Annotated in this window: 45 protein-coding genes and 1 tRNA gene (1 of these 46 running past the window's edge); 30 read left to right on the top strand and 16 right to left on the bottom strand. The window is 71.9% G+C overall.

The genetic code is table 11. The features are described 5' to 3' along the window. Window positions 1–231 precede the first annotated feature (231 nt). Both IE99_RS0115460 and IE99_RS0115455 read left to right on the top strand, forming a co-directional pair. Window positions 232–1,905 carry an Eco57I restriction-modification methylase domain-containing protein gene (locus IE99_RS0115460; protein ID WP_051712543.1) on the top strand — a complete coding sequence of 558 codons (1,674 nt, stop codon included), beginning with the start codon at window positions 232–234 and terminating at the stop codon, window positions 1,903–1,905. Between the two features lie 29 nt (window positions 1,906–1,934). Further along, the gene (locus IE99_RS0115455) at window positions 1,935–2,654 is read left to right on the top strand and encodes a PaeR7I family type II restriction endonuclease (RefSeq protein WP_030170283.1); all 720 of its coding nucleotides are present in this window, start codon (window positions 1,935–1,937) and stop codon (window positions 2,652–2,654) included. A gap of 154 nt (window positions 2,655–2,808) precedes the next feature. Here the strand turns inward: IE99_RS0115455 and IE99_RS0115450 are convergent, their stop codons facing one another. Then, window positions 2,809–3,186 carry a winged helix-turn-helix transcriptional regulator gene (locus IE99_RS0115450; protein WP_030170280.1) on the bottom strand — a complete coding sequence of 126 codons (378 nt, stop codon included), beginning with the start codon at window positions 3,184–3,186 and terminating at the stop codon, window positions 2,809–2,811. Window positions 3,187–3,289: 103 nt separating this feature from the next. Here IE99_RS0115450 and IE99_RS0115445 point away from each other — a divergent pair, with 103 nt between their 5' ends. Further along, a complete protein-coding gene (locus IE99_RS0115445) occupies window positions 3,290–4,135 on the top strand; it encodes an SDR family oxidoreductase (RefSeq protein ID WP_030170278.1) in 846 nt (281 codons plus the stop codon). On the opposite strand, the gene IE99_RS0115440 is transcribed toward IE99_RS0115445, so the two are convergent. Further along, the gene (locus IE99_RS0115440) at window positions 4,128–4,874 is read right to left on the bottom strand and encodes a PaaX family transcriptional regulator C-terminal domain-containing protein (protein WP_030170276.1); all 747 of its coding nucleotides are present in this window, start codon (window positions 4,872–4,874) and stop codon (window positions 4,128–4,130) included. The genes IE99_RS0115445 and IE99_RS0115440 overlap by 8 nt on opposite strands. 67 nt (window positions 4,875–4,941) lie before the next feature. Between IE99_RS0115440 and IE99_RS0115435 the strand changes: the two genes are divergently transcribed. The 6 genes from IE99_RS0115435 to IE99_RS0115410 all read left to right on the top strand — a co-directional run bounded on the left by IE99_RS0115435 (window position 4,942) and on the right by IE99_RS0115410 (window position 11,424). After that, on the top strand, window positions 4,942–6,684 hold the full coding sequence (locus IE99_RS0115435; RefSeq protein ID WP_030170275.1) for an acyl-CoA dehydrogenase family protein: 1,743 nt from the start codon (window positions 4,942–4,944) through the stop codon (window positions 6,682–6,684). 1 nt (window position 6,685) lies between these two features. Further along, a complete protein-coding gene (locus tag IE99_RS0115430) occupies window positions 6,686–7,453 on the top strand; it encodes a crotonase/enoyl-CoA hydratase family protein (protein WP_030170273.1) in 768 nt (255 codons plus the stop codon). 97 nt (window positions 7,454–7,550) lie between these two features. Continuing rightward, the gene (locus tag IE99_RS0115425) at window positions 7,551–8,798 is read left to right on the top strand and encodes a cytochrome P450 (RefSeq protein ID WP_084219517.1); all 1,248 of its coding nucleotides are present in this window, start codon (window positions 7,551–7,553) and stop codon (window positions 8,796–8,798) included. A 4-nt stretch (window positions 8,799–8,802) separates the two neighbouring features. Further along, complete coding sequence (locus tag IE99_RS0115420) at window positions 8,803–9,897, top strand: NAD(P)-dependent alcohol dehydrogenase (RefSeq protein ID WP_030170268.1); 1,095 nt, start codon at window positions 8,803–8,805, stop codon at window positions 9,895–9,897. A 141-nt stretch (window positions 9,898–10,038) separates the two neighbouring features. Then, the gene (locus tag IE99_RS0115415; protein WP_030170266.1) at window positions 10,039–11,037 is read left to right on the top strand and encodes a nitronate monooxygenase; all 999 of its coding nucleotides are present in this window, start codon (window positions 10,039–10,041) and stop codon (window positions 11,035–11,037) included. 201 nt (window positions 11,038–11,238) lie between these two features. Beyond that, window positions 11,239–11,424 carry a hypothetical protein gene (locus IE99_RS0115410; RefSeq protein ID WP_030170265.1) on the top strand — a complete coding sequence of 62 codons (186 nt, stop codon included), beginning with the start codon at window positions 11,239–11,241 and terminating at the stop codon, window positions 11,422–11,424. A gap of 16 nt (window positions 11,425–11,440) precedes the next feature. Here the strand turns inward: IE99_RS0115410 and IE99_RS0115405 are convergent, their stop codons facing one another. The 3 genes from IE99_RS0115405 to IE99_RS0115395 form a co-directional block, all read right to left on the bottom strand. Beyond that, the gene (locus IE99_RS0115405) at window positions 11,441–11,641 is read right to left on the bottom strand and encodes a hypothetical protein (protein WP_030170263.1); all 201 of its coding nucleotides are present in this window, start codon (window positions 11,639–11,641) and stop codon (window positions 11,441–11,443) included. A gap of 13 nt (window positions 11,642–11,654) precedes the next feature. Next, window positions 11,655–12,206 (bottom strand): hemerythrin domain-containing protein, encoded by a 552-nt coding sequence (locus IE99_RS0115400; RefSeq protein ID WP_030170261.1) that lies wholly within the window; start codon window positions 12,204–12,206, stop codon window positions 11,655–11,657. Between the two features lie 67 nt (window positions 12,207–12,273). Further along, window positions 12,274–13,140: an arylamine N-acetyltransferase family protein gene (locus IE99_RS0115395; RefSeq protein WP_030170259.1), complete on the bottom strand. Its 867-nt coding sequence runs from the start codon at window positions 13,138–13,140 to the stop codon at window positions 12,274–12,276. Between the two features lie 194 nt (window positions 13,141–13,334). Between IE99_RS0115395 and IE99_RS0115390 the strand changes: the two genes are divergently transcribed. From IE99_RS0115390 to IE99_RS0115370, 5 genes are all read left to right on the top strand, one after another. Next, window positions 13,335–13,826: an ATP-binding protein gene (locus IE99_RS0115390; protein WP_084219516.1), complete on the top strand. Its 492-nt coding sequence runs from the start codon at window positions 13,335–13,337 to the stop codon at window positions 13,824–13,826. Window positions 13,827–13,944: 118 nt separating this feature from the next. Beyond that, window positions 13,945–15,336, top strand: a complete 1,392-nt coding sequence (locus IE99_RS0115385; RefSeq protein WP_030170254.1) for an LCP family protein — start codon at window positions 13,945–13,947, stop codon at window positions 15,334–15,336. Window positions 15,337–15,386: 50 nt separating this feature from the next. Beyond that, window positions 15,387–16,487 carry a hypothetical protein gene (locus tag IE99_RS0115380; protein ID WP_030170251.1) on the top strand — a complete coding sequence of 367 codons (1,101 nt, stop codon included), beginning with the start codon at window positions 15,387–15,389 and terminating at the stop codon, window positions 16,485–16,487. A gap of 520 nt (window positions 16,488–17,007) precedes the next feature. After that, the gene (locus tag IE99_RS0115375) at window positions 17,008–17,268 is read left to right on the top strand and encodes a hypothetical protein (protein WP_030170249.1); all 261 of its coding nucleotides are present in this window, start codon (window positions 17,008–17,010) and stop codon (window positions 17,266–17,268) included. Window positions 17,269–17,277: 9 nt separating this feature from the next. After that, on the top strand, window positions 17,278–18,099 hold the full coding sequence (locus tag IE99_RS0115370) for a hypothetical protein (protein ID WP_030170247.1): 822 nt from the start codon (window positions 17,278–17,280) through the stop codon (window positions 18,097–18,099). 106 nt (window positions 18,100–18,205) lie between these two features. Here IE99_RS0115370 and IE99_RS0115365 read toward each other — a convergent pair whose 3' ends face one another. Then, complete coding sequence (locus IE99_RS0115365) at window positions 18,206–18,400, bottom strand: hypothetical protein (RefSeq protein WP_030170244.1); 195 nt, start codon at window positions 18,398–18,400, stop codon at window positions 18,206–18,208. A 76-nt stretch (window positions 18,401–18,476) separates the two neighbouring features. Between IE99_RS0115365 and IE99_RS0115360 the strand changes: the two genes are divergently transcribed. The 3 genes from IE99_RS0115360 (at window position 18,477) to IE99_RS0115345 (ending at window position 21,370) form a co-directional block, all read left to right on the top strand. Beyond that, complete coding sequence (locus IE99_RS0115360) at window positions 18,477–18,728, top strand: hypothetical protein (protein WP_030170242.1); 252 nt, start codon at window positions 18,477–18,479, stop codon at window positions 18,726–18,728. Between the two features lie 81 nt (window positions 18,729–18,809). Beyond that, entirely contained in the window at window positions 18,810–20,186 is a 1,377-nt protein-coding gene (gene gdhA, locus IE99_RS0115350; RefSeq protein WP_084219514.1) for an NADP-specific glutamate dehydrogenase, read from the top strand. A gap of 104 nt (window positions 20,187–20,290) precedes the next feature. Continuing rightward, complete coding sequence (locus IE99_RS0115345) at window positions 20,291–21,370, top strand: WD40/YVTN/BNR-like repeat-containing protein (protein WP_030170235.1); 1,080 nt, start codon at window positions 20,291–20,293, stop codon at window positions 21,368–21,370. Window positions 21,371–21,417: 47 nt separating this feature from the next. On the opposite strand, the gene IE99_RS0115340 is transcribed toward IE99_RS0115345, so the two are convergent. The 3 genes from IE99_RS0115340 to IE99_RS0115325 all read right to left on the bottom strand — a co-directional run bounded on the left by IE99_RS0115340 (window position 21,418) and on the right by IE99_RS0115325 (window position 24,703). After that, window positions 21,418–21,915 carry a hypothetical protein gene (locus tag IE99_RS0115340; RefSeq protein ID WP_030170232.1) on the bottom strand — a complete coding sequence of 166 codons (498 nt, stop codon included), beginning with the start codon at window positions 21,913–21,915 and terminating at the stop codon, window positions 21,418–21,420. Window positions 21,916–22,099: 184 nt separating this feature from the next. Continuing rightward, the gene (locus IE99_RS0115330; RefSeq protein ID WP_030170228.1) at window positions 22,100–22,972 is read right to left on the bottom strand and encodes a TIGR03619 family F420-dependent LLM class oxidoreductase; all 873 of its coding nucleotides are present in this window, start codon (window positions 22,970–22,972) and stop codon (window positions 22,100–22,102) included. Window positions 22,973–23,065: 93 nt separating this feature from the next. Continuing rightward, window positions 23,066–24,703, bottom strand: coding sequence for a serine/threonine-protein kinase (locus IE99_RS0115325; protein ID WP_245623215.1), 1,638 nt, complete (start codon window positions 24,701–24,703; stop codon window positions 23,066–23,068). Between the two features lie 260 nt (window positions 24,704–24,963). On the opposite strand from IE99_RS0115325, the gene IE99_RS0115320 reads away from it, so the two are divergent. The 3 genes from IE99_RS0115320 to IE99_RS0115310 all read left to right on the top strand — a co-directional run bounded on the left by IE99_RS0115320 (window position 24,964) and on the right by IE99_RS0115310 (window position 27,396). Next, entirely contained in the window at window positions 24,964–26,034 is a 1,071-nt protein-coding gene (locus IE99_RS0115320; RefSeq protein ID WP_157610324.1) for a coiled-coil domain-containing protein, read from the top strand. A gap of 305 nt (window positions 26,035–26,339) precedes the next feature. After that, the gene (locus tag IE99_RS0115315) at window positions 26,340–26,909 is read left to right on the top strand and encodes a CHAP domain-containing protein (RefSeq protein WP_051712539.1); all 570 of its coding nucleotides are present in this window, start codon (window positions 26,340–26,342) and stop codon (window positions 26,907–26,909) included. A 202-nt stretch (window positions 26,910–27,111) separates the two neighbouring features. Then, window positions 27,112–27,396 (top strand): hypothetical protein, encoded by a 285-nt coding sequence (locus IE99_RS0115310; RefSeq protein ID WP_051712538.1) that lies wholly within the window; start codon window positions 27,112–27,114, stop codon window positions 27,394–27,396. A 47-nt stretch (window positions 27,397–27,443) separates the two neighbouring features. On the opposite strand, the gene IE99_RS0115305 is transcribed toward IE99_RS0115310, so the two are convergent. The 3 genes from IE99_RS0115305 to IE99_RS0115295 are packed head-to-tail and all read right to left on the bottom strand — an operon-like array spanning window position 27,444 to window position 30,713. Then, window positions 27,444–28,067: a TetR/AcrR family transcriptional regulator gene (locus IE99_RS0115305; protein ID WP_030170215.1), complete on the bottom strand. Its 624-nt coding sequence runs from the start codon at window positions 28,065–28,067 to the stop codon at window positions 27,444–27,446. A gap of 4 nt (window positions 28,068–28,071) precedes the next feature. Further along, window positions 28,072–29,190, bottom strand: a complete 1,119-nt coding sequence (locus IE99_RS0115300; RefSeq protein WP_030170213.1) for a hypothetical protein — start codon at window positions 29,188–29,190, stop codon at window positions 28,072–28,074. A gap of 14 nt (window positions 29,191–29,204) precedes the next feature. Then, on the bottom strand, window positions 29,205–30,713 hold the full coding sequence (locus tag IE99_RS0115295; RefSeq protein ID WP_211258819.1) for an FAD-dependent oxidoreductase: 1,509 nt from the start codon (window positions 30,711–30,713) through the stop codon (window positions 29,205–29,207). Window positions 30,714–30,809: 96 nt separating this feature from the next. Here IE99_RS0115295 and IE99_RS0115290 point away from each other — a divergent pair, with 96 nt between their 5' ends. Beyond that, the gene (locus IE99_RS0115290; protein WP_030170209.1) at window positions 30,810–31,793 is read left to right on the top strand and encodes a YihY/virulence factor BrkB family protein; all 984 of its coding nucleotides are present in this window, start codon (window positions 30,810–30,812) and stop codon (window positions 31,791–31,793) included. 49 nt (window positions 31,794–31,842) lie between these two features. Here the strand turns inward: IE99_RS0115290 and IE99_RS0115285 are convergent, their stop codons facing one another. Both IE99_RS0115285 and IE99_RS33655 read right to left on the bottom strand, forming a co-directional pair. Further along, window positions 31,843–32,463, bottom strand: coding sequence for a hypothetical protein (locus IE99_RS0115285; RefSeq protein ID WP_157610322.1), 621 nt, complete (start codon window positions 32,461–32,463; stop codon window positions 31,843–31,845). A 248-nt stretch (window positions 32,464–32,711) separates the two neighbouring features. Beyond that, a complete protein-coding gene (locus IE99_RS33655; protein WP_425423830.1) occupies window positions 32,712–32,906 on the bottom strand; it encodes a UBP-type zinc finger domain-containing protein in 195 nt (64 codons plus the stop codon). A 343-nt stretch (window positions 32,907–33,249) separates the two neighbouring features. On the opposite strand from IE99_RS33655, the gene IE99_RS0115280 reads away from it, so the two are divergent. Both IE99_RS0115280 and IE99_RS30350 read left to right on the top strand, forming a co-directional pair. After that, the gene (locus tag IE99_RS0115280; protein ID WP_030170205.1) at window positions 33,250–33,546 is read left to right on the top strand and encodes a hypothetical protein; all 297 of its coding nucleotides are present in this window, start codon (window positions 33,250–33,252) and stop codon (window positions 33,544–33,546) included. Window positions 33,547–33,610: 64 nt separating this feature from the next. Next, window positions 33,611–34,525 (top strand): LysR family transcriptional regulator, encoded by a 915-nt coding sequence (locus IE99_RS30350; RefSeq protein WP_051712537.1) that lies wholly within the window; start codon window positions 33,611–33,613, stop codon window positions 34,523–34,525. Window positions 34,526–34,669: 144 nt separating this feature from the next. Here IE99_RS30350 and IE99_RS0115270 read toward each other — a convergent pair. Further along, window positions 34,670–34,755, bottom strand: a tRNA-Leu gene (locus tag IE99_RS0115270). A gap of 131 nt (window positions 34,756–34,886) precedes the next feature. On the opposite strand from IE99_RS0115270, the gene IE99_RS0115265 reads away from it, so the two are divergent. The 3 genes from IE99_RS0115265 to IE99_RS30345 all read left to right on the top strand — a co-directional run bounded on the left by IE99_RS0115265 (window position 34,887) and on the right by IE99_RS30345 (window position 39,131). Then, a complete protein-coding gene (locus IE99_RS0115265; RefSeq protein WP_245623216.1) occupies window positions 34,887–36,191 on the top strand; it encodes a M20/M25/M40 family metallo-hydrolase in 1,305 nt (434 codons plus the stop codon). Window positions 36,192–36,290: 99 nt separating this feature from the next. Further along, window positions 36,291–36,965, top strand: coding sequence for a hypothetical protein (locus IE99_RS0115260; RefSeq protein WP_030170196.1), 675 nt, complete (start codon window positions 36,291–36,293; stop codon window positions 36,963–36,965). Window positions 36,966–37,091: 126 nt separating this feature from the next. Further along, a complete protein-coding gene (locus tag IE99_RS30345) occupies window positions 37,092–39,131 on the top strand; it encodes a chaplin family protein (RefSeq protein WP_051712536.1) in 2,040 nt (679 codons plus the stop codon). A gap of 161 nt (window positions 39,132–39,292) precedes the next feature. On the opposite strand, the gene IE99_RS0115250 is transcribed toward IE99_RS30345, so the two are convergent. Continuing rightward, on the bottom strand, window positions 39,293–39,478 hold the full coding sequence (locus IE99_RS0115250; RefSeq protein ID WP_030170190.1) for a DUF5703 family protein: 186 nt from the start codon (window positions 39,476–39,478) through the stop codon (window positions 39,293–39,295). Window positions 39,479–39,731: 253 nt separating this feature from the next. Here IE99_RS0115250 and topA point away from each other — a divergent pair, with 253 nt between their 5' ends. The 4 genes from topA to IE99_RS0115230 form a co-directional block, all read left to right on the top strand. Further along, window positions 39,732–42,434: a type I DNA topoisomerase gene (gene topA, locus IE99_RS0115245; RefSeq protein WP_037559452.1), complete on the top strand. Its 2,703-nt coding sequence runs from the start codon at window positions 39,732–39,734 to the stop codon at window positions 42,432–42,434. A 28-nt stretch (window positions 42,435–42,462) separates the two neighbouring features. Then, window positions 42,463–44,619: a dTMP kinase gene (gene tmk / locus IE99_RS0115240; protein ID WP_037559451.1), complete on the top strand. Its 2,157-nt coding sequence runs from the start codon at window positions 42,463–42,465 to the stop codon at window positions 44,617–44,619. A gap of 36 nt (window positions 44,620–44,655) precedes the next feature. Next, window positions 44,656–45,804 (top strand): DNA polymerase III subunit delta', encoded by a 1,149-nt coding sequence (locus IE99_RS0115235; RefSeq protein WP_030170181.1) that lies wholly within the window; start codon window positions 44,656–44,658, stop codon window positions 45,802–45,804. Window positions 45,805–45,948: 144 nt separating this feature from the next. Then, window positions 45,949–47,401 carry the 5' portion of a S8 family serine peptidase gene (locus tag IE99_RS0115230; RefSeq protein ID WP_030170176.1) on the top strand. Its footprint extends 254 nt past the window's final position, so the window shows 1,453 of its 1,707 coding nt (coding positions 1–1,453); its start codon is at window positions 45,949–45,951; its stop codon lies beyond the right edge, outside the window.

The following is a 47,401-nucleotide window of genomic DNA, read 5'->3' as shown; positions in this document are numbered from 1 at the left end:
GGACGCGACCCCTGACCCACCGCACATGCGCGCCGCCGACACGGCCAGCGAGTCCGGACGCGGCCTGTTCCTCGTCGACCAGTTCGCGCGCACGTGGGGCGTCCGTCCGCTGGCCGGCAACGGCGGCAAGGTCGTCTTCGCGATCCTCAACCCCACGTGAAGATCGGAGGTGCCTGACCGCTCCTCCACGGCATCGCGTTGAGGTCACAGGAGGTGCCTACGATGAGACCCATGCTGATTGAGCCGGGTGAGGACGTCGCCGACACGGCGCACGGCAGCGGAGTGGGGCTCGTCGAGTACGGCGAGGTCTTCACCCGGCGGTGGATCGTCGAGTTGATCCTCGATCTCTGCGGCTACGTCCCGGACACCGACCTGACCACGAAGCGGCTGATCGAGCCCGCCGCCGGGTCGGGTGCGTTCCTCCTTCCCGTCCTCGACCGGCTGCTCGAGGCACGGGAGAAGCACGGCCCGGACGAACCCTGGGACGCGCTCGCCGATGCCGTCCACGCCATGGACCTCCAGCCCGGCCACGTGCGCACCTGCCGCAAGCTCCTAGTGGAACGCCTGATCGAGGCCGCTTGCCCTGAAGAAGCCGCGGAACGGCTGGCCGCCGCCTGGGTCCGGACGGGTGACTTCCTGCTCGATGGGATCGACCGGGGCGCCGACTTCGTGGTCGGCAACCCGCCCTACATCCGGATCGAGGATCTGGCTTCCGACCTTCTCGCGGCGTACCGCCGGTCCTGCACGACGATGGGCGGCAGGGCCGATATCTACATCGGCTTCTACGAGCGCGGTCTCGATCTGCTGCGCGAGGGTGGTTCGCTGGCGTTCATATGCGCGGATCGATGGATGCGCAACCAGTACGGACGCCGGCTCCGCGAGAAGATCGTCAAGGGCGGCTTCGCCGTGGACACCTGCCTGGTGATGCACGATGTCGCCGCGTTCGAGAACGAGGTGGCGGCGTACCCGGCGATCACTGTTCTGTCCCGCCGCCCGCAGGCGGACGTCATCGTGGCAGAGGCCACCGAGGCGTTCGATGACGTAGCCGCCGCCGAGTTCACGGCATGGAGCCTGGACCGGCAAGACCGGCCGCTGCACAGGGCGAATGTCAGTGGATCACGTCTGCCGCACTGGCATCGCACCGGTGACTCCTGGCCCGAGGGCAGCCCTGAGACCCTGGCCTGGCTGGAGGAGATCCAGGATCGGTTTCCCCCGCTTGAGGACCGTGCCGCCGGTACGAGAGTGGGGATCGGTGTGGCGACGGGTGCGGATGCCGTCTACGTCACGCAGGACGCCTACGCGGCGGAGCCGGAACGCATGCTGCCGCTCGCCATGTCCGCCGACGTGAAGAGCGGCACCTACCGATGGACCGGTCACTACCTGGTGAACCCGTGGGACGAGGACGGTCTCGTCGACCTTGAAGAATGGCCGAAGCTATCGGCCTACTTCGGGCAGAACGCGACGGCGGTTCTGCGTCGCTCGATTTCTCGAAGGTCACCTCACAGTTGGTACCGAACCATCGATAAGGTCACTGCTTCGCTCACGGACAAGCCGAAGCTCCTGCTCGAGGACATGAAGAAGCGGCCGAACCCGGTTCTGGAGCCGGGGGGGCGCTATCCCCACCACAATCTGTACTACCTCACGTCCGAGGAGTGGGACCTGGAGGCCCTGGGCGGCCTTCTTCTTTCGGACGTCATCGAGCGTCAGATTGCGGCATACTGCGTGAAGATGCGCGGCAGGACGTTGCGCTTCCAGGCGCAATACCTCCGTAGAGTGCATGTCCCTCGCCCCGAGAACATCGAGGAGGGCGTGCTGGACGAACTGGTCACCGCCTTCAGGGAACGTGACCGGGACGCGGCGACGGCTGCCGCGCTGCGTGCATATGGGATGGATGCGCTGCCCTGATCCCTTCCCCCCCCCCGAGGAACAGTGCTTTGGATCCGAGGACCGAAGAGCGGCTGAAAGCCGCGTTGCAGCAGTGGGTGAGTGTTCGCCACGAGCAGATGGTGAAGTCGCAGGCCGGTGGAAACGCACAGGAGGGCAGCCGTTCGGCGGTCACGGGCGGGGCTCATTTGGACGGCCTCAACAGGCTGGTCCTGGACGAAATCGAGGCGACCGGCGCAGCCGGCCTGGAGATCCGTACCCATCGCAAGGCGACATTGCCCGGCTTCTATCGTCCGACCAAGGCGTGGGACCTGCTCGTTCTGCAGCAGGGGTCACCCGTGCTCGTGGTGGAGTACAAGTCGATGAATGGAAGCGAGGGACGAAATCTCAACAATCGTGCCGACGAGATCTTCGGGATGGCCGAGGATCTGCGACAGGCCGAACTCAACGGGCTGCTCCCCAAAAATCTGCGCCGCGCGTATGTGTTCGTGATGGGGTTGACCCCGGAGAGTCTTTCACCCCGCAAGAGTCCGACGGCCTTCGGTGGGGCGGACCCGCTGTTCGCGGGGCGTTCCTACTTCGAGCGTGCCGCGATCATGTGTCAGCGGATGCGCGACTCCGGTCTGTTCCATATGACCTGGGCCATCGGGGTCAAGGAGGACCCGCTCAAATGGCACGAACCCCTCGCGGGTGTCGGCTGGGAGCGCTTTGCGGCCGATCTTCGTGAGGCGTTCAGCGGCGGCCACCCGGCCCCTCCACACGTTCCGTAGCAACGGACGGCGACGGAGCATTGCGGCGAAGGCGCTCCTGTTCACCGGCGCGCCCGGCGACGGTGACCACGCCGAGATCGGCGTACGCGGTGGCGCCCTTCGCGAACGCGTCGCCAACGGGCTTCCCCTCACCAGGTTCCGCTGACACCCCGAGCTAGCCGGCCGAGGCGCTGTCGTAGTCGTGCCGGGCCCGCTCGACGGTGTCGAGGTTGGCCGCGGCCCATTCGGCGAGGTGGGCGAACAGTGGTGCGAGGCTGCGGCCGAGGTCGCTGATCTCGTACTCGACGCGGGGCGGGACCTCGGGGTGGTACGTGCGCACGACCAGGCCGTCGCGTTCGAGTTGGCGAAGGCGCTGGGTCAGCACCTTGGGGGTGATCGAGGTGATGCGGCGTTGCAACTCCACGAAGCGCTGCCGGCCGTGGTGGTTCAGGGTCCACAGGATCGGGGTGGTCCACCGGCTGAACACGATGTCGACGACCGGGGCGATCGGGCAGGCGAGTTCGGGATCCGTGGGGGCGGGCGCGTTCCTCAAAGGTAGTCACTTTCCTCTAGGTACCTACTATCTTCACGATGTTAGCGTCACCTGCGTTCCAGAGAGACCGCTCTTCGGAGCGGCTGAACGGCAGGAGATGACCATGATCGTTGTGACCGGTGCCACCGGGAACACCGGGCGTCCGCTCGTGCGGGCGCTCATGTCGGCGGGGGCGAAGGTGACCGCCACGTCCCGGAACATCACGGCGGCGGACGTGCCCGAGGGCGTCCGCCATCGGCAAGCCGACCTGGCCGACAGCGCGAGTCTGCGGCCGGTGCTCGACGGTGCCGACGCGCTCTTCCTGCAGAACGGCGGTGCCAGTGCCCACACGCTGGACGTGGGCGCCATCCTCGATGCGGCGAAGGCCGGGGGCGTCGGGCGGGTGGTGCTGCTGTCCTCGCTGGGGGTGGTGACCCGGCCCGAGTCGGCCTCACATGGAGTGCTGGGGCTGTCCTTCGAGGAGGCCGTACGAGACTCGGGCCTGGCCTGGACGATCCTGCGGCCCGGCAACTTCGACTCCAACACCTACGCCTGGGCCGCGTCGGTCCGTGCCGAGCGGACCGTGGCCGCGCCGTTCGCGGACGTGGGGCTGCCCGCCGTCGACCCGGGCGACATCGCCGAGGTCGCGGCGGCGGCACTGCTGGAGGACGGCCACGACGGGCGGTTCTACGAGCTGACCGGGCCGGCCCCGGTGACGCCGCGAGAGCAGGCCGAGGCGATCGGCGCCGCGCTGGGCGAGCCGATCCGGTTCGTGGAACAGTCGCCGGACCAGGCGCGGGAGCGGATGTCGGCCTTCATGCCGGCGGACGTGGTGGAGACGACCCTGGCGATCCTGGGGTCGCCGACCCCGGCCGAGCGGCGGGTCGGTCCCGACGTGGAGAAGGTGCTGGGCCGGGCGCCCCGCGCGTACGCCGACTGGGCTCGCGCCAACGTCGCCGCCTTCAGGTGATCACGCCCGGACCCGTGCGGACGGTGTTCGTCAGCAGTTCCGCGAAATCCGACTCGAACCGCTGGTAGGCGGCGCGAAGGGCCGGGCCCGGCCAGTCCGGGGGGAGCAGCTCGGGCGGGAGCAGCGGGTCGTTCAGCAGGTGCCGCAGTAGTGCGGCGGCCAGGGTGAAGCGGTCGGCGATCGTGGTGGCGGCCTCGATCGCCGTTCGCAGAGTGGCGGCGCGGGTCGTCCAGGAGTCCAGGTCCCAGAGGGCGGCGGCCAGTGCGGCGGGGTCTTCTTCGGGGTGGGCGGTGAAGAAGGCGCATTGGCGGACGACCGTATCCGGGCGCGGGTGGGACAGGTTGGCGGGGCGAAGCCAGGTGCCTTCGCGGAGTTCGGCCAGGCGCAGTTCCGACATGGCCTGGCGGAGGGCGGTGCGTTCGGCGGCGGGGCGGCGGTCGGTGGTGATGACGGCCATCTCCCAGGCGCCGTCCCACGGGCGTGTGGGCGGGAAGCGGCTTTCGTCCTGGCGGGCCTGGCGTGCCAGGAGGCGGGTGGAGAGGCCGTACGCGCCGTTCGTCTGCACGAGGTCGCCGGCCGCCACCATGCGCGACAGGGCGACGCGGATCGTGCCCTCGGCTATGCCGAACAGGTCGCCCACGCGGACCAGGTACCGCGCCGGGAGTTCGGGCGGGTGGACGCCCAGCAGCGTGCTCAGCACGACGGAGCGCGCGGTGAGGGGGCGGATGTCGGGCGTCATGACTGCCTGCGACCCTATCGGATATTACAGCCTTCCATCATGTGACTTGGTTATGTAATGTCCTAGTATGGCCTCTTACCTCATCGAGCCGTTCGACCGGCTCCCCTACGGCGGAACGGACAAGGCCCGCCGGTACGCGACCGAGCGCTACCAGGGGGCCGCCGGGCTCAACTGGTACGACTGCGACCCGACGCTCCAGCAGCTCATGCGCCACCACCTCGGGGACGGCTACGCCTGGGCCGAGCCGAGGCTGCGGGAGCTGGGCGCGCTCATGGGCGGACCGGTCGCGGCCTGGGCCGAGGAGACCGACCGGAACCCGCCGCGGCTGGAGAAGTACGACCGGTGGGGACGCGACATCTCGCGGGTCGTCATGCCGCCGTCGTTCGAGGCCGCGCGGGACGCGGTCGTGGCGGCGTCCTTCACGCGGCCCGAGGCGATCGCGGAGGCGCGGGCGGCGGGCGCCGATCCGGTGGCGATGGGCGTGGCCTGGAGCTACCTGCTCGACCAGGCCGACATCGGCATGGCGTGCGCGCTCGGCACCGGTGGCGACATGGTCGTCGCGCTGACCGAGATGTTCGCGCCGGACGATGTGAAGGCGCGGGTGCGGGAGCTGTTCGCCGCCGGGGAGTTCTCCGGCGAGGCCGCCCAGATGCTGACGGAACGGGCGGGCGGCTCGGATCTCGGCGCCCTGGAGAGCACGGCCTCGCGGGACGGGGACGCCTGGCGGCTCAACGGGCTCAAGTGGTTCGCGTCCAACGCGAACGGGTCGGCGTTCGTGGTGCTGGCCAAGTCGGAGGGCGCCGCGGACGGAGTGAAGGGCATCGCGCCGTTCCTCGTCCTGACCGAGCGGCGGGACGGGACGCGCAACGGCGTCCGGATCAGGCGGCTCAAGGACAAGCTCGGCACGCGGTCCGTCGCGTCGGCGGAGATCGAGTTCACCGACGCGGAGGCGTTCCTGCTGGCCCCGGCGGAGAGCGCGGGCAGCGGCGGGGACGGCAAGGGCCTCGGCCGCATGATGCAGCTCACCAACGGCGCGCGGCTCGGCATCGCGATGATGGGGCTCGGATGCGCCAGGAGGTCGCTGGTCGAGTCGCTGCTCTACACGCGGGCGCGCGAGGCGTTCGGGGCGCCGCTGTACGAGCAGCCGCTGATGCGGCGGAAGCTGGCGGAGCTGATCGTCGAGACGGAGGCCGTCCAGGCGCTGGTGTTCGACGGGTATCTCGGGCGGCCCCGGCTGCGGCTCGGCCCCGCGCTGATCAAGCTGCGGGCGGCGCGGCTGGGCGTCACGGCGGCCAGCGACGCGATCGAGATCCACGGCGGGAACGGGTACATCGAGCAGTGGCCGGTGGCGCGGATCCTGCGGGACGCGCAGGTCAACCCCATCTGGGAGGGCGGCGACAACATCCTGTGCCTGGACGTCCGGCGCTCGATCGAGCGGCAGGGCGCGCACGAGCCGTTCCTGGAGCGGCTGGAAACGGCCCTCCGCGACGCCCCGGACGACGCGACGACCGAGCTGGTGAGCCGCCGCGTCGGCGACCTGCGGGAGGCCATCGGACGCTGGGGCAAGCTCGACCGCGTCACGGGTGAGGCCAGGCTGTTCCCCCTGGCACAGTTCATGGCGGACGTGTACGCGGCCGCCCTTCTGCTGGAGCAGGCGGGACGGGAGGACGGCGACCGCAAGGCGCTCGTGGCGCGGCTCTACGCGCGAGCCCATCTTGCTGATCACGGTCCCTTGCGCGGCATCGACGCACCGGCGGAGGATCTGGAGCGGTTCGATGTCCTCGCCGCCGGGGCCTTCGCGGAGGAGTGAGATGCCGGTTCGTGTGGAACGCAGCGGAGCCGTGACGACGGTCGTCCTGTCCAGGTCCGAGGTGAGGAACGCCGTGGACGGAGCCACGGCGGCCGAACTCGCGTCCGCGTTCCGGGAGTTCGACGCGGACGACACGGCCGGCGTCGCGGTGCTGTGGGGTGAAGGTGGAACGTTCTGCGCGGGCGCCGACCTCACCTCCATCGGCACGGAACGGAGCCCGCGCGTCGACGCCCCGCCCGCCGACGGGCCGATGGGGCCGACGCGGATGCGGCTGTCGAAGCCGGTGATCGCGGCGGTCGCGGGGCACGCGGTGGCGGGCGGCACGGAGCTGGCGCTGTGGTGCGACCTCCGGGTCGTGGAGGAGAGCGCCACGTTCGGGATCTTCTGCCGGCGCTGGGGCGTCCCGCTGATCGACGGCGGGACGCTCCGGCTGCCGCGCCTCATCGGCATGAGCCGCGCCATGGACCTCGTCCTGACCGGACGTCCGGTCCCGGCGAGGGAGGCGTTCGAGATCGGCCTCGCGAACCGGGTCGTCCCGGACGGCACGTCCCGCGAGGCCGCCGAGGCGCTGGCCGCGGAGATCGCCCGGTTCCCGCGGGCGTGCCTGCGCAACGACCGGGCGTCGATGCTGGACGCGGAGGGCCTGGACGAGGCGGACGCGATCGCCGTCGAGTACCGGCACGGCCTCGGTTCGCTGGACGACGCGCTGAGGGGAGCGGCCAGGTTCGCGGACGGACACGGACGGCACGGCGACTTCTCGGACATTTAGCGATCTTCCCCGGCGAGATGGTTGACCGAATCGCGTTCGGGTCCTAGGTTCCGATGCGGGTGGCCGACGCCGTACCCGAGCCGAGGGAGCCGTCACCGTGACCCTGACCGTGCACGAGGCGGGCCTCGCCCTCGCCGATCCGAAGGCCTACGCCGACGAGCGGCGGCTGCACGAGGCGCTCGCGCTGCTGCGCGAGCGCTCCCCGGTGCACTGGGTGGAGGCGCCCGGCTACAACCCGTTCTGGGCGATCACCAAGCACGAGCACGTCTTGGAGATCGAGCGCAACCACGAGATCTTCCTGAACGCGCCGCGCCCGCTTCTCGCGACGGCCGAGCTCGACCAGGTGAACCGGGAGCGCGCGGAGCAGGGCATCGCGCTGCGCACCCTCATCCACATGGACGACCCCGACCACCGGGTCGTCCGGGCGATCGGCGCCGACTGGTTCCGCCCCCGCGCGATGCGGGCCCTGGAACCGCGGGTCAAGGAGCTCGCCAAGCGGTACGTCGACCGGATGGCCGGGTTCGGCGGTGAATGCGATTTCGCGCAGCAGGTCTCCGTGCACTTCCCGCTGCAGGTGATCCTGTCGCTGCTCGGCCTGCCCGAAAGCGACTTCGACCGCATGCTGAAGCTCACTCAGGAGCTGTTCGGCGGCGACGACGACGAATTCCAGCGCGGGACGAGCAACGAGGAGAAGATCCAGGTCCTGCTGGACTTCTTCGCCTACTTCCAGGAGCTCACCGAGGCGCGCCGCAAGGACCCGACCGACGACCTCGCGTCCGCCATCGCGAACGCGCGCGTCGACGGCGAGCCGCTCAACGACTTCGACACCGCGTCGTACTACGTGATCGTCGCGACGGCCGGGCACGACACGACCAGCGCGACGATCGCGGGCGGGCTGCGGGCGCTCATCGAGAACCCGGGCCAGCTCGACCGGCTGAAGCAGGACCCCGGCCTGATGCCCTTCGCCGTGGACGAGATGATCCGCTGGGTCACGCCGGTCAAGGAGTTCATGCGCACGGCCGTCCGGGACTACGACATCGGCGGCGTGACGATCCGCAAGGGGGAGTCGGTGCTGCTGTCGTACCCGTCCGCGAACCGCGACGAGGACGTGTTCGACGACCCGTTCACCTTCGACGTCGGGCGCGACCCCAACAGGCATCTCGCGTTCGGGTTCGGCGTCCACTACTGCCTGGGCGCGGCTCTGGCCCGGATCGAGGTCCGGGCGTTCTTCGAGGAGCTGCTGCCGCGCCTGCGCTCGATCGAGCTCGCCGGGACGCCGGAGGGCATCGCGACCACGTTCGTCGGGGGCCTCAAACGGCTGCCCGTCCGCTACTCGCTGGGGTGACCATTTGAAGATCGAAGCCGCGGTGTTGCGTGCCGCCGACGCGCCGTACACGATCGAGCCCGTGGAGCTGGCCGACCCGGGTCCCGGAGAGGTGCTCGTCAAGATCGCGGGCGTCGGGATGTGCCACACCGACATGCTCGGCCGGATACCGGGCGATCTCATTGCGAAGCCCGTCGTTCTCGGACATGAGGGGTCGGGCGTCGTCGAGGCGGTCGGCGCCGGCGTCGCGGGCCTCGAGGTCGGCGACCACGTGGTCATGTCGTTCGACTCCTGCGGCGTCTGCGGCACCTGCCGGGAGGGGATCCCCGGCGGCTGCTCCCAGATGGCGGCGCTCAACATGCTCGGCATCCCGCTGGACGGCCGGACCCGCGCGAGCGCGCCGGACGGCGAGGCCGTCAACAACCGATGGTTCGGCCAGTCGTCGTTCGGGACGTACGCGCTCGGCACCGCCCAGAACGTCGTCCCCGTGACCCGCGACGTCCCGCTCGACCTCCTCGGCCCGCTCGGCTGCGGCATCCAGACCGGCGCCGGATCGGCGCTGATCTCCCTCGGCGTCCGCGCCGGCGACAGCTTCGCCGTGTTCGGCGCGGGCGCCGTCGGCCTCTCCGCGGTGATGGCCGCGCGCGTCGCCGGAGCCACCACGATCATCGCCGTCGACCTGCACGAATCCCGGCTCGAGCTGGCCCGCGAGCTCGGCGCCACGCACACGGTGAACGGCGCCGACGACGACATCGCGATGCAGATCCACGGCACCACCGGCGAGGGCGTCCGGTACGCGCTCGACACGACGGCCGTCCCGGACGTGGTGGCGGCGGCCGTCGCGTCGCTGCACACGCGCGGCGTCTGCGGCCTGGTCGGCGTCGGGTCGGCGGACTACCGCCTCGACCCGAACCTCATGCTGATGGGCCGGACGGTCAAGGGCATCATCGAGGGCGACGCCGTCCCGCAGACGTTCATCCCCCGGATGATCGAGCTGTGGCGGCAGGACCGCTTCCCGTTCGACCGGCTCATCACGAAGTACCCGCTCGCCGAGATCAACCAGGCCGAGCAGGACACCAACGCGGGCCGGGCGGTCAAGCCGGTGCTCATCCCCGGTTAGCGGACGCGGTGGAGGAGTTCCTCGCCGCGTTTCAGCCGCCGGCGGTTCTCCGCCGCGAGGTGAGCACGACCCGCGCGCCGATCGCCTCCAGCATGCCCCGCATGCAGGGGCTCCTTCAGCGTCGGCGCTATCTTGCCAAGGGTGACGTGGGCGGAGTTTCTCATTGTTCAGGCGCCGATGGCGGGTGGGGGATCGACGCCGGAGCTCGTGGCCGCCGTCGCGGGCGCGGGCGGGCTCGGGTTCCTCGCGGCCGGGTACAGGACGGCCTCGGCCATGCGAGACGAGATCGACCGGACGCGGGCGCTGACCTCGCGTCCGTTCGGGGTGAACGTCTTCATGCCCGCCGCCGGGGAGGTCGACCACGCCGCGGTCGCCGCCTACCGCGAGCGGCTCCGTCCGGAGGCCGCGCGGCTGGGCGTGGAGGCCGGCGTGCCGGGGGCCCGCGACGACGACTACGACGCCAAGATCAAGGCTCTGCTGGACGACCCGCCGGCCTTCGTCGGCTTCACGTTCGGCTGCCCGGACGCCGAGGTCATCCGGGCTCTGCAGAGCCGGGGCGCCAAGGTGATCGTCACCGTGACCACGGATGCCGAGGCCCGCTCGGCGTCCGCGGCCGACGCGCTGTGCGTGCAGGGCGCCGAGGCGGGCGGCCATCGGGGATCGTTCGCCGATACGGCGGAGGAGCCGCTCGCGCTGCGCGAGCTGCTCGCCCGGGTTCGCGGCGTCACCGGACGTCCGCTGATCGCCGCCGGAGGGCTCGGCACGCGCGAGGACGTCGCGGACGTCCTGGCGCGGGGCGCGGCGGCGGCCCAGCTCGGGACGGCGTTCCTGCGCTGCCCCGAGAGTGGGGCGAGTTCCGTGCACAAGGCCGCCCTCGCCGACCCGCGGTTCACCACCACGGCGATGACCAGGGCCTTCAGCGGACGGCCCGCGCGCGGACTGGTCAACCGCTTCCTCGCCGAGCACGACGCGCACGCGCCCGCCGCCTACCCGGACGTCCATTTCGTCACCTCGCCGCTCCGCAGGGCCGCGGCCGCCCGGAACGACCCGGACACCGTCAGCCTGTGGGCCGGGGAGGGCTTCCGCCATGCGACGGACGCCCCGGCCGCCGAGGTCGTCGCCGCGCTCACCCCCCGATGAAATGCCCGGCTTCCCGGGGCGGCGCACCGCATAACAGCACGTCAGGGGCGGGTGGGACGAATGGGGCGCCGGTCACCGGGTAGGGCGCCGTACACCGCCGGACGGCGCGGCGAGCGACCGCCCACGGCGCAGCGCATGACGGCCGGGCGCGATCCGCTGCGCACCGAGCCGTCCGGTGCCTGACATCCGAGGGAGCTGATCATGCCGAACCCGCAGCAGCCGGAGATGCGGCGGTCCGGACGGACCGCGGTCACGGAGGACGCGCCGGAGAAGGACATGAAATCGACGCAGGGCAAGGGCCACGCGCACGGCACCGACAAGGGAGGCAAGGGAGGCGGCAAGGGCGGCGGCGTCCCACCGGGCCAGCGGCCCCCGCACCCGTCCTGACGCCCGCCGTGTGCCGTCAGGGGACGCGGGTCTGCGGACTGTAGCCGTCGTCCTCGCCGCCCGGCGTGGCCGCCTCCGCGTTCGGCGGGTCGGTCGGGCCGGGCGCGTGCTCCCCGGCGAAGTCGGCGTAGTCGTCCGGTGCCTCGTCCGGCGCCGCGCCGGGGTCGGCGCGGCGGTCGGCGAGCGGTGCGTCGGTGTCGTTCCTGCGATCGGGCATGATTCCCCCGCTCTCAGTGCCGTGCCTTGGCGATGGCGTCCTTCGCGCGGTCCATGACGGCGGCGAAGGGGCCGAGCGCCATGTTCTTCGTGGGCGACTCCACGCCCTGGTGCGGATGCGTCGGCGCGACGGCCTCGGCCACCTTGACCATGGTCGCCATCCCGCGCAGCTGCTCCGCGGACGCCTCGCGGCGGATCTTCGGGAACTCCTCCCGCTCCTCGTGCCTGGCGTGCGCCTCGATGTCCTTGTGGAACCCGGCGAACATCTCCTCGAACTCCGGGGAGTCGCAGTCGAGCTTCTCCAGCCGCGCGAGGACGCCCTTCGCCGCGTTCTCCTCCCGGAGCCGCTTCTCGATCACCTGCTCGCCGTGGTCGATGGAGCGCCGGGCGTACGGATGGACGACCTCCTCCTCGGCCGTCTCGTGGACGGCGAGCAGGCGCCGGAGCCGGTCGAACGCATCCCGGCGGACGACGCCGTGGTTGTTCTCGACCTGCGCGGCCAGCCGGCGGATCTCGTCGTGCTGAGCGAGCAGAAGGTCGACGACATCCTCGGTCTTGTGGGTCATCGCTTCCTCTCTCTGGGTCGCTGTTGCACCGACTCGGGGCGGTACCCATGGAGAGGACTTCAACCATCTATCCCTTGTGCAGGACCTCGATCAGGCGGCGGACGTCGTCGTCCTCCAGGACGATCCCGAAATCCTCCGCGAGACGTTCCGGCACCTCTTCGGGGGCGAGTGAGCGCTTCTCCACCTCGCCGCTGGGGAGCGTGAGTGTGAGGTCCGTCCCGTCCAGGACGTGGAAGGAGCCGACCCGGAACTTCTGCGCGAACGGGCGCGCCGTGAACGGCGAGCGGGCGTTCGTCGAGACGTAGTAGTTGGCCACGTCGTAGTCGATGCGGAACGCCTCGTTCAGTGTGAACATGTGGCGCAGCACCCACCCGCCGGGGTCGCGCTGGTGCAGTTCCCAGCCCTGGAAGCCGGTGCCGGTCGTCCGGCCGCGCCGCAGCCGGTACGCCCAGCCGTCCTGCTCGACCACGCCGCGCTCGGTGAGCTCCAGGGGTTCCAGCGGGCCGAAGCCGAAACCGACGTCGCAGAGCAGCGCGGGCGCGTCCGGCGCCTGGTCGGACGCCCGGACGTGGAGCAGCGCGTGCGTGCCCGGCCGGAGCCGTTCGGCGCCCATCATCACCCGTCCGACCAGCGCGGTCACGTCGTATCCGAGCCGCTCCAGGACGGCCGCGAACAGCCGGTTGTGCTCGAAGCAGTAGCCGCCGCGCGCCCGCCGGACGAGCTTGTCCTGGACGGCGTCCAGCCGCAGTTCGACCGGCCGCCCGAGCATGATCTCCAGATTCTCGAAAGGGATCGACGTCACATGCGCGCGGTGCAGTGCCCGCAGCGTCGCGACCGTGGGGGCGAGATCGCCGTCGTATCCGACGCGCTCCAGGTAGGCGGGCAGGTCGAGCAGGTGGCCCTCCCACCCGTAGCCGCGGTCTTCCTCACTCATCAGAACCTCCTCACATGACGACAACACCGGACGGCCCGAAAGATCATCCCGGAGTCGGCGTCCATTCCCGTGGCTTGTGGGGCACCTGGTGCGATCTGCGGAAACGGTCACTTTCCGACTGAACGGATGGACCGTGATGAACCGTACAGCCTGGGTGACGGTCGACTTTCCGGAGCGCGAAGGGAGCCGTCGCGATGGGCGCAGAGGGCGCGGGTCTCACCGCCGGCCGGCGGAGGGTCGCCGTCGAGCGTGGTCGGGGAGGCGCGCGGGTGGACGGGACGGTCATCGTCGGCAGGCTCACTCTGCCCGGGACGCGCAGGTCCGTCGGGTACGCGCGCAGCTTCGTCCGGGAGACGGTGCCCGACCTCCCCGCCCTGGACGACCTCGTGATGGTGGCGAGCGAGACCGTCGCGAACGCCATCACGCACACGGCGTCGGGCCGCGAGGGCGGGCGGGTGACCGTCGTCCTCGCGGCGGAGCCGGGGATCGTGCGCCTGGAGGTCGTCGACGACGGCGCGGCGCCCGGTCGGCCCCGCGTCCGGGACGAGTCGGGCGGCGAGACCGGGCGGGGGATCCGGATCGTCGAGGCCGTCGCGGACCGCTGGGGTTTCCGGACGGAGGGGACGCGGACGGTCGTGTGGGCGGAGTTCCCGGCCCCACGCGGGGCGGGGCCGGGAACCCGGTGAGCGGGCGGCGCCCGAGACGGATCCGTGAACTCGGATGAAGGCGAGTGGAGAGATGTTCCCGACGCATGACCGAGGAGGGCCGGATGAGCGTTTCACCGTCGTCGATCGCGTTCACCCGGTGGAGACCGCGGCCGTCCGGGACGGGTACCGCCGCGCGCGCCGGGGCGGCGCGGCGGTGAGGGCGGCGTCGTGGACGGCGGCGGTCCTGGCCGCGGTGCTGGTCGTGAGCGGCCTGTCGGCGTACGGGTACTACTGGCGGCTGCAGAGCGCCGTCGAGCGGGAGGACGTGGACGGGCTGATCGGCGGGAACCGGCCGAAGAAGCTGAACGACGCGCTGAACATCCTGGTGATCGGCTCGGACGAGCGGTCGGGCGCGAACGCCCGCTACGGGCGGGGCCTGCGGAACAAGGCGCCCGCCTCGGACACGATGGTGCTGCTGCACCTGTCGCCGGGCGGCCGTCAGGCGATGGCGATCAGCTGGCCGCGCGACCTGATGCTGCCGATCCCGGCGTGCCGCCGCAAGGACGGGACGACGGTGCCCGGCAGCGCGGTCGCGATGCTGAACAGCGCGATCGGGCGGGCCGGCCCGGCGTGCACGGTCAACACGATCGAGCGCGCGTCCCGGATCAAGATCGACCATTTCGTGCAGGTGGACTTCACCGGGTTCAAGGACATCGCGACCGCGGTCGGCGGGGTCCCCGTGTGCGTGACCGGTGACGTCTACGACAAGGACTCCGGGCTCTCCCTGCCCGCGGGGCGGCACCGCCTGAAGGGCGAGCAGGCCCTCGCCTACGTGCGGAGCCGGAAGGGGTTCGGGGACGGTTCCGACACGGCGCGCATCAAGCGGCAGCAGCGCTTCTTCGGCGCGATGGCGAACGAGGCGCTGAGCCGGGGCGTGCTGACCGATCCGAAGCGGCTGAACGCGCTGCTCGGCGCGACGGCGAAGTCGCTGACGACGGACAGGCGCCTGTCGGTGGCGCGGATGGCGCGGATCGCCCAGGGCATGCGGGGGCTGGACGCCGGGAGGATCCGGTTCGTCACGGTCCCGACCGGCCCGTACGCGCCGGACCGGAACCGGGTGGCGCTCGTCCGTCCGGCGGCCGACCGGTTCTTCGCGGCGGTCCGGGGCGACGTGACGCCGCCGATGGCCCCGGCGAGGACGGCGGCGGGGCGGGTCAAGGTGTTCAACGGCTCCGGCGTGGACGGGCGTGCCGCGCAGGTCGCCGCCGACCTCAGGGACCGCGGCTGGCGGGTCGCGGGCGTCGGGAACCTCGGCCGGATCACGCCGGTCACGTCCGTCCGGTACGGGGCGGGCGCGGGCGCCCAGGCGGCGGCGCTCGCCGGGCTGCTGCCCGGCATCCGGACGGCGCCGCGCGCGCAGGAGGAGCCGGGCGTGGTCGATCTCGTGATCGGGACGCGGTTCCCGGGGCTCCGGCCGGCCGGCGGGATCCCCGTCCAGCGGGGCGAGAGCCGCGCCGGCGGGGCGGTCTGCGAGCGGGTCGGGAAATGACCAGGCCGCTACAGAGGTGATGATCTTCACTTATCGGCATAATCACCCGAATGGCGATGTCGCTTCCGCTGGGATTCCGCGGCGACGGTGGGCAGGTGGTCGTGGAGACCGATGCCGCCCACGCGCCCCTGCGTGACTTCCTCCTCGACGACCTCGGTGAGAACGTCGCCGCGATCGTCCGGGCCAAGGCCCGGGTGCAGGGCGGCACCCCCTGGCGGCAGCAGTACCGCCACCACCGGCTCGACTTCGACGGGACGGTCGTGCGCGTCGCCGACCTCGGCGGCCGGTCGTTCTGCGACCTGTTCCCGGCGATCTTCCGGGCCTGCCTGGACGAGTACCTGCGCCAGGTCGCGGCCGTCCGGTACCGCCGGACGCTGGAGCGCACCGGCCCGCCGCCGGGCGACGAGGTCGCCGCCGCGCTCGCGCTCGGCGGGACGTCCCGGCGCGGGCAGGGCTGGGGCCTCGTCCAGACGCCCCGCGCCACCCTGGAGGACATGGCGGGCCTCACCCCGCACCCCGACGAGTGCCTCCCGCACGGCGTCCTCGGCTCCGGCGCCTGCTGGGCGGACCTCGCCGTCCTGGACGGGACGGACCGGCGCCTCCGCAGCGGCACCAAGACGTTCCTGCCGCGCGGCCTCGACGCCACCCGGATCGCGAAGGAGCTGGAGGACGCGCTGACCCGCGCCCGGTTCGTCGGCGCGGTGCCGGGCGCGTGGGCGGCGACGGTCGCGGGCGTGCCCGTCCACGGCTACGTGGACCCGGACGCGGTGCGGCGCCTGCCGTGCGCGCCGGTCGAGGCCGCCGGGGTGATGCAGCACGTGCGGGTGCTCTTTCCCCAGCTCACCGAGCCTGGCGCCGAACTGGAGGCGGCGGCCGACGAGGCGACCGGGGCGGTGCGGGGCCTGACCGGCTCGCGGCACGTCCTGACCGCCTTCCTGCTGCACGACGTGCAGAGCCACCACCACCATCTGGAGGTCGTGCGGGGCGCCCGGCCGGGATGGGAGCACAGCGGCAACGCCTCCCATCTGCGGCTCGACGTCCGGACGGCCCGCCTCGACCACCTCTGGCTGACCGGGCACGCCTGCGAGCTTCCGACCGGGGAGTTCGCCCGCGCTCTTGATCGCTACGAGCGGTCCATCGGGAACCGCTGAACGCCGATGGCGCGCCGTTCGTCGCACACGGGCGGCCGTTCGCCGATGGGGATGCTTAGAGCGTCATCCGAGCGTGAGCTTCCCGCTACGTTTTCTCATGTCCGCCGCACGAACCACCGGCCGGTGCGAACCGGGGGGAGCGGGCCGCTTCGGGGGGAGTGGCCCAACCGGCGCCCGCATCGGGCCGGAGCGGCGGTACGGGGGGAGAGGGGTCACTTCGGGGGGAAGTGACCCCTCCGTCCCGTTTCTAGGCCGAAAAGGCTTTCCCGCGGACCGCGCGGCGGTCCGCCACGACCATTCTGCGAAGCGCTTTTCAGTGGACTTGCGCGCACCCTGCCGAAGAAATAGAGATCTTCCTTTTCGTGGTGTAACAGAATGGTAGGTAAAGAACAGTTCCGGTCCAGGCCAAATGGCTTGCCGCGGACCGCTTCCCGGTGGACGGTTGAGCCGGTCGAGATCCTTTTGAAGTTCAGCGCGGCGAACGTCGACTTGTGCGCCGCGATGCGGAATGGTTTTCCCCATGGATTCACGAATTCGCAACCGCCGGGCGGCGGGCCCCACCGGCTGGCTGCTCACCTTTCTCGGTGCGCGCGAGCGGGCGCTGCGCACGCACGCCGGCCGGGCCGGCGGGCCGGCCGAATGGCTGCTGGTCTTCATGGAGGTCGAGCGCACCGGCCTCGAGCGCACCGGCCTCGACAACCGGCGCCGCCCGGCGGTGCCGGCGCAGCGCGGCGCCCCCGAGGAGAGCCCGTTCGGCCGCCTCAACGTCCGAAGCGCATAGAGGAAAGTGATGATCACCGAAATGCTCCTGGCCGCCCTCATCGGCGGCGCGATCGGAGTCGCGGAACTCGTCGGGCACTACCGGGACAAGCCGCTCGCCGCGGTCCTGTCGCCGGGCGGCCTGCTGTTCCTGTTCGTCAACACCGGCGCGTCCGTCGTGGCCCTCATCGTGGTCACCGCGGCGGGCTGGACGTTCGGGCTGCCCGAGACGATGCCGCCGACCACCCTGGTCGTCACGCAGGTGATGGCCGCCGGGGTCGGCTCCGCGGCCATGCTGCGCATGTCGTTCGCCCCCGCCCGCGGCCGGACGTCCGGCGCGGGCCCCATCGCCCTCCTCAACGGCATCATCCGGATCGCCGACACCGAGCTGGAGCGCAAGCGGGCGCTCAGCCGGCTGTCGCACAACGACCTCGAGGGCCTGTCGTTCGAGCGTGATCACGCCGCCCTCGCCGAACTGTGCTGCCACCTGATGCGCGAGTTCGACCTCGCGGAGGCGCAGCGGCTCGGCGGGCTCGCCGCCGACCTGAGCAACCGCGGCGACCTCACCGACGCCGACAAGCTCGACTGCTGGGGCCTGGAGCTCACCCGCCTCGTCGGCGAGCGCGCCCTCCGGCAGGCGGCGCGCCGGCTGCGGGAGCGCCCGCAGGAGGAGACCCACCGGACGCTCCTGGAGGAGGACGACCGGCTCGCGCCCGTCGCCCCGCAGTACGACTACCCCGACCCGGTGCCCGCGTCCGTGCCGCCCGCTCGGGCGCCGCTCTCGAAGACCACCTCCCGCCTCGCTTCCGGCGCGAACGGCCGGTCCGAGCGCAAGTCGTTCAGCGACCTCTGAGCATGCCCCGGATACCGGTGTGCCCGAGGACGGGCACACCGGTATTCCCACTCGAAGAACGGTCCTGCCGGAAAGGGGAGAGCGGACGCGAATGATTCGCGGCGGCTCAGGATGCGGATCGGGAGACCAGCGGCGGGGCGGAACCGTCCCTTGTCTCGAGTTGCGCCGCGATGCGGTGCAGCCCCTCGGCTATCGAGACGAGCGCCTGCACCTGGGCGGCGGCCATCAGGGTCGCCGGGGACGGATCCGCCGCCTGCGCCTCCGCGGCCGCGTCGCATGCCTGCTGGCTCCACCAATGCACGGCCCGATGCTATTCGAAGAAAGCGAATCCACCCCGACCGCCGCGCGGATTCCCATGACAAAGAGGAGGAAATTCGATGAACTCGGTTCCGGGTCCTGCGGTCGATGTCCCGTCGAATCCGAAGCTGCCGCGCTGGGCGATGAAGCCGCTGCGGTATCTCACCTTGGGTGAGCTGGCGGACGCGCTCGGCTATCTGGAGCGGAACCGTCCGGAGGACGACGTCCTCGGCCGGGCCCTCGCCGCCGAACTCGCCCGCCGCACCGCCGGCGACGCCCGTCCGGACAACCGGCAGTCCCGGCGCCCCTGGCCGCGGCTGCGCCTCACCTGATCCGGAGAGGATCCTGCGGCGATGGCAGTGGAAGCCGCCTCCTACAGTGGGTGGACCTTCGCTGAAAGGAGCACCTCCCGCATGGCGTTCTCCGACCACCCGACGGCGACCCCCGAGACCATCTCCGACCTGGTGGACTGCCATGACCGGATGCTGCGCCGCGACCCGGGCGAGCCCGAGTTCCACCAGGCCGTCCGCGAGGTGCTGGCGTCCCTCCCGCCGGTGCTGGACGCCCGTCCCCGGCTCGCCGCCGCCCGGCTCCTGGAGCGGATCGTCGAGCCGGAGCGGCAGATCCTCTTCCGCGTCCCGTGGCAGGACGACGAGGGGCGCGTCCACGTCAACCGGGGCTTTCGCGTCGAGTTCAACAGCGCGCTCGGCCCGTACAAGGGCGGCCTGCGGTTCCACCCCTCGGTGAACCTCGGCATCGTCAAGTTCCTCGGCTTCGAGCAGATCTTCAAGAACGCGCTCACCGGCCTCGGCATCGGCGGCGGCAAGGGCGGCAGCGACTTCGACCCGCAGGGCCGCTCGGACGACGAGATCATGCGGTTCTGCCAGTCGTTCATGACGGAGCTGTACCGGCACGTGGGCGAGAGCACCGACGTCCCGGCGGGCGACATCGGCGTCGGCGGCCGCGAGATCGGCTACCTGTTCGGACAGTACCGCCGCATCACGAACCGCTGGGAGGCGGGCGTCCTCACCGGCAAGGGCAGGGGCTGGGGCGGTTCCGCCTGCCGGACGGAGGCCACCGGCTACGGCAACGTCATGTTCACCGCCGAGATGCTGCGCCGGCGCGGCGAGGACCTCGACGGGCGGCAGGTCGTCGTCTCCGGCTCCGGGAACGTCGCGATCTACTCGGTGGAGAAGGCGCAGGCGCTGGGGGCCAACGTCGTCACCGTGTCCGACTCGCACGGCTACGTGGTGGACGAGAAGGGCATCGACCTCGAGCTGCTCAAGCACACCAAGGAGGTCGAGCGCGGCCGCGTCGCCGACTACGCCGAGCGGCGCGGCGCGTCCGCCCGGTTCGTGGCCGGCGGCAGCGTCTGGGACGTCCCGGCCGACATCGCCCTGCCGTCCGCGACCCAGAACGAGCTGGACGGCGCCGCCGCGCTGGCCCTCGTCCGCAACGGCGTCAGGGCGGTCTCCGAGGGCGCGAACATGCCGTGCACGCCCGACGCGGTGAAGGTCTTCCGGGACGCGGGCGTCGCGTTCGGGCCGGGCAAGGCCGCCAACGCGGGCGGCGTCGCGGTCAGCGCGCTGGAGATGCGGCAGAACGCGGGCCGGGAGTCCTGGACGTTCGCGAGGGCCGAGACGGAACTGGCCGCGATCATGAAGGACATCCACGACACCTGCTACGCGACCGCCGAGCGCTACGGCGCCCCGGGCGACTACGTCGTCGGCGCGAACATCGCGGGCTTCGAGCGGGTCGCCGACGCGATGATCGCCCAGGGACTGGTGTAGCGCGGCGGGCGGCGGGAGACGGCCGGGGGAATGGTCGCCGCTATTGTGCCAGTGAATACTGGCTTGATTGAATACCGGGCAGCGTCCTCGTCCCGGGAGTCCCCATGCGACCTGCCCTCCGCACCCGGATCGCCGCCCTCGCGGCGGCCGCCGGGCTGCTCACCGCACCCGCCCTGACCGCCGTCCCCGCCGCCGCCGACGAACCGAAGGCGTTCGCCCCGTCCCCCGCTCCGCTGCTGTGGCCGCGCAGCGGAATCGAGGCCGTCTCCGCCACCGGCCCGAACGACGTGTGGGCCGCCGCCTACCAGGGCTACCAGGGCATCGACTGGTCGATCCCGATGTTCGGCGCCGGGACGATCCGCGTCCTGCCGCCGAAGCCCGCGGTCGTCCGCTGGAACGGATCGTCCTGGAGGACCTACGACCTGCCGGGCGCCGGCGGCGACGGCGTCATCGACGAGATCAGCGCCGGTTCGCCGGCCAACGTCTGGGTGATCGGACGGATCCGTCCGCAGTCCAGCGGCGGCGACAGGGCGCCCTACCTCGCCCGCTGGGACGGGACGCGGTGGCAGGAGGTCCAGCGGCCGCCCGGCGGCTGCCACCTCTCGGACCCCGCCGCCGACGCCACCGGCGCGTGGTTCTCCTGCGGCGGCGACGTGTGGCGCTGGCAGAACGGCACGTGGACCGAGCCGGAGACCGGGGGCCTCGGCAGGTTCGTCCAGGAGATCTCCCTGTCCCCGGACGGCACCGTCTGGGCCGCGACCGCCTCCGGGCTCATCCGGGGCGACGGGGGGACGTGGACCAGGGTCCCCGGGTTCGCCGACGTGGACTGGTACCGCGTCCTCGCCGTCTCCGCCACCGAGGTCTACGCGACGGGCTGGAACAGGCCCCCCGACTCGACCGTGAGCACGCCCGTCGCCGTCCGCTGGGACGGCCGGGCGTGGCACGACCTTCCCGTCCCGCCGTCCGGCGAGCGGCTGATCAAGACCGGTGACGGGACCCTGTGGGCGCTGGACGAGTTCAACTGGGGCGGCCTCCACCGGCTCACCGGCGACACCTGGACGCGGGTGCGGCTGCCCGTCCCGGCCCAGTCCTTCATCTCCGGCGGGACCGCCGTCCCCGGCACCTCCGCCCTGTGGGTCGTGGGCAAGACCAAGGACGTCCCGATCGTCGTCACCAACCGCTGAATCCAGGGTGGAGGCCGCCGTGTCCGCGGCGGCCTCCGCTGGGGTGATCAGCCGTAGCGGCGGCGGCGGACGGCGTAGGCGACCGTCACGGCGGCCAGCAGCGGCCCCCAGGCGAGGAGCGGCAGGTAGCAGACGGTGATGACCGTGAGGGCGCCGTCGTCGATCACCGCCGGGTTGTCCGGGTCCGAGGGGAATCCGTGAATCAGCGGCGTCCACAGCCACACCAGCGCGGCAGCGCCGAGTGATGCCGGGATGATCGCGGCGAGCGGGTGGATCGTCCGGCCGCGCAGTACCGGGATCCAGCGCGGCCACACCTCGCCCCAGCCGCGGACCAGCCCCATGCCGAGGAACGCCGCGCCCTCCGCCAGCACGCTCAGCAGGATCACGTAGGGCAGCAGCCACGGCTCGCGCATCCCGTCCAGCCCGGAGACGGGGAACCCCAAGCCGAACAGGATCCGCCAGATGCCGGACGGCAGCACGCACCACAGCGTCGCCTGCGCGGCCCGGTCCGCCCAGAGCGGGACCGGCCCCCGGGTCCCGGTCACGTACCGCCGGTCGCCAGCATCGCCACCGCGATCGCGACGGTCATGGCGGCCACCACGGCCAGCTTGATCTTCATCTTGGTGCTCACGGGGGTCCTTCCGCGTCGGGATCATGCCTCAACGATCCCGCTGCGGAGGGCCGCGGGGCCTCACCCGCGAGAACCGAGCGCCTCCCCCGTGCGGGTGGTCACGAACCCGTTTTCGCGATGACCGACTCGGCGAACCGCTCCAGGTTCTCGATCTTCTTCGCGAGCGGCTCGGTGTCCGGGCCCTTCGCGTAGGGGACGCGGAACCCGACGATCACATCGGTGACGCCCTTGTCCTCCAGGCGCTTGACCCCGTCGGGCGTGTAGGCGTCCATGGAGATGACGTGGATCTCGAAGGGCTCGTCCTCCCTGCCCTCCTCCCGGCGGATCTCCCGCAGCCGCGCCAGCAGCGCGTCGAGGTCGCCGCCGCCCGCGTGCATCCAGCCGTCGCCGCGCACCACCGCGCGCCGCAGCGCGGGCTCGCTGTGCCCGCCGACCAGGATCGGGATCGGACGGGACGGCGCCGGCGTCATCTTGATCGCGGGCACGTCGAAGAACTCGCCGTGGTACTCGAAGTACCCGCCGGAGGCCAGCCCCCGGACGATGTCGATCGCCTCGTCCATCCGCCTTCCGCGCCCCTCCCACGGCACGCCCATGACCTCGAAGTCCTCGCGCCAGGGGCTGATGCCGACGCCGAGGCCGAGCCGGTCGCCGGTCAGCGCGGCGATCGAGGTGGCCTGCTTGGCGACGAGGACCGGCGGCCGGACGGGCAGCTTCAGGACGAACGGCGTGAACCGCAGCGTGCTGGTCACCGCCCCCATCGCCGCGATCAGGGTGAACGTCTCGATGAACGGCTTGTCCTCCAGGAATCCCCGGTCGCCGTCCGCGGTGTAGGGGTAGGTGGAGTCGGACTCCTTCGGGTAGACCAGCGAGTCGGCGACCGAGACGCTGGTGTACCCCGCCGCCTCGGCGGCCCTGGCCAGCGGCAGGTAGTAGGAGGGGTCGGTCATGGCCTCTGCGTAGGTGAACCTCATGGAACCACTCCGGGACGCGGCGACGGGTCGCCAGATACTAGAACCTGTTCCATTTCGATGGCCGGGTCCGTCCCACTGGGTGGCACCGCCCCGCTAGTCGGCCGGGTAGGAGGTGATGACGTCGCCCTTGGCGTTCATCGCCATATAGCCGCTGCCGTAGTCGTCGCTGAGGTAGATGCGCCAGGTCGGTCGGTCGCCGTTGAAGGTCCAGGCCGCGTCGGCGATGATGTACCGCGAGGTCGGGTTCTTCACGTTCAGCGTTCTCTCGGCCTTCGCCATCAGCTTCGGCAGCGCCTCCCAGTTGAACGAGGAGAAGTTGACCACGGCGTCTTCGGTGATGGCGATGCTGGGACGGCCGCGGACGGCCGCGTCCGCGCCCTTCTGGTACGTGTAGTTGTCGAACTTGCCGGGCCGCCCCTTCGCGGGCGCGTCGGCGGACGCGTGCGTCTGGTGCACCGTCATCTGGGCGAACCGCGTGCTCCCGGACGCCGCCTGGAACCTCTTGATGACGCTCCGGATCGTGGCCGGTGTCAGCAGCGTCTTGACCTCGGGTTCCTTCTTGCCGTCGCCGCCGTTCCCGGCGTCCACCGGCCCGCCGGAGGTCTCCCGCGCGCCGGGGAGGTCCGGCGTCCGCCGGGCGGCCGCGTCGATGACGCGCGGGACGACGATGAGGACCGTCGTGATCAGCGTCGCGACCACGCCCAGCGCGAAGATCATGATCACCGCGGCGGGCACCTTCGACCCGCGCGGCCGCACGCCGCCCGGGTGGGTGAAGGCCGGAGGACGGCCGGGGTCCGTCCGCGGACCCGGCGGCGCGAAGGGCGGAGACGTCGAGAACCCCGGGTCCGTCTTCGGCCCCGGCGTCGGAAACGGCGGAGGGGTCGGCATGGAGGTGGGGGTGTCCCCGGACGCCTGCGCGAGCATGGCGTCCAGCTGAGCCGGCGAAGGCCGCGCCCCGGGCTCGCGGATGAGCAGGGCCTGGAGCACGGGCGACAGGGCCCCCGCCCGCTGCGACGGCGGGATCGGCGCCGTCATGACCGCCGCCAGCGTCGACGCGGCCGTGGGGCGGCGGAACGGCGTCTGCCCCTCCACCGCGACATAGAGCAGGACGCCCAGCGACCACAGGTCCGACGCGGGATTGCCCTCCTCGCCGTGCAGCCGCTCGGGGGCGATGTACTCCGGCGACCCGACGAGCCCCCCGGTCGCCGTGACGCGGGACGCCTCCTCCAGCACGGCGATGCCGAAGTCGGTCAGGACGGGCGTGCCGTCCGTCCGCAGGAGGACGTTGGCGGGCTTGACGTCCCGGTGGCAGATCCCGGCCTCGTGCGCCGCCCGCAGCGCCGCCAGGACGCCGCGTCCGAGGGCGGCCGCCTCGGCGGGCGTCATCGGCCCGTCCGCCAGCCGGTCCTGCAGGGACCGGCCCCGGACGAGCTCCATCACCAGCCAGGGGTGCGGCATGTCGGGCGAGTCCACGATGTGATGGATGGTCACCACATTGGGGTGATCGAGCCTGGCCAGGGCCCGCGCCTCCCGCATCACCCGCTCGCGCATCATCTCGGCGACGTCCGTGTCGAGTTCCGACATCTCGACCTCGGCGAGCCGCACCTCCTTCAGCGCGACCTCGCGCTGGAGGGCGAGGTCGAACGCGCGCCAGACCGTCCCCATGCCGCCGCTGCCGAGCCGTCCGCGCAGCTCGAAGCGTCCGTCGATCACCGTATGCCCACCCGTCACGCGGGACAGCCTAAGACCTTGCACCAGCAACCTGCATGAACCACCCCAAACCTCGCCTCCCGGCCGGCTTCGCTGGTCAGCGGAGGATGCCCGCGCCGCGCACGGCGGCCGGCCGGCCGGGAAATTCGTCCTTCAGGTTCCGGTACAGGTCGTGGTCGGCGATGCCGCGGTCCGCGCCTTTCCGCAGGCGAACGGCCTTAAGCAGACGTTAATCGGACGCTGACGCGGTCCTAAGGGCGCCCTGCGTAGCGTCGGCGGCCATGCAGGAGACCGCACCCGTGGAGGTCGTCATCGAAAGCGGATCGGGGCGTCCGGGCGGAGGGGACGTGCACGGCCTGACGGGGCAGGTGTCGGTGACCCGGGAGCTGGTGGAGCGGCTGGAGAGCGCCGCGGGGCTGCTCGCGGGCGCGCTGAGCGGCGAGCTCAGCGTGGCGGGCGTGGAGGCGCGGATCGCCCGAGTCCGCGCGGACGCCGCGGAGGTGGAGGCGGCGGCGTACCGGGAGACCGAGGCCGTGCGCGTCCAGGCCGGGGAGGCCCGTGCGGAGGCCGACGCCCAGCGTCGGCGCGCGGACGAGGCCGAGGCGCGCTGGGCGGAACTGGGCGACCGGTACACCACGGCGGTGGCCGAGCGGGACGAGGCCCACCGGCGCTGCGAGCGGCTCGTCCGGGATGCCGGTGCCGCGGCCGCGGCGCTGGCCGCGGCCGAGGGCGACCGTGCCCGGCAGGCGAAGGAGATCACCGCGCTGACGCAGTCGCTCCGGGCGGCGACCGGGGAGGTCGAACGCCTGCGCGCCGGGCTGGCCGCCGCGCGGGCCGGGGAGGGGGCCGCCCGCGGCCGGATCGCGACGGTGACCGCCGAACTGGAGCAGCGGCGCCGGCTCATCCGGGAGGTCACGTCCGAGCGCGACCGCGTCCTGCGGGACGCCCGGCGGGCCAGCGCCGACGCGGAGGCCGAGCACGCCGCGCGCGTCAAGGCCGAGCAGGCGGCGGAGGAGGTCCTCGGCCGGATCCGGGACGCCCTTCTCCAGCGCGACCAGGCCGTGGAGACCGCGCGGTCCGCGCACGGGCGCCTCGACCGGACCCGCGCTCTGCTGGCCGAGCGGCAGGCGGCGCTGGAAGGGCACGCCCAGCGCATCGAGGAGATGCGGGTGCAGATCGGCGTCCTGATCGCCGAACGGGACGCGGCCCGCAGCGAGGCCGAGCGCGCCCGCCACCGGATCGATGAGTTCATCACCCGCCGCACCCCGGACGACCGCCCCGGCGAGCCACAGCCGAAGGACGCGAGCTCGCTCCCACAGCGCCTCCTGACCCCGGCCGCGTCCTCGGCGTAGAGCCGACCGGTCAGGACCCCACCGCCTGGATCGCCTGCCTGAGCGGGCTCTTCCGCAAGCGTGGTGACGGACTGTGACTTTTCCTCAGGCCCTCCGGCCGACCGCCGATGGGTCTTGTGACAACGACGAAAGAGCGCGATCCGAATCGCGCCGGCCACGGCCCCCCGGCCAGGGCTCCACGTCGAAGCCGCCACCTGCGGCGAGGTCCCCCGGACCTGGCGGCAGGGGTATGGCGGACACCCGCTGAACGGACCCCCGGTCCGCCGCGCGTGCCCGCCCGGCGTGCCGCAGAAGGGAAAACCGTCATGTCCGTCCTGAACACCGTCACCCCCCGCGTCCGCCGCAGCGTCTTCGCGGGCCTGGCCGCCGGTGCCGCCGCCGGCACCCTCTTCGCCGCCCCCGCCGCCGAGGCGACGACGACCCCCGCCGCCGCCCAGCGCATGGTCTCCATCGCCCTCTCGCAGGTCGGCCAGGGCGAGACCAACGGCTACAGCAAGTTCGGCAAGTGGTACGGCGAGAAGGTGAACGCCCGTTCCCTCGGGAAGGCCGCCTGGTGCGACATGTTCGTCAGCTGGGTCGGTGACCAGGCGGGCGTCACGAAGAAGGTCGGCATGTTCTCCTACACCGTGTCCCACGCGCAGTGGTTCGACGGCAAGGGCCGGTTCGACCGGACGCCGCGCGTCGGCGACCTGGTCTTCTTCGACTGGAACGGCGGCAAGAAGATCGCCGGCATCGACCACGTCGGCCTGGTCACCAAGGTGAACAAGAACGGCACCGTCGACACCGTCGAGGGCAACGTCAGCGACAAGGTGCAGACCCGCACCCGCTACATGAGCACGATCGTCGGTTTCGGTCACCCCGCCTACGGCCAGTGATCTGAGACCATCCGCACGACGCTCCGAGGCCCTCCGGCCCGGGGCGTCGTCGTGTTCCCGGATGCCTCGAAGAGCGGGCGGGCTGCCGCTGAAACCGAAGTCGTGAGCCGCTGATACCAGCGGAACGGAATCTGCTTTGTGAGCTGTCGCACGAGATCGCTAGAGTTCCCCTGCTTTCGTTGATCTCGCGTCAGGAACCCCCATGAACATCGACTTCAACGCGGACCCCACCTTCTCGTGGTACGTGGTCCTGCTGATCGTCTCCGGCGTGCTGATGGTCGCCGGCGCCCTCCTGCCCGCCGACCGGCTGCTCGACCGCCTCCTGTACGTCGCGTTCGGCCTCGCCTTCCTCGGCTACGGCATCTACCTGGGCTTCATCTTCACCGGCGGGACCTACCAGATGTTCTTCTACGTCTTCCTGGTGCCGGTCTTCGCGGTCTTCAAGGCCGTCTCGGCCCTCTTCGGCAGGCGCGGCCAGACGAGCTGACCCGAATGCGGACGGCCCCCGGCACCGAGCCGGGGGCCGTCCGTGTTTCAGGGACGACCGTGCAGGGACGGCGCCGGTCGTCGCAAGGAGGGGGCCAGCCAGCGGGTGAGGAAGGCGCGGAGCCGCTCCCCTTCGAGCGGCGGCTCGCTGGGATGCTCCAGCAGCGACGTCAGGAGCCGCATGATGATCTCGGCGAGGCCGGGGAGGTCGTCCTCGCCGATGCCGGCGGCCTCCCAGTCGACGGGGAAGCGGCGCAGCATCCGGGCGCCGTAGGCGATCGCGTCCGCGGTGGTGGCCCCGCGGCCGAAGGCGGCCGAGTCCTTGAGCTGCAGCAGCAGGCTCAGGCGCGGCTCGGTCGGGATCGTCCGGACGCAGAAGATCATGCCTTCCACCACGGCCGCGGCCGGGTCGCCGATCCCCTGGAGGTGGGCGACCAGCCGATCGACGAACGACTCCGCCCCCTGGGCGGCCACCTCCCCGACGATGTCGGAGATCCGGTCGAAATGGCGGTAGACGGTCTGGCGGGTGACGCCGAGCTCGCTCGCGACGTCGGAGAGGGTCGTCTTCGCGGCTCCGTGCCGGTCGATGCAGCGGGCCGTCGCGTCGACGATGCGCTGCCGGGCCTCGGCATCGGATGCGGGGGGCCGTCCTCCCCAGCCGTGGTGCGCCATGGCCTCAGGATCCCACAGGCTCCCCGGCCGTCCGGGCGGCGCTCACGCGCTGCACGGCCGCGATGAGGCCCGCCGCGGCGACGGTGCACAGCGCGGCGTACCAGAGGCTGCCGATCGGCGCGCCCTCCTCGGTGGCGCCGTTCGTCGAGGCGAAGTACGCGGGCAGGGCGATCAGCCACAGGACGACGTGGACCCCGAGATAGACCGCCGGGTAGACCCGCGTGAACAGCGGCGGCGCCGCGGGCGGCACCTTCCCCGCGCGAGCCGCGCGGCAGGCGTCCACGAGCAGGTAGAGGCCGGCGATCCAGACGGCGGCGAGCTCCACCGAGAGGATGGCCCGCTGGATCCCGACCTGGCCCTCACCGCGGAAGGCGCCGCTGGGCGCGCTCGCGATGATCATCGCCAGCGGTGTCGCGGCGCCCGCCACGATGGTGCGCCAGGCGATGCTCGGGCCGCGTCCGGGCCCGTTCCCGACCAGGCGGACCACGAGGTAGGTCATCGCGCCGAAGGAGACCGAGGCGAACAGCAGCATGCTGTTCATCGGCACGGAGGCGAGCGCCGGCTCGTTGATCGCCTGGTTGCCGGTGTTCCACGCCCACCACTTCAGCTGGGGGCCGAGGTGGTCGAAGACCTCGTAGAACACCTGGCAGGCGAACGCGACCGCCACCGATCCGGCCAGCGGGCCGCGCCGGTCGAAGACGCCGAGGGCCCGCACCAGCTCGTAGGCGAGCTGCGACAGCGCGGGATAGAAGGCCACGATGTAGAGCGGCAGCCGGTCGTACATGAACTGCACGGTGAACACGTTGTGGGAGAAGATGAACCCGACGTGCTCCTCCAGGCCGAACCAGCCGGGGAAGTACAGCGGCGGCTCGATCACCGCCAGGTAGACGACCGAGGCGGACCACAGCGAGATGTTGACGGGGTCGCCGTCGCGCCGCCACCGCCGCCACGCGTGGACGAGGGCGAACACCGCGCCGCCCACGATGAGCAGCTCCAGGACGGGCATGGTGCCGTTCTCGAGGCCGAACGGGTCGCGGAAGTCCACGACCGGTTCGGCGCCGTGGCAGGAGAAACCGAGTTGCTCGGCGACGCGCTCGGCCGCCGGGTCACAGGTGTTGCCCATTCTCGCTCCTCAGGTCAGGCTCCGACGAGGTCGCCGCCGCGGTCACCGGACGTCCCGCCCGCCAGTTGGGTGTAGTCGGTACCGGGCGGGTCCTCCCGGTCGTCGAACCCGCCCGGGACGACCGTGCGGCCGAGCCGCCGGCGCAGCTTGTAGCGCGCGATGCCGAACCAGAACCGCGGATCGGCGGCCATCTCCCTGAGCGACCTGTCGAGGTTGAACACCTCGGCGAACGTCCGCTCGACGTAGGCGTCCTCGCGGCTCGCGGCGTTGATGGCGTTGAAGATCGGCCAGCTGAGGCGGCCGGCGAGCCGGCGTCGCCAGGCCGCCACCACCTCGGTGCCGGTCGCGAAGTCGTACGCCTGGTCGCGGGCCATGGCGAGCATCCACGGCACGTCCAGGGCCTTCTTCTGCCGCCCCAGGAACTCGCGGAAGAACGCCGCGTCGAGGGCGTCCCGGCCGCGCAGCATCTCCCCGAGGATGAGCGCGGACCGGGCCGCCGAGCTCATCCCCTGCGCGTAGAACGGGTTGAACGCGCAGATCGAGTCACCGACGCAGACCAGCCCGATCGGCGGTACGTCGAGCAGGTCGAAACGCCGCCACTTGTTCCCGGTCGACCGCGTCAGATGCACCTCGGACGTCGGCGTGCACGCACGCGTCGCCCGCCCGAACGTCGTGGCCCGGACGCGGTCCACCGCGGCCTCGAACGCGTCCACCTTGCGCGGCATCTCGATGCCCCACGACCCCATGCACACGATGGCGCGGTCGCCCTCGATCGGGAAGAAGTTGCTGAGGAACTCGTGCTCGGCGGGGTGGTCGCCGGTGTCCTGCGTCGGGGTGACGACCAGGTGCCTCCACCACCACGACGCAGGACGCTCCCCGGTCGGCGGCAGGTCGTACCAGCGCGAGGTATAGGTGACCTTGGCGTCGAGGGTCTTCTCCGGCGGCGCGGCCCATCCCGCCGCACTCAGCCAGTCGACGACCGAGGACCCCCGCCCCAGCGCGTCGACGACCAGGTCGGCGGCCAGGTATCCGTCGCCGTCGGCGGTGCGGAACTCGACGCCCTCCACGCGTCCGCGCGCGGTGCCGCCCCCGTGGGACCGCAGCCCGGTCACGGTCGCGCCCTCGCGGATCTCGATCGCCGGTACCTCGCGGACCTTGTCGCGCAGGACCCGCTCGATCAGCACCCGGGAGCTGTAGACCATCGTCATCGACCCGGACTTGCGCGGCGCCCAGCCGTCGTTCTCGCAGTACGCCGCGTCCATGGACGGCATCAGATGCATCCCGCCCGCACCGATCAGCGCCTCCTCGAACCCGGGGAAGATCTCGCCGATCGCGCGCCTTCCGGAGTTCAGCAGGAAGTGCGGGTGCTTGCTCTGCGGCACCCCCCGCCGATGCCGCGCGTCCGGCGGCAGCTCGTCCCGCTCCAGGACGATGACCGTGTCGAAGTGCCGGGCGAGCACCCCCGCCGCGCACAGTCCCGCCACGCTCCCGCCGAGCACCACGGCCGTCTCTCGTCCCACCACACGGGCCTCCATTCATACATTCAATGAGTGAATGTATGATCGACCTCACGGTGCGTCAAGGGCGTCGATCGGGATGAAGCGGGGAAGAAGGACCGTGTGGGACTGGTCGACCGCGTGGACGCCTACCAGAGGCGGCACCGTTGGGCGGGCCTGCCACTGGCCGTGGTGTACAAGTTCGTGGACGACCAGGGCGCGTACCTCACGGCGTTGATCACCTATTACGGCTTCGTATCGCTGTTTCCGCTACTTCTGCTGCTGGTCACCGCTCTGGGGTTCGCGTTGCAGGACAACCCGGGGCTGCAGGAACGCGTCCTGGATTCGGCGCTCGCGCAGTTCCCGGTCATCGGGGACCAGATCGCCGCGAACATCCACTCCTTCCAAGGCAATTCCCTGGCTCTGGTGACGGGTGTCGCCGGCGGTCTCTACGGCGGCCTGGGCGTCGTGCAGGCCGTCCAGAACGCCCTGAACAAGATCTGGGGAGTGCCGCGCAACTCCCGGCCGAACCCGATCGCCGCCCGGTTGCGCAGCCTGGCGCTGCTGGCGGTCGGCGGCGGAGCGATCCTGGCGACCACCGCGCTGTCGGTGGTGACCGCGTCCGCCGACGTCTTCGGCGGTGGTGTGCGGGCGGCTGCCGTCGTGGTGGCCGTGGCCATCAACGTCGTGCTGTTCACGGTGGCGTTCCGGCTGCTGACCGCCCGGCCCCTCACCGTCGCGCAGGTCCGGACGGGCGCGATCGCCGCGGCGCTGGTCTGGCAGGGCTTGCAGGGGGGCGGCGCGTTCCTGCTCGGTCACATGCTCAAGGGCGCGACGGCCACCTACGGCATGTTCGGCATAGTGCTCGGCCTGCTGGCGTGGATCTATCTGGGCGCGATCACCTTCGTGGCCGGCGCCGAGATCAACGTCGTCCGCGAGCACCGGCTGTGGCCCCGCAGCCTCCTCACGCCCTTCACCGACCGCGTCGAGCTGACCACGGGAGACCGGCGCGCCTACACCTCCTACGCCGAGACCGAACGCCACAAGGGCTTTGAGAACGTCGACGTCGACTTCGACCCGCCTCCGGACGACGACCCCGCGGACTGACGGAGAGCGGCCCGCCCCGCCCATGGCTCGTCCGCCGGGCCCGGCCGGTTCAAAACTCCCAGTCCCCGTCGTCCAGTTCGTCCCAGGTCGGCCGGCCGCGCGACGCCGGGCGGGTGGCGGTCTTCCGCGCGGAGGGGCGGGCGGCCGGCGGTGGGCATGGCGGAGCGGCGGGTTCGTCCAAGCGGGGCTTGAGCAGCCGGTAGCGCTCCTCGGCGTCCTCGACGCTGACGTCGAGGATGGCGGCGATCTGCTCGGAGCCCATGCCCGAGGCGTGCGCGGTGTTGAGCAAATGGGCCTCGGTCTGGTCCAGGGTCAGGCGGACCGCGCTCAGCACCAGGAGCGCCGCGGCGACCTCGACCGGCTCGGGACTGTCACCCGTTCCCCGCTGGGCCCGGTCCCCTGCGCTGATGACCGCCGCGATCGCATCACGGTCGGGCATCGGCCGTCCCATGGCCTCCCAGAGGAACAGGTCCACACCGGTCGCGTGGCGAGGAGTCAGATGGTCGCGCGCCTGCTGGACCATCCGGGGATCCGGAGCGGGAAGTCCGAAGGGCCCGGCCGTGTCCGAACGGTCGGCGGCGCCCGCGACCGGAACGCCGTCCTCGTGCTCGGCCCGGGTCGAGGCGGCCATAGCGGTGCGGATCGCGGAAACAGGGTTCGTGCTGGTCATCGGATCTCGCTTCTGAGCCGCCCGTCGAAGGTCCAGGGCCACCGGCTCGGGGAGGAGCGGCGGCCCTGGACCGGCCGGACGCCGCCCCCAGCAGCGGCCGACCGGTTCTCACTCAAGCCCAGCGCACCGGATACGGCCACAACCGATCCGTTCACACGCCATCACTCGCGCAGATGACCGGGGCTCCGGCCGGACGACGAAGGTCACCGCGACCCGCCGAAATCGTCGGCACTGCGCCGCGGAATCCGTCAGACGAGACGTTCGTGGACGTAGCACCATCTCCACGTCGATCCCGGTTCCATGGCGCCGATGAGGGGATGGTCGGTCTCCTGGTAATGCGCTCGGGCGTGCCGGTGGGGTGAATCGTCGGAACAGGCCACGCATCCGCACGTCAAACAGATCCGAAGCCTCTTCCACTTGTCACCTCGTCTCTCACACGCCATGCAGCCGAGCGATCTCGGTGTGACGGGCGCCAGGCCGTCCCCGTGCTCGCAGCGCGGTGCCGTTCCGTTCGGGCTGTAGGTCATGGTGTGGGCCCTCGTCGCGTGATTCATCGAAGACGTCTCCTTCAGTGCGTCGCTTCAGGTCAGGGTGCAATGGCGTCCATCTGCCAGTTGAACTCGCATTACAACCGGGTCGAACCGTCCAATTCGGGCAAAGGCCATCGGTGGGAGCGATAACCGTCCGCGGTCGTCATCGGCGCGCGGCTCCGCTGGACGCGGTGCCGAGCGCCTATGTTGTGTGGTGGGGCCCCGTGAACTGCCGAAACCGAGGAGATGCAGGCGTATGAGTGCGACGACTCCCGAGGTCTGGATCGAGGCCGGCGGCGGCCATGACATGGTGCGCGCCGACGCGATCGTGATGCTCCGCCTGGACGAGACCGGACGGCTGACCGCACAGCTCCGCGACGACGCGAAGGTCAGTGTGACCCTCCTGGAGGGCTCGCCCGGCTCCGGGCCGCCCGCCGACTTCCACCGCCGGATGGTCAGGGCGGTCGCCGAACTCGCCGACGCCAGCGGCGCGCAACTCGTCCGCGCCCGGCACGAGGGAGGCGCCTGGCGCTGGGTCACCGAACCGCTGTAGGCGAACGCCGCACGGTAGCCTCGGCGAGGCAGGTCTCGCTGTTCCAGCTCATGAGGTGGGAGATGTGGAACTGCGCCAGCTCCGCTATTTCGTCGCGGTTTCGGAGGAGCTCAATTTCGGCCGCGCGGCTGCCCGCGAGCACATCGTGCAGTCGGCGCTGAGCCAGCAGGTGCAGCGCCTGGAGCGGGAGCTGGGCGTGCGCCTGCTCGACCGCACCACGCACCATGTCGCGCTGACGGCGGCGGGGGCGGCCTTCCTGGTCGAGGCGCGGCAGATACTCGCCCGCGTCGAGCGCGCCGTCCAGGTCGCCCGGACCGCCAAGGGCACCTCGCCGGCGATGCGGGTGGGAATCATCGACGCCAGCTACGACTCCATGCCGCAGATCCTGCACGAGGCCCAGGCGCTCTATCCGGATCTGGTGATCCACCAGGTCGAGGTCGGCGTCCCCGAGCAGTACCAGCAACTCGTGGACGGCCGGCTCGACGTGGGCATCGGCCGCGCCGCACTGGCGCCGAGCGGGGTCGCCTCACATCTGTTCCGCCGGGACCGTCTCGGCGTCCTGGTCCCGCGCGGGCACCGGTTCGCCGACCTGGACGCGGTGCCGGTCGAGGCCCTCTCGCGCGCGCCGCTGCTGCTCGCCGAGGAGATGAAGGCCCCGGAGTTCAACCAGTTCACCGTCGAGATGTGCCGGGACGCCGGGTTCACGCCGACGGTGTACGAGGGCACCGTCGACAGCATCCGCGCCGCGTCCGCCCTCGTCGCCCAGGGCCGCTGCCTGTACTGCGTGCCGTCCTCCTGCATCTCGGCACTCCCGGGGACCATCTGGCGACCGCTCACCGGACCGGCCTCGTTCTACCCCTGGTCCATCCTCTGGCGGGCAGCCGACGACTCCCGGCACGTCCGCGCCGTCGTCACCTGCGCCCGGAGCATGTCCGAACGCCTCGGCTGGCTGGCCGTAGCCGACCGGCCGACCGCCTGACCACCCACCACGGCGACATCATCGACGACGCGCCGCCGCAACGCGCGATGGCCCGCGGATGACCGGACACCAAGCCATCTGTCCCCGGAAACGCGAAGTGGAGGCCCGGATCATTCCGGAGCCTCCACCTGTACGGTCTGTATGTGTCCGAGGGGGGACTTGAACCCCCATGCCCCGTAAAGGGCACTAGCACCTCAAGCTAGCGCGTCTGCCTATTCCGCCACCCGGACCGGTTGCAGGCCGCTGCAGGAGCGGCGGCGGGGTCAACCATACCAAAGGTCCGGAGTCGCGGCGAAGTCGATCGACGGGCACCATGGACGGGTACCCGTGGACGCCAGGCGCGAAGGTGATGATGGTGGTTCTGCAGCCGACCGCTGAGGACGAGGTCGTCCGGCTCTGCCAGGAGCTGATCCGGATCGACACGAGCAACCCCGGGGACCACTCGGGGCCGGGTGAGCGGGCGGCGGCGGAGTACGTCGCCGAGCGGCTCGGCGAGGTGGGGTTGGAGGCGCAGATCTTCGAGTCCCGTCCGGGGCGGGCCAGTGTCGTCGCCCGGATCGAGGGCGAGGACCCGGGGCGGGACGCCCTGCTCCTGCACGGGCACCTCGACGTCGTGCCCGCCCGCAAGGAGGACTGGACGCGCGATCCGTTCGGCGGCGAGATCGCGGACGGGTGCGTCTGGGGGCGCGGGGCCGTCGACATGAAGGACATGGACGCGATGATCCTCGCGGTCGCCCGGCAGCGGCTCCGGGAGGGACGCAGGCCGCCGCGCGACGTGGTGCTGGCGTTCCTGGCCGATGAGGAGGCCGGCGGCCAGTGGGGCGCGCAGTGGCTCGTGCGCGAGCATCCGGAGTTGTTCGAGGGGTGCACGGAGGCGGTCGGGGAGGTCGGCGGGTTCAGCCTGACCGTGCCCGGCGACCGGCGGATGTACCTGATCGAGACGGCGGAGAAGGGCATCGCGTGGATGGAGCTGACCGCCGCGGGGACGGCGGGGCACGGCTCCATGGTGCATCCGGACAATGCCGTCACGGCGCTGGCGGCGGCGGTGGCGCGGCTGGGAGCGCACGAGTTCCCGATCAGGCTGACGAAGACCGTGCGGGCGTTCCTGGAGCGTGCGTGCCTCGCGTACGGGGTGGAGTTCGACCCGGAGCATCTGGAGAGGTGCCTGGACGAGATCGGGCCGCTGGCACGGATGATCGGCGCGACGCTGCGGCACACGCTGAACCCGACGCGGCTGGACGCGGGCTACAAGGTGAACGTCATTCCGCAGACGGCCAAGGCTCAGGTCGATGGGCGCTTTTTGCCCGGGTATGAGACTGATTTCTTCGCTACCGTGGACGAATTGCTCGGTCCGGACGTACAGCGTTCATTCGTGCATCACGACCACGCGGTCGAGACGGAGTACGAGGGCGCGCTGGTGGCCGCGATGGAGGCGGCGCTGCTGGCGGAGGACGCGGGCGCGCTTCCGGTTCCGTACTGCCTGAGCGGCGGGACGGACGCCAAGGCGTTCGCGCGGCTCGGGATGCGGTGCTTCGGATTCGCACCCCTGAGATTGCCTCCAGAATTGGACTTTTCCGGAATGTTCCATGGTATCGACGAGCGCGTCCCGGTCGACGGACTGCGCTTCGGGGTGCGGGTTCTGGACCATTTCCTCGATCGGTCTTGATTTTCACCGGCATTACCATCACAAGAGCGATCCGTGGTGCTATCGTCACCGTAGGTAGGGACGGCTTGGGCCGTTCCTGGGTAACGGAGGGTCGGTTCGATGGCACACGACGAGGCGCGGATGCGGGCGGTCTCCGTCCGGCTGCGTCACGTCGTGGCCGGACGGTCCGTCCGTCGCCTGCTCGTGCTGGCCGGCCTGGTGGTCGCGGGCTGGCTGATCGGGTGCCTGACCCAGTCGGCGCACGCCGACGAACTGCCTTCCGTTCCCGATTCCGGGCTCGTCACGCGGCTCGACCAGATCACACGGGACGCGCCGGTTCCGGCCATCGCGCCCAGGCCGGAGCCCGAGGCCGTGCGGGCACCGCTCCGCGTCGTTCCGCACCCGCCTCGCGCCCAGGCGCCGGAGACCGTCCGCACGGTCACGGCCGATGCCCCGGCCGTCCGGCGGAAAGCGGCGCAGCGGCCCGTCCGGGCGCGTGACCGGCACATCGAGATCGAGAACCGGACCGAGGCGGGGCGGCAACGGCCGGCCACGGCGCAGGTTCCGGAACCCGTCCGGCACCACGGGCATGACACGCCCGCGCCCCTTCCGGCGCCCGCCTCGGACGGCTCTTCGTCGGCGGTGACCCTCGCCCCCTTCGGCGGGCCCATCGGGTTGCCCGATGACCAGCCCTGGGCCTTGCGACGGCCACGGGCATCGTCTGTGCGCCTTGTCGGGGTCCAGGCCCCCGCCGTCCGCACGGCAGCGGACGAGCCCTCCTTCGCGCCCGACTAGATCGCGAGCTCCGTGGCCCCGCCCGAGCGGCTCGGGCCGGGCGCGGAGCGTCCCCCACGAGATCGACGCGCCGCCGTGCGCGCGTCTCGTCCTGCCTGATCACCACATCTCCCCGAATGGAGCATCATGCGCAGCACGTCACGTGCCGCGGTGCTCGCCGCGAGCTTTGTCGCTCTCGGCGTCTCCGCGGTCCCCGCCAACGCCTTCGCCGGGATCACCGGCGACGGCCCCGGCATCCTCAGCGGCCAGAACACCTTCGGTGAGCGCGGCGTCGCGTCCGGCAACCAGATCAGCGCCCCCATCTCCCTGCCCGTGAACGTCTGCGGGAACGCGGTCGGCGTCGCCGGGACCGCCGTCGCGGGCTGCGAGGGCGGCGCGAAGGTCAAGGGCGGCAGCGGCGGTACCGGCCAGAGCACGTCCGGAAAGCGCGGCGTCGCGTCCGGCAACCAGGTGGACGCCCCCGCCTCCGTCCCCGTGAACATCTGTGGGAACGCCGTGGGCGCCGTCGGCACGGCCGCCGCCGGCTGCGAGGGCGGCGGAAAGGTCGAGGGCGGCGGTTTCAGCGGCGCCCGCGGCGGGCAGCGGACGGACGGGTCCGGGGGCGTCGCGTCCGGCAACCAGATCAACGCGCCCATCTCCCTGCCCATGAACATCTGCGGGAACGCCGTGGGCGTCATCGGCACGGCCGCCGCCGGCTGCGAGGGCGGCGGAAAGGTCAAGAACGGCGGCCCCACCGGCACCGGCCAGCGCACCTCCGGGGTCGCCGGCATCGGCGCCGGCAACCAGGTCAACGCGCCCGTCAGCGCCCCCATCGACCTCTGCGGCAACGCGGTCGGCAACGCCGCCGCGGGCTGCGAGGGCGGCGCGTCCGTCCGCAACGGAGGTCACCGCAGCGGGAAGCAGGTCACGGACGGCACCGCCGGTGTCCTCGCCGGCAACCAGGCGAACGCGCCGATCAGCATCCCGATCACCGCCTGCGGGAACGCGGCGGCCGTCCTGGGCGCGGCGACCGGCCTCTGCGAGGGCGGCGCGGACGTGCGCAGCGGCTCCGGCGCCGGGCAGGCGTCCGGCGCCGCCGGTGTGGGCGCCGGGAACCAGGCGAACGGCCCCACCCCCGGTGAGGCCCCGTCCCACCTGCACAACACCCTCAACGCCCTGGGCCAGCCCGTCACGGCGTACCCGGCCGCCCCTGAGGCCCCGCTGTCGCTGCACCCGCGGCACTTCGACGCGGCGGACGCGGCCCTGCGGAACGTGGGCGAGGCTCCGATGGCGCAGTCCCTCCCCGAGCCGGCCGCCGAGGCCCCGCACAAGGCTGGTGCGGAGCTCCCGCAGGTGGGTGACGTTCCGGCGGTGAGGGGTCTGCCGCGCACGGGTGCGGTGTCGCGGACGGGTGGTGCGGAGGCGGTGGTGGTGCCGCTGTCTCTGCCGGTGGAGCCGCAGGCGGGTGCCCGTGAGTCGGGTGCGGGCCTGCCGCACGTGGGTGATGTGCCTGCGGTGAGGGGTCTGCCGCGTACGGGTGCGGTGTCGCGGAGCGGGTCGGCGCCGCGCGTGATGACGGGCTCGTTCACGCGGCTCGGGGACGACGCCGGGAGGCCGGCGATCGGTGGGCTGCCCGCCGTGGGCGGGCTGCCGCGCGTCGACGGAGTGGGCGAGATGGTGGTGCCGCTGTCGCTGCCCGTTCGCGGGACGTCGGGGCTGCCGCAGGCGGGCGGCCTGCCGTCGGCCACGGGGCTGCCGCGCACGGGGACGGTCTCGCGCACCGTCACGCCGGCCGCTCGCGTGCCGGGCGTGGTGCTGTCGCCCGTGGCCGACGGCGGGCGCCACGGGACGGACGCGCCCGTGGCTCGCGGCGGGCGGACGCCCAAGGTCCCCGGGCAGGAGCTCCCGGCCGGGCCGCTGCCCGCCGAGCCGGGCGCGCCGGCCGTCGGCGGGGCGGGGGCGGAGCTGCCGCTCGTCGGCGGAAAGGCCGAGGCCCCGCGCACGGACGTCGGCGTGCCGGTGGCCGTGGCGCCCGGGGCAGGGGACCTGCGGCCGGTCTCGGCGCCGCAGTCGCTCGCGTCCGCGACCCGGACGGGGACGGTCTGGGCCGTGGGGCTGGCGGGCGTGCTGGCCTGCGTCACCGGTGCTCTGGCGCTGACCCGGCGGATGGTGCTCGGCCGCCGCTGACAGAGACCACGGCCCGCGTGGAGGCGGGCCGGACGAGACGCTTTGCCCGTCCCGGAGGCGCGGTCCGGGGCGGGCAAAGCCCATGTTCGGGGAATATGATTACGGGACGTCGCGCACGCGGTACATAGTGCTACCATCCGGGCGGAACGTGAGCCGGTGCGTCAGAACGTGCGGACCTGGCGGATGACCTTGCGGCGGAGCTGGACGTGGCGGCGCCCGTCCGGGTAAAGCCGCAGGCGGTCGATCTCCCAGCCGCCGCGTTCCGCGTGCTCGGTGAGGATCTGCCGGGCGGTGTCACGCGTGGTGCCGCGCGGCAGGGAGAGTATGAGGTAGGTGTACTCCACCATCGCCGACCATTATGGCGTGGTGGGCGCGGGGTTGGGCAGCCTACGGAGGCGACCCGTTCCGCACGGCCCCCGGCGGCATGTCATCCTGTCGGAGGCGCGCGGCGGTGAGAGTTGCGCACGTCTTTCGGGGCGGGGTGAGGATCATGGTGGCGGGGATCCTCGGGCATGAACGCGTCGCGATGCGGCGTTGTACGGATTCTGTGTAAGAAGAAAGCCTGTGCAGGAAGACCAAGACAGCGAGGTTGGAGCGACTGTGCCAGCCAAGAACGGCACCGCGAAGGGTGCCCAGGGCGGGGGCGCCGGTACCCGCCTGGTGATCGTGGAGTCGCCTGCGAAGGCGAAGACGATCGCGGGTTACCTCGGCCGTGGCTACATCGTGGAGTCCAGTATCGGCCATATCCGGGATCTTCCCGGGAGTGCCTCCGAGGTGCCGGCCAAGTACAAGGGCGAGTCGTGGGCGAAGCTCGGCGTGAACGTCGAGCATGACTTCGAGCCGCTGTACGTGGTCAACACGGACAAGAAGCAGCAGGTCGCCAAGCTGAAGAAGCTCCTCGCCGAGGCCGACGAGCTCTTCCTCGCGACGGACGAGGACCGGGAGGGCGAGGCGATCGCCTGGCACCTCCAGGACGTCCTGAAGCCGACGGTGCCGGTGCACCGGATGGTCTTCAACGAGATCACGAAGGACGCGATCCAGCGCGCCGCCGCGAATCCGCGGGAGCTGAACATGCGGCTCGTGGACGCGCAGGAGACGCGCCGGATCCTGGACCGCCTCTACGGGTACGAGGTCAGTCCCGTCCTGTGGAAGAAGGTCATGCCGCGGCTGTCGGCGGGCCGGGTCCAGTCGGTCGCGACGCGGCTGGTGGTGGAGCGGGAGCGGGAGCGGATCGCGTTCGTCCCGGCCCATTACTGGGACATCGCCGCCGAATTCGACACGGGGCGGCCCGACGCGGGCCCGACGGTGTTCAAGGCCGGGCTGGTGTCCGTGGACGGCAGGCGCGTCGCGCAGGGCCGCGACTTCGCGTCCGACGGCCGGTTGAAGACGAAGGACGCCCTGCACCTGGACGAGGAGGCGGCGCGCGCCCTGGCCGGGCGCCTGCGGGACCGGCCGTACTCGGTCAAGTCGGTCGAGCGGAAGCCGTACGAGCGCAAGCCGTACCCCCCGTTCCGGACGACCACGCTTCAGCAGGAGGCCAGCCGCAAGCTGGGCTTCTCCGCGAAGTACACGATGTCGGTGGCGCAGAAGCTGTACGAGAACGGCTTCATCACCTACATGCGGACCGACTCGATCACGCTGTCGGAGACGGCGATCACGGCGGCGCGGCGGCAGGCGGCGTCGCTGTTCGGCGCGGAGTACGTCCCGGACAAGCCGCGCGTCTACCAGTCGAAGGTGAAGAACGCGCAGGAGGCCCACGAGGCGATCCGCCCGGCGGGGGAGAGCTTCCGGACCCCGGGCGAGACGGGCCTGTCCGGCGACCAGTTCCGGCTCTACGAGCTGATCTGGAAGCGGACGATCGCGTCGCAGATGAAGAACGCCGTGGGGCAGTCGGTCTCCATCCGGGTGACGGGCGTCTCGACGCAGGACGAGACGGCCGAGTTCGGCGCGACCGGCAAGACGATCACGTTCCACGGGTTCCTGAAGGCGTACGTCGAGAGCGCGGACGACCCGGCCACCGACCGGGACGACCAGGAGCGGCGCCTGCCGAACCTGGGCGAGAACGACGCGCTGACCGCGAGCGGCGTGGAGGCGGAGGGCCATTCGACCCGCCCGCCGGCCCGCTACACCGAGGCGAGCCTGGTCAAGGAGCTCGAAGAGCGCGAGATCGGACGGCCGTCGACGTACGCGTCGATCATCGGGACGATCCTCGACCGCGGGTACGTGTTCAAGAAGGGCACGGCGCTGGTCCCGTCGTTCCTGGCGTTCGCCGTGGTGAACCTCATGGAGCAGCACTTCGGGAACCTCGTCGACTACGACTTCACGGCCCACATGGAAGACGGGCTGGACGAGATCGCGCGGGGCGAGGCCGAGCGCATCCAGTGGCTGTCCCGGTTCTACTTCGGCGACAACGGCGAAGAGGGGCTGAAGGAACTCACCCAGGACATCGGCGACATCGACGCCAAGGGGATCAGCTCGTTCCCGGTGCGGGGCACCGACATCATGGTGCGGGTCGGCAAGTACGGGCCGTACCTCGATCGTGACGGCGAGCGGGTCAACATCCCCGAGGACATCGCGCCGGACGAGCTGACCGCCGAGAAGGCGGAGGAGCTGTTCGCGCAGCCGTCCGGTGACAGGGAACTGGGGACCGACCCGGTGACGGGCCACACGATCGTGGCCAAGTCGGGGCGGTTCGGCCCGTACGTCACGGAGATCCTCCCCGAGTCCCCGGCTCCGGCCGAGGGCGAGAAGAAGAAGCGGACGAAGAAGGCCGACGCGGTGAAGCCCCGCACCGGGTCGCTGTTCAAGACGATGTCGCTGGACACGATCACGCTGGACGACGCGCTGAAGCTGCTGTCGCTGCCGCGCACGCTCGGCGAGCTGGACGGCGAGCCGGTGACGGCGCAGAACGGGCGGTTCGGCCCGTACATCAAGCGGGGCACCGACAGCCGGTCGCTGGCGTCCGAGGACGATCTCTTCACGGTGACGCTGGAGCAGGCGAAGGAGCTGTTCGCGCAGCCGAAGCAGCGGGGCCGCGGCCGGGCCGCGGCGGCGCCGCCGCTGCGGGAGCTGGGCGACGATCCGGCGAGCAAGAAGCCCGTGGTGGTGAAGGAGGGGCGGTTCGGCCCGTACGTGACGGACGGCGAGACGAACGCGAGCCTGCGCAAGGGCGACGAGGTCGAGTCGATCACCATTCAGCGCGCGGCGGAGCTGCTCGCGGAGCGGCGGGAGAAGGTCGCCGCGGGGGGCGGGAAGAAGAAGACGACGACCCGCCGTCGAACCTCCGCCAAGTCGGGCTCCTAAGGACATCCACGCCGATACCCTGACCGACATGACCAGACCGGACGCCACCCGGCCGCACCCCGCAGCGGTCCCGCCGGGCGTTTCGTCGAGTTCGATGCCGAGGCCGTTCCGGCGGCTTCGCCTGGCCCTGTCGCTGTCGAGTCTCGGGCAGTGGCTGTGCGTCCCCGCGCTGACCGCCATGGCCGCCGTCCTGGCCCGGGACGAGGACGTGACACCGGAGCTGTCCGGGGTGGTGCTGGACGAGCCGGGCGTGCAGGCGGCCGGGCTGGTGCTGGTGGCGCTGCTGCTGCCGCCGGTCCTGCTGGCGCCGGTGGGCGCCGCGCTCGCCGCCCGGCTGGACCGGCGGGCGGTGCTGCTCGCCGCCGACGCGCTCCGGGCCGCGCTGGTGGTGAGCGTCCCGCTGGTGAGCATGACGGTGTGGACGGTCGCCGTCGCGTTCCTCGTCGGCTGCCTGCCCCTGCTGTGGACTCCGGCCGCCCGTTCCGCCCTCCTGGCGGCCCTCCCCGGCGGCCCCGACGGGCCGGACGGGAGTGGTGCGCCCACGCAGCCGAACGCCGCGCGGGGGAACGGCGCCGCCGTCCCCGTCGTGGACGGACCGAAGGCCGTGGGGCGCGTCCTGTTCGTCCCGGCGGCGTTCGCCGCGGTGCTGTTCGCGCTGATCGCCGTGATCGCGGGGGCTGGGTTCGGCGCGGACGACCAGGTCGACGCCGCGCTCTACGTGACCGCGGTCGTGTTCCTGCTGTCGGCCGCCGCGACGGCCGCGCAGGGTGAGCTTCGCGGGTCCGAGGTCGCCGCGGTCCCGGCGCCGCTGACGCTGTTCTTCCGCGGGCCCGGGACGGGCGCGGGCCGCGGGCTCGGCCTCGCGGCGGGCGGCGCGGCCCTCACCGTCGCCGCGGTCGTCGCGGTCGCCCGGGTCCACACCGGCACTCTCGGCGGGGGTAACGCCGGATATGGGGCGGTCCTCGCCTGCCTCGCGGTCGGTCTGGGGTTCGGCCTGTTCCTCGGCCCCCGCGTCCTCGGCCCGTTCAGCCGCCGCCGCCTCCTCGGCCTCGCGGTGATCGCGGCGGGCCTCGCGCTGATCGTTGCGTCGCTCGTCCAGAACCTTCCCGTCGCCGCGTTCACCACGGCGTTCGTCGGCCTGGCCGCCGGCGCCGCGTGGTCGGCGGCCTCCGCGTCCGTCCGGGGCGGGGGAGAGGCCGCCGGGAGCGGGCGCCCGCTCGCCTACCTGCGGTCCGTCGCGCTGATCATCGCGTTGGCCGCCGTCGCCGCGGCGCCGCCGTTCGCGGCGCTCCTCGGCACCCGCCGGCTGGCGGGTTCGTACCACTTCGCCGGGACGGGCGCCGCACTGCTGATCGCGGGCCTGCTCGCGCTGCTCGCGGGGCTCGTGGCGTTCCGGCGCCTGGACGACCGGCGCGGCATCCCGCTCGGCCTCGATCTCGCCGCCGCGCTGCGCGGCGAGGTGTACACGCCGCCGCGGCCCGCCGCCGTGCCGGAGCAGCCCGTCCGGCGGAACCGGGGCGTGTTCATCGCGTTCGAGGGCGGCGAGGGCGCGGGCAAGACGACCCAGGCGCGGCTGGCCGCGATCTGGCTCCGCGACCACGGCTACGACGTCGTCACGACGCACGAGCCCGGCGCCACCAAGATCGGCATGCGGCTGCGCGCGATGCTGCTGGACCGCGACACCACCGGCCTGTCCGACCGCGCCGAGACCCTGCTGTACGCCGCCGACCGGGCCGATCACGTCGCCAACGTGGTCGGTCCCGCGATGGAGCGCGGCGCGATCGTCGTCAGCGACCGCTATGTCGACTCCTCCCTCGCCTACCAGGGGTACGGGCGGGGCCAGCGGGTCGGCGACATCGCCCGCCTGAACGCCTGGGCGACCGGCGGGCTGGTCCCCGACCTGACCGTGCTGCTGGAGGTGCCGCCGGAGACGGGGCTGCGCCGCCTGTCCGCGCCGGCCGACCGCATCGAGTCCGAACCGGCGGAGTTCCACGAGCGCGTCCGCGCCGGGTTCCGGGCGCTCGCCGAGGCCGACCCCGGCCGCTACCTGATCCTGGACGCGAGCCGTCCGCAGGGCGAGCTCAGCCGCGAGATCCAGTACCGGATCCGGGAGATCCTGCCCGACCCCGTTCCGGTGGGCACGGAGGACGCCACCAGCACGTTCCCCGCGATCAAGGATTTCTGAGCGGGCCGGTTCCGCGCAGGCAATAGCCTGGTCGGCATGAGCGTGTGGGATGACCTGGTGGGGCAGGGGCCGGTTGTCGCGCAGCTGTCGGCCGCCGCCCAGATGTCCGGTGCGGGCGGCCGGCCGGCGCACGCGTGGCTGTTCACCGGTCCGCCGGGCGCGGGTCGCGTCACGGCGGCGCGCGCGTTCGCGGCGGCGCTGCAGTGCCTCGAGACGCCGCGCGGCTGCGGGCATTGCGCGTCCTGCCACCAGGTCCTCCAGGGGACGCACGCGGACGTGGAGGTCGTCCGTCCGCAGGGGCTGTCGTACGGGGTCAAGGAGGCGCGCGGGCTGGTGCTGCGGGCCTCGTCCGCGCCGACCGGGAGCCGCTGGCACATCGTGCTGTTCGAGGAGGCCGACCGGGCCACGGAGGGCGCCGCGAACGCGCTGCTGAAGTCGATCGAGGAGCCCCCCGCGCGGACGATCTGGCTGCTGTGCACGCCGTCGCCGGAGGACCTCCTCGTGACGATCCGGTCGCGCTGCCGTCCCGCGATGCTGCAGACGCCGCCCGCCGACGCCATCGCGGACATGCTCGTCCTGCGGGAGGGCGTCGATCCGGAGACCGCCGCGGTGGCCGCGCGGGCGGCGCAGGGGCACATCGACCGGGCGCGCCGGCTCGCGACGGATCCGCAGGTGCGCCGGACGCGGGACGAGGTCATGGGGCTGCCGCGCCGGCTGACGGGGGTGAGCCCGGCGGTCATGGCGGCGGAGACGCTGGTGAAGGCGGCCGAGGCGGAGCAGAAGGCGCGGACGTCCGAGCTGGACGAGGCGGAGACTTCCGCGCTGCGCAAGGCGCTGGGGGAGAGCGAGAAGGGCCGGATGCCGCGGGGGACGGCGGGGGCCCTCAAGGAGCTGGAGGAGCGGCAGAAGTCGCGCGCGAAGCGGATCATGCGCGACTCCCTGGACCGGACGCTGCTCGACCTCGCTTCCTACTACCGGGACGTGCTGGCGCTGCAGCTCGGGGCGGGCGGCGAACTGGTCAACGTCGATCTCGCGCCGGAGCTGCGGACGGCGGCGGGGGCGGGCCGTCCGGAGGAAACGCTCCGGCGCCTGGACGCGATCATGAAGTGCCGGGAGCGGATCGCGGCGAACGTTCACCCGCAGCTGGCGTTCGAGGAACTCAACCTTGCCCTGAGAACGGGATGAACTCGGCGAAGTCGGGCACCCTTACAAGAGCTGGACTCATTCGTTACATAGCCGTACACCTCTCTCAATAACGACACCCGTACCGTCTCCCCCACCAGGTCCGTACACCGGGCCGGCTCCCCCACGACAGACCAGGAGGTCTGCATGCGGCGCGCCTTGATCTCGGTCGCGTGTGCCGTCGTCACCACGACGGCACTCGTGTCCCCAGCGGCAGCGGCTCCGACCAGAACACAGGAGAAGGGAGACGTCTCCGAATACGTCGTCCTCTACAAGGAGGGCGTCTCATCAGACAAGGCCCGAGCCGCGGTGAAGGCCGCGGGAGGGACGGTCGTCCGCGAGAACCGTGACGTGGGCGTCGCGACCGTCCGGTCCGGGAACCCGCAGTTCACGCAGGCGGCGATGACGCACCGCGCGCTCGAGGGCGTCGCGCACAACAGGATCATCGGGCAGGCCCCGAAGACCTCCAAGCGCGCCGCGGCCTCCGTGGAGCGGACGGTCGGAGCGCAGGGCAAGGTCCGCGCGCTCGGCAAGCCCACGAAGGGCGAGGAACCCCTCGCCGAGCTCCAGTGGGACATGAAGCAGATCCACGCCACGAACAGCGGCTCCTACAAGAAGGAGCCCGGCGACCGGCGGGTCCTCGTCGGCGTCCTCGACACGGGCGTGGACGGCGACCACCCCGACATCAAGCCGAACTTCAACCGGAAGCTCAGCCGGAACTTCACCACCGACATCCCGACCGACGCCGACGGCAACGAGGTCGACGGCCCCTGCGAGTTCACGTCCTGCGTCGACCCCAACGACTGGGACGACAACGACCACGGCACGCACGTCGCGTCCACGATCGCGTCGCCCCGCAACGGGCTCGGCATGGCGGGCGTCGCGCCCAACGTGTCGATCGTGAACCTGCGCGTCGGGCAGGACTCCGGCTACTTCTTCCTGCAGCCGACCGTGGACGGCCTCACCTACGCCGCGCGGACCGGCATCGACGTCGTCAACATGTCGTACTACATCGACCCGTGGCTGTTCAACTGCGCGTCCAACCCGGCCGACGGGCCCGAGGACCAGCTCGAGCAGCGCACCATCGTCAAGGCGACGCAGCGGGCGCTCGACTTCGCGCAGAAGCGGGGCGTCACGCTGGTCGCGGCGGCCGGCAACGAGCGCATCGACTACACCAAGACGAACACCGACGGCTCCAGCCCGGACTTCCCGTCCGTGCCGGGGGAGAAGCCGCGCGAGCGGACCGTCCCCGCCGAGTGCGTGTCGATGCCGTCCGAGGGCAACCACGTCATCCCGGTCTCGTCGACCGGACCGTCCGGGCGCAAGTCGTACTTCAGCAGCTACGGCAACGGGTACGTCGCGGTCGCGGCGCCCGGCGGCGACAAGGTCGACGGTCCCGACGGCAAGCCGGACGACCGGCGCGGCATCTGGGCCGCCTACCCCGAGCGGCTCGCCAAGGAGCGCGGTGAGCTGAACGACGACGGCACCCCGAAGACGTCGAACATCATCCGCAGCTGCGCCAACGGCAAGTGCGGCTACTACCAGTCGATCCAGGGCACGTCGATGGCGGCCCCGCACGCGGTCGGCGTCGCGGCACTGA

It is taken from the genome of Spirillospora albida, assembly GCF_000718255.1.
GTDB lineage: Bacteria > Actinomycetota > Actinomycetes > Streptosporangiales > Streptosporangiaceae > Spirillospora > Spirillospora albida.
The sequence above is the reverse complement of the archived record's forward strand: the minus strand, read 5'-3'. Positions and strand labels throughout refer to the sequence as shown.

Bases quoted from the DNA above. Each gene is read 5' to 3' on its own strand.
- IE99_RS0115460 (WP_051712543.1), top strand. From the start codon at position 232: ATGCTGATTGAGCCGGGTGAGGACGTCGCCGACACGGCGCACGGCAGC.
- IE99_RS0115445 (WP_030170278.1), top strand. From the start codon at position 3,290: ATGATCGTTGTGACCGGTGCCACCGGGAACACCGGGCGTCCGCTCGTG.
- IE99_RS0115440 (WP_030170276.1), bottom strand. From the start codon at position 4,874: ATGACGCCCGACATCCGCCCCCTCACCGCGCGCTCCGTCGTGCTGAGC.
- IE99_RS0115435 (WP_030170275.1), top strand. From the start codon at position 4,942: ATGGCCTCTTACCTCATCGAGCCGTTCGACCGGCTCCCCTACGGCGGA.
- IE99_RS0115430 (WP_030170273.1), top strand. From the start codon at position 6,686: ATGCCGGTTCGTGTGGAACGCAGCGGAGCCGTGACGACGGTCGTCCTG.
- IE99_RS0115410 (WP_030170265.1), top strand. From the start codon at position 11,239: ATGCCGAACCCGCAGCAGCCGGAGATGCGGCGGTCCGGACGGACCGCG.
- IE99_RS0115405 (WP_030170263.1), bottom strand. From the start codon at position 11,641: ATGCCCGATCGCAGGAACGACACCGACGCACCGCTCGCCGACCGCCGC.
- IE99_RS0115400 (WP_030170261.1), bottom strand. From the start codon at position 12,206: ATGACCCACAAGACCGAGGATGTCGTCGACCTTCTGCTCGCTCAGCAC.
- IE99_RS0115395 (WP_030170259.1), bottom strand. From the start codon at position 13,140: ATGAGTGAGGAAGACCGCGGCTACGGGTGGGAGGGCCACCTGCTCGAC.
- IE99_RS0115390 (WP_084219516.1), top strand. From the start codon at position 13,335: ATGGGCGCAGAGGGCGCGGGTCTCACCGCCGGCCGGCGGAGGGTCGCC.
- IE99_RS0115380 (WP_030170251.1), top strand. From the start codon at position 15,387: ATGGCGATGTCGCTTCCGCTGGGATTCCGCGGCGACGGTGGGCAGGTG.
- IE99_RS0115375 (WP_030170249.1), top strand. From the start codon at position 17,008: ATGGATTCACGAATTCGCAACCGCCGGGCGGCGGGCCCCACCGGCTGG.
- IE99_RS0115370 (WP_030170247.1), top strand. From the start codon at position 17,278: ATGATCACCGAAATGCTCCTGGCCGCCCTCATCGGCGGCGCGATCGGA.
- IE99_RS0115360 (WP_030170242.1), top strand. From the start codon at position 18,477: ATGAACTCGGTTCCGGGTCCTGCGGTCGATGTCCCGTCGAATCCGAAG.
- gdhA (WP_084219514.1), top strand. From the start codon at position 18,810: ATGGCGTTCTCCGACCACCCGACGGCGACCCCCGAGACCATCTCCGAC.
- IE99_RS0115345 (WP_030170235.1), top strand. From the start codon at position 20,291: ATGCGACCTGCCCTCCGCACCCGGATCGCCGCCCTCGCGGCGGCCGCC.
- IE99_RS0115330 (WP_030170228.1), bottom strand. From the start codon at position 22,972: ATGAGGTTCACCTACGCAGAGGCCATGACCGACCCCTCCTACTACCTG.
- IE99_RS0115320 (WP_157610324.1), top strand. From the start codon at position 24,964: ATGCAGGAGACCGCACCCGTGGAGGTCGTCATCGAAAGCGGATCGGGG.
- IE99_RS0115315 (WP_051712539.1), top strand. From the start codon at position 26,340: ATGTCCGTCCTGAACACCGTCACCCCCCGCGTCCGCCGCAGCGTCTTC.
- IE99_RS0115310 (WP_051712538.1), top strand. From the start codon at position 27,112: ATGAACATCGACTTCAACGCGGACCCCACCTTCTCGTGGTACGTGGTC.
- IE99_RS0115305 (WP_030170215.1), bottom strand. From the start codon at position 28,067: ATGGCGCACCACGGCTGGGGAGGACGGCCCCCCGCATCCGATGCCGAG.
- IE99_RS0115300 (WP_030170213.1), bottom strand. From the start codon at position 29,190: ATGGGCAACACCTGTGACCCGGCGGCCGAGCGCGTCGCCGAGCAACTC.
- IE99_RS0115285 (WP_157610322.1), bottom strand. From the start codon at position 32,463: ATGACCAGCACGAACCCTGTTTCCGCGATCCGCACCGCTATGGCCGCC.
- IE99_RS33655 (WP_425423830.1), bottom strand. From the start codon at position 32,906: ATGGCGTGTGAGAGACGAGGTGACAAGTGGAAGAGGCTTCGGATCTGT.
- IE99_RS0115280 (WP_030170205.1), top strand. From the start codon at position 33,250: ATGAGTGCGACGACTCCCGAGGTCTGGATCGAGGCCGGCGGCGGCCAT.
- IE99_RS0115260 (WP_030170196.1), top strand. From the start codon at position 36,291: ATGGCACACGACGAGGCGCGGATGCGGGCGGTCTCCGTCCGGCTGCGT.
- IE99_RS30345 (WP_051712536.1), top strand. From the start codon at position 37,092: ATGCGCAGCACGTCACGTGCCGCGGTGCTCGCCGCGAGCTTTGTCGCT.
- IE99_RS0115250 (WP_030170190.1), bottom strand. From the start codon at position 39,478: ATGGTGGAGTACACCTACCTCATACTCTCCCTGCCGCGCGGCACCACG.
- tmk (WP_037559451.1), top strand. From the start codon at position 42,463: ATGACCAGACCGGACGCCACCCGGCCGCACCCCGCAGCGGTCCCGCCG.
- IE99_RS0115235 (WP_030170181.1), top strand. From the start codon at position 44,656: ATGAGCGTGTGGGATGACCTGGTGGGGCAGGGGCCGGTTGTCGCGCAG.